Source organism: Nitrospirillum amazonense, from assembly GCF_007828045.1.
GTDB classification, from domain to species: domain Bacteria; phylum Pseudomonadota; class Alphaproteobacteria; order Azospirillales; family Azospirillaceae; genus Nitrospirillum; species Nitrospirillum amazonense_C.
Genome location: NZ_VITN01000001.1, coordinates 173,015 through 230,685, shown reverse-complemented (window position 1 = coordinate 230,685; position 57,671 = coordinate 173,015). Strand labels below are relative to the sequence as shown.

Below are 57,671 nucleotides of genomic sequence, written 5' to 3'. Positions count from 1 at the left end.
GAATCCCAGGCAAATGATGAAGTCATGAAATCCATAGGCCGAATAGATTTTCATGATGTGCCACAGGATTGGCCGTCCGCCGATCTCGACCATCGGCTTGGGGCGTAGGTGGGATTCCTCGGATATCCGTGTCCCCATGCCACCAGCCAGTATAACTACCTTCATCGACTGCCCCCAAAGCGACTTAAACTGAAAAAATCTAGAAAAATTCAGGACGTTTTATTGCAAAAATATATACCGATGCCGAGTAGGCGCAAAATCTGCAATCATTCATATGCCTTATTCGTCGTGCCCGCCCCGGCGCCGATGGTGCCGCCAGGGTTGGGGATGGAATGGGGCGGAAACTCATGCCCCTATATAACGGTTAACATATTTGAGGTCGGCACTCGAGGGGCGAAAGGCGAGGCTTTACAGCCGGTCTTCTGGGGCGATCGCTTTCTTGGGTTTGAGGAAGTGCAACGTGCCTTTGGCATTGGTCGCGACGGTTTCGTAGTCGCGGAACGGCGCGGACACGTCCGTATCCAGATTTTGTTCGCTGTCCTTCCCCATGCCAATGAACACACAGTCAAAGCGCCGGGTATTCAACTGGGCCATCAAGGCGTCGCGGTCTTTAATCGTCAGCATCTCGGAATAACCAGGTCCATCAATCGGGTTTCCCAGGCCGGCGGCGGCATAGTACAAGCCCTGCCGGCGGGTGAGCAAAACGCAGGCCTGGCCTGGGACGGTATGCTCGCGGATGAAGGCGAGTTCATCACTGACCAAGGGTGAGGCCGCCTGGCCCCAGGTGTCGATCACCGTGAGGGTGTTTTGCCAAAGCAGCCCCAGGTTCTGCACGAATGGCAGGGCGGTGTAGAACAGGCCCGCGATCGCGATCGCGGGCAGAATCAGATGGGGCCGACTCAGCCGACGCGTTCTGACGAAGCGGATCGCGCGGTCGGTCAGGATGGTGGCGAGCAGGATGGCGGGCCAGCAAACGTTGATAAGGTTCAGAATATGGGATCGGCCCTGGTAATAGGTGAATAGTCCCCAGCCGAGCACCGCGACAAAGAAAATCAGGTCATACCCCCGCGTGCATGGCGTCCGGCGCCAGGCCGAGGCGGCCATCAGGAGGCCGAGCAGGTAGAGCGCCAGGACACTCATCCACGGAGTTGTGATGGTGAGGGGCATCGGCAGCATTGCGACGCCCAGTCCATAGAAAAGCTTTTGGTATTCGACAAGCCAGCCCCAATGGGGGGGATGCTCCGCCTTGGCACTGATGTAAACAGCCATTGCGGCGGCGAAAGCAATGAACAGGATGCCGTGCTGCAACAGCGCCCGCAGCAGGTGGCGTCTAAGGGCGATTGATCGCGCCTCGCGCGAACCCAGGTTGAAAGCCCACTTCGTCACCAGCAAGGCAGCGAAGCCGATCGCGATGGGCAGTCCTGATTCGATATTCCAGATAGTCCCGATGGCGGCGATCACCGACACTGCCGCCGCGTGGCGAAGATCAGGGGCGGATTTATAGGCCTGTAGGGCAAAAATGGACAGGGCCGGCCAGATGAATCGCAAAGGCCAATATTGAAGATAATATTCATCGACGCCATTGATCATGATGACTGAAGCGAAGGTCACCAAGACCAGGGCGAGACCGAACAAGGGGCGAAGCACCCAAACACGGGTCTCCTTGGCGAAGGCATGAAAGACGGCGGCCAGCGAAACCACCTGCATGACGCAGAAGACGAGTGAGAACGCCAGAATGGAGAAAGGGAAGAGGCGTAAGAACCCGCCAATGAGCTCCGCAGATAAACCGTACTGCGCTGGAAAATTGACTAGGACGGTTTTCCCGAAGATTACCTGCGATATGGAATAGATGAACGCGTCCATGGAGGTTGACCATGGGCTGGTTTCCCGCATCGATGCTTCGCTGAACAACCGCCACGCGGTGATTTGCAGGATCATGGCCGACAGGAAAATTCCCCAGCCCAGCGCGCTCGCGAGCCGGTGCTGAGTCGTTATGAAGGCCGGCGGCAGTCGAAAAAGGGCCAGGAGTAGGACGACCGCCGCCACGACGCAGCCCAGCAGCCGGATAAGGGTGGGCTGTAGGGGGGCGGGCCCATTCAAAAAGAGAGAGCGGCCAAAGTCAAATCTCGACAGTCCGGCTATGACAATTATGGCGAGAATGGAATTTATAATTAAAATAGCGCTGAGATTTCGCCTCTTGAAGATTTTGAAATTGGGAGATGGTATAAGAAATATGGACACAGAGGCTAAAATTGCCAGCGCTGACAGAGATAGAAAAACAAATCTTTCTGTCGGCTCGGGATTTAGAAGTCTGTGATATTGCTTTAATACGAGATCATACTGAATACTGTTGGGTGGAAAAATGACTTGATGCAACTTCGTCAGTAAAAATGCAACAAATACTGAAATAATAATGAAGAATAATAATGCAATATTATTATTTTGTGCTCGAATTTCCAGGGCATTCTCTCGAAATTTAATGATGGCCGGAATTTGTGATTCGGGCTTTTTTTTAATAAATGGAAGATTTTCCGATCTTTGACTCAAGTGTCTCGCTCCAGTGGTCTGCGGAACACATTCTTCCGTCTCAGCGGGCTTCCGACCTCGACCATTGACTTTAGGCGCAGATGAGAGCCCTCCCATATCCGCGCTTCCATGCCCTTGGCAGTACCATCACGTTCATCGATTGTCTCCCCTTGATGACCATGGCTTCCGGACATCAAGGGGATTCTTTCGGTTCCAGCTTTGGATCGTGTCCTTGGGGTGTGGTGAAGCAGGCGCTTGGCCATCACGTTCCCCGGCGGCAGTTTCTGCGGGCCTGATCTTACTTTCGCTTAAGGTGGCAGGCGCGCAGGAGGGGACGATCGTCGATGTTGGAAACCACAGGCGCGCACTCCCCATCCCGTTCGAGATTATAGAATGCCAGCGTCTTGTCGGCTTCACCAGGGAAGGCCTCTGGGTATTCGAAGCCCCAGAAGGGACCTTGGTGGCCATTGATGGCCGTCTCCGCCTTGGCCTGCATCTTACCCCAGCTTCCCGGGCGGATAAAGTTGGTGTTGGCACCCACGACCTTTACGGTGCTGGGGAAGGTTGGCACCAGATAGGAATAGGCATAAGGGTCAAGGAAGAGGGCCATGGCATCTGGTTCCATGGCGGGCAGGCTGACCGACAGAGCCAAGTCCCCCTTGGCCGCCCGACTCCACCATGGGTACTGGGTCGTCGTCATGATGGCCACGATCACGGCAGCTGTTGCAAGGAAGGCCCAATGTTCCTTCTTCCAGACGCTGGCCAATTGTGCCAGCCCAGCAAGCAGCGTCACGCCGGTCAGAGTTTCGACCACGGACAGATAGCGATAGATCGACCAAAGCTTTTCCCACAGGCCATAGGCAATAAGCACAACAATGGCCAAGGCGATGCTGGCGCTGATGACGCCGTTTCGATCAGACGGCTTTGGATTACGGAGATGGTACACAAGACAGGAAGTGAGCAGGATGATGGCGCCTAGGATCCCGGCCATGATCCGGCCATCCCGCATGTTGAGCTCAATGGCCAGATTCGTGGTGAGAAAGGCCCAATATGCCGGATAGAATACGGCCATCTTGAGCGTGCGCGGCATAAAACGCAGGTCCGTCCACGGCGAATGGTCCGCGTAATCCGATTTGAAGACGTGATTCATGAAGGGAAAGAGGGGGTTGCCGTAGGTCGTCCAGTTCCCGAGCAACCAACTGGCGTCAATGGCGGCAAAGGTCAGAAGACCACCCAAGCCGAAAACGAAGGCCTGCAGCGCACCGGCTCTTGCCCGCGACAGTCCCCCGCGAAGCGCGATGGCCACGAACAAGCCCACGAAAATCGGCGACAAAGTCAGTTTGAGACCCACGGAGACGCCCGCACAGAGGCCAAGCGCGAAGGAGGAGCGGAGATTATGACGGCCCTTCGCTTCGAGGTGCAGCCACAGGGTGAGTGCGACCAGGAAGGGGAGGCCCGGGACGATGTCCGACATTGTCGTGGCGATGGTGGGCAGGCCGCCGGCCCCCGTTAGGCCCATAACCGCCACGGCCGCGCAGAGGAGATCGGTAATGATCGATCGCGTGCCGACGAACAGCCGAGCCATGGAGAAGACCAAGAAGGCGGCGATGCCGTAGGGAATGGACAAGAGAGCGTTCAGCAGCCTCGGCTGCTGGTTGAGCGCCTCGAAGACAAGGTAGTAAACACTATCTAACCCAGGGAAGAAGAAGGTCTGCATCTGGGCCGCCGCAATATCCAGTGCGGACCGATCATGCAAAGCTGCAAAGCCATTGTAATGGTGGTAAATACGAAAGTCCGGCGTTCCATCGGGGGCCAGGCTGGCGGCGAATATAGCGAACCCGACGACCGAAAGAGTTAGGTAACCGAGTTTCTGAAGCCATCGCAGGGCAACGAATACGCCATTGGTTTCAGCGTGAACGGACATTTAAGTTCTTTCTATTCCAAATAGCGGTATACGTGAGCAGTGTCACATTTAGACGATGCTGCTCACCAATTTCTTGACGTTCTCGACGAAAACCTGCTGTGAGAAAGCCTGTGCCCGCGCAGTGGCGGCCGCCCCCATTTGCGATAGCTGGTCGGTATTGGATTTCGAGAACAGGGTGAGTGTCTTCTCCGCCAGCGTCTCGGTGGTATCGTAAAGAAAACCAGTCTCCCCATCGGTGATAATCTCCCGCGGTCCTGCGGAGTTCAACGCGAAGGGTACGGTACCCGCCGACATGGCCTCGACCACGGTGATGCCGAAATGCTCGGCCTTGCCCGGTTCCTGGCTCAGGTCGGCACCGATGCCTGTACCGTGCCAGTAGACGGTGGCGTTATGGTAAAGGTCCTGCAACATTTCCGCCGATACGTTGACGTGAATATGGATGGGGTGGCCCACGGCGGCTGCCCGCAACTGAGCCAGGTAATCCATATGCGCGGCACCTGGCATCGACGAACCGGCGACATGCAACTCCACCGGTTCGCTGAACTGGGGGGCGATCTTCTTGAAGATGTCGATCAGCACATCATGGCGCTTGGAGTGGCCACCGACGAAGTAACGTCCGACCGTCAGGATCATGCGCTTCTTGGTGGCGGGGCGCGCCTTGAATAGCGGGACGGGTGGATAGAGCACCTCGACCGGGCGGTCAGGCAATTGATAAGCGCTCAGGTTCGCGAAGATGTGAAACTTGGTGTAGTTGGAATAGACGACGATCTTCTGATAGCCAGCGAATACCTCCCGATCAGCCGGCCCCACAGGCTGGTGCATCGGAAACGGGAATTGGCAGATATAAATGTTGGCCTTGCCGCGCGCGGGGGCCGTGGGAATGATATGGTTGCCCAGCGTGACCATCAGATCAGGTTGGTCCGCTTCCTGGAACTCCGCCTCGGTCATGACGTCCAAGCGCGACAGGTCCAGATCGAACTCGCAACCCAGGTTGCGCAGCCGCAGCCGGCTGTACCGCCACGGCGTGACCACGGTGACGGCGTATTGTTCGCTCAACGTCATCGCCAAAGTCAGCAGGAACCGCTCCCCACCGCCAGGGGTCAGTTCATAAGGGGTGTAGACCACAGCCTTGGGCCGTGCCGCCCCCGTCGCGAGTGCCGGCAGAAGGGGGGCGGACGGCAGGAATTGGTGGCGCACGGGTATCAGATGCGACTGGCGGCGGGTCTTCAGATATCTACCCCACCGGGCAAGGAATTTATCGCGGTTCAAGTCGCCCAAGGCCTTGCGGCGCGCTTCGGCGGCGGTGTCGCCATTGGCGGCCGCCCCCTCGATATGGATGACCTGGGCGTCTGGGCAGTAGAGCACTTTATACCCCATCGCCTGGATCTTCATGCACAGATCGGTATCTTCGTAATAAGCGGGTTCATAGGCGAGGTCGAAGCCTCCAACTTCCATGAAGATATCGCGCGGGATCATCAGCGCTGCAGCCGAGATGTAATTGACGAACTTCGGCTTCAGCAGTTCCAGAGAGGGAGTCTTGTCGCCCCGGCCCAGGCGGATGGGATAGCCGTTTGCGTCGATAATCCCCCCAGCCTCCTGGACCACGCCATCAGGATAGAGGAACAGCGGCCCGGTCGCCCCGACCGCCGTGTCCACCTGGAAGGGGGCCACCAAGGCAGTGAGCCAGTCCGGCTGGACGAAGGCGTCATTGTTCAGCAGGCAGACATAGCGGCCCTGTGCGGCCTCCGCCGCGATGTTGTTGGCTTCACCGAAGTAGCGATTGGTGCCCAGGGCCAGCAGGCGCACGCCTGGCCCCAAATTGCGCAGCATGGCCACGTCGGTCGGCGCGCTGCCATTGTCGGCGATGATGATCTCATAGGTATGGCCCTCTGTCTGGGACCATATCTGGCGCAAGCATTCCAGTGTCAGTGCCGCCGCGTTCCAGTTGATGATCAGGATGGAAACCTCCGGCTCCTGATCTGTGCAGTAGCGAGCGGCCTTGGCAAGGGTCGTCGACACGTCGATTTCACGCGCTCCCGGGAAGGAGGCGGCGATGGGCGTCGGGAGAACTACCGGCGACTGAAGCGCGTGCGCTGCCGCGTCCAGCATATCAAGGAACGTTTCATGCCACTGGGGGACAACGAAGGCGTCGCGGATATGATCTTCCGCAGCTTGTAAGGCCGCCTGGTCACCAAGAGCGCGGGTGAACAGGGCGAGCGCCGCATCCATGTCCGACGCCGGGAAGTACCAAGCGAAATCTCCCGCGTGCGCCCGAATCTCCGGCAGGTCGGAGCACAAGCACAGCTTGCCATAGACCAGGCTCTCCGCCACAGGCAGTCCGTACCCTTCGCAGGTCGACGGAAACGCGGTGAACAGGCAATGCCGGTACAGTCCGCTGATCTGCGCGTCCGTCATGTTTTCGAGGATCAGGATTTTCCCCGAGGCCACCATGGCGGCGATGTCGTCGACCTGAGCCACCTTCAAATCATCGCGGCCGGCCAGAACCAACTGGGGCAAAGTTTCCTCGCCCAAGGCGTCGGCCAGCTTTCTCCATAAACGGCACAGGAAGATTTGGTTCTTGCGCTCATCGATGGTGCCGACAGACAGCACGAAGCCACGCCAATCTACCGCCGCCAAGCCTGCCCTGTCTTGGGACGTATCCTTGCCGGCCTGTGCGCCGATTGCCCGCAGGCCAAATTTGATCACGATGATGGCTGGCTTGACCTTGATCTTCCGCAAGACGGCGAAACGGAAGATTTTCTGCCGGGTGTAGTCGCTGGAGACGTAAACGACACTGGCGCCTGTCAGGACCGTCGATAGCCATTCCGAGAACGCCTCGTGATAATCCACGCCGACCAGTGCCGGTTCTTCCAAGGGAATGACGTCGTGCACCAGGACGCTGTAATCCACGCCCACGGCCTGCAAGCGTCTAAACTTTTCCGTGTAGAGTGGGGTCCAGACCAGGCCCGTGAAAAAGATATGATCACCCGGAACGGGCGATTTGGGGTTGTGCTTGGTCGCCGTCGCAGACAGAAGGGGTTGGTTCGCCAGGGAGCGGTCGGTCCTCTTCGCGAGCAATTCGACGTCATCCGCCGTTGCTGGGACGACACCGGATTCAGACTCGCCGAAGACGCAGGGGATGACTGTGGCGGCGACGGGGTTGTCGATGAAAGAGAACAATAACTCGATTGACACCCGGCCCACTCCCGTAATGCGCTTGTGGACTTCCAGCCAGTCTATGCTGTCACCGACATGGTACCAATAAGCCGGTGCCGCGCGATTACAGCCCGTGGTGTTCTTGGTCGGCAAGGGCGCAAGCAGCCGCCCTTCGGCGATGCCATGCCGAAGATAGTGCACAAGGGGGTTGATGCCCGCCGCCGCCACGTCCGGATTGGCTGCGTAATACCGCCTGCCATCGAAGCTGAGCCCTGGTAGCCGCCCTTCCTGGGCGCCATGCTCAAGGTAATGGCGCAGGGGGTCAAGATCGGCGGCCGCGACATCGGCATAAGCCGACAGGTACCAGGCTTTGTCGAACAGGGGGGACGACGCCACCAGCGTATAGTCAGCGGACAACTCGGGCGCATTCGAAGTCGTGCCCCGAAACAAAGCGCGCACTTGCTGTGCTGCGGCCTGCGCATAAGGGATTCGGCGGGCGAGTTTCGTAAATGTATTCCGGTACAATCGAAAATCCCCTGTTGGGTCAACGGCAAGTATGGTCGTTGGTATGAACTTCGGGCAGCGCTATGCTGGGCCATCCGTCCTGTCAATACATAAGGAAGCTATCTAGCAAGCTTCCTCTATCATCCCTTGCGATATGGGCGGGTATCAGAGAACGCTTTCGATGAAGCAATGAGTTGAGCTGATTAAATTTTTCCGATCCAGTCTATTCAATCGCCTCGATGGGCGGAGTCTGTCAATCGGTCCTTCAGTCCGAATCGTGGGCCCATCCAAAACACAGGTCCGCGATGTCGCGGGCGGTATCGTTAACCCGAGAATTGATCCTTGAGGGACGCGGGGGCGCTCGGTCAATATCGGGCGAGGTCTTGGGCTTGGCACGGTTCGGCAAGCGGAATTATGGCGGAGGGGACGAGGTGAATAAGACGCATGTCATTTCTGCCCAAGGCGCTGACGCGCATGCACAGCCCCAGTCGGCGATGGCGCCGGAAACGAGAAGCGCGCAGGCCGAACCTTTCGATGCGCTGATTGCCGATTGGCAAGCATGGCTGGCGGATGGAAGCGTAAGGCTTGAAGGCCTGAAGCTATTGGTTGCCGCCTTGGCTCCCCCGGACAGGGAAACGGCCATTGCCCAGGCCACGCTCAAAAGCCAGGCGGCGGCCTTTGCCCGGGTACAGGAACGGATTGCCCACCTTCAGCAGGACAGGGAGCGCGAGCGGGCCGCCCATGCCAGCGATATGGCCCGGGTCAGTCTAGAGTGCGAACGCCTGTCCCAGGAATGCCAGTACCTGACCGACAAGCTGCATATCGTCATGGCGGAAAAGCGCGCCCTGGAGTTGTCGCTGACCTGGCGCGTGGCGAGCCGGATTCGCGCCCTTGCCATACGGTTCCCCGGAATTCGCCGAATTGGTAACCTGTCGCGCAGTTGGCGTCGCATGCTCGGCAAGGCCCGCCCGCCGGCGTCGGCGCCATAATGATCGTCTTTAAATGGAACGGGCCGGTATGCTACTGAGGCGCGCGCTGCTCCGGTCAAAAGGCGGTCTGTTTCGCGTAGACAACTGGCATTCACGTCAGATTTATTAATTGCTTGATATTGGAAAGCACAAGAATGACCAATACTGATGAGCCTCTGCTTTCGATGGGCGGATACGCGTCGTCGTTAAAGATTCAACCTGTTCTTTTGTCCGGTGGCGTCGGATCGCGCCTCTGGCCCATGTCGCGAGAGCGTTATCCCAAGCAATTGCAGCCCATCCATGGTGATCGTAGCCTGATCCAGGACACCGCCGTGCGGGTATCAGATCCTGAGGTCTTCCACGGCCCCCTCATCATCTGCAACGAGGATCATCGCTTCATTATTGCCGAGCAGTTTCGGGAGGTTGGGATTCCCCCGTCGGCCATCATCCTGGAACCAATGGGCCGCAACACGACGCCGGCGGCGGCTGTTGCTGCCTTGGTCGCTGTTGCCCAGGACCCGGATGCCGTCCTGCTGCTGCTGCCGGCGGATCACGCCATCCTGGACCGGGACGCCTTCAGGGAGGCTATCGATGCCGCCCACGCCCTGGCCCGCCAGGGTTATTTGGTGACCTTCGGCATCAAACCGCAGCATCCTGAAACTGGATATGGCTATATCCGCCGCGGCCAGCACCTGGCCGGCGTGGCGGGCGCTTACGCCGTCGCCGCCTTCACCGAGAAGCCGGACCAGGCGCTGGCCGAGCAGTTCCTGGCCGATGGGGATCATTATTGGAATAGCGGCATGTTCATGATGCCGGCCGGCCTGCTGATCGCTGAACTCGAGCGCCACACCCCGGAAACGCTGGCGGCGGTGCGCGCGGCCCTGGACCAGGCCAAGCGCGACGACGATTTCCTGCGCCTCAGCGCCGAAGCGTTCGGCCAGGCTCCCAATATATCGATCGACTATGGCGTAATGGAAAAGACCGACAAGGCGGCCATGGTCGTCGCCGATATCGGCTGGACCGATATCGGCAGCTGGTCGGCCCTATGGGACATCAGTGACAAGGACGCCAACGGCAACGCTGCCGTTGGTACGGTCATGCATGTCGATAGCCGCGGCACCTATGTCCGGTGCGAGGACGGCCGCATCGCCGCCGTGGTCGGCGTGGACAACGTCATCCTCGTGACCACCGACGACGCCGTTCTGCTGGTGCACCGCGATCGGGCCCAGGACGTCAAGCATGTGGTCGACGGGTTGAAGCGGGAAAAGCGCACCGAATACCTGGAACACCGCAAGGTGCACCGGCCTTGGGGCAGTACCCAGGGCTTGCTGCATGGCCACCGCTATGCCGTGAAGCGTCTGTCGGTAAAGCCTGGTGGCAAGCTGTCACTGCAAAAGCACTATCACCGGGCGGAACATTGGGTGGTGGTCAGCGGCACGGCCCTGGTGACCCGCGATGGGGAACAGATCCTGGTACGCGAGAATGAATCCATCCACCTGCCGCTGGGCTGCGTCCATCGTTTGGAAAATCCCGGCCGCGTGCCGCTGGAACTGATCGAAGTGCAGTCCGGTGCGTACCTGGGTGAGGACGACATCGTCCGCCTGGAAGATTCCTACGGCCGGCTGTAAGGGCCGGAGCGGCTGGCTTTCCACTGAAGCGGTGGAAGGCCGGCCGCCTCTCTCATCCAGCGTACTTCTTCACCACCGCGTACAGAAACTCCCGTCCTTCATAGAGCGATCGCACGCGGATGCGCTCGTTCAGGCCATGGACGCCGCTGCCGTCCGGGTCGCGGAACATGCCGCTGAGGCCGTAGGTGGCGATGCCGGCGGCGTTCAGGAAGCGGCCGTCGGTGGCGCCGGTGGACTGGGTGGGCACCACCGGCACGCCGGGCCACATCTTGGCCGCGACCTCCTTCACCGGGTCCAGCACCATGGGCGTCAGGGCCGGCGGGGGGGAGACGGGGCTGGGCTCGCCCACCGCCGTCACTTTGATGGCGGGATCATCCAGCACCTTGACCAGGGTCTGGCGCACCTCTTCCAGCGGCTGGCCCGGCAGGATGCGGCAGTTGACGTTGGCCTGGGCATGCTGGGGCAGGGCGTTGGGCGCGTGGCCGGCGTTCACCATGGTGGCGACGCAGGTGGTGCGCAGTGTGCTGTTCCAGCCGGGGTCCTGGCTGACGCGCGCGATGGCGGCCGGGTCGGGATTGTCCTTGGTGACGGCCAGCAGGTCGACCCCCACCGGACCGCCGATGACCGGGGCCATGGCGGTGAAATAGGCCTTGGTCACCGGGTTCAGCGCCACCGGGAAATCAAAGGCCGCCAGCCGGTTCAGGCCCGCCGCCAGGTGATAGATGGCGTTGTCCTTGCTGGGCCGGGAGCTGTGGCCGCCGGGGTTGGTCGTCTCCAGCGTGAAGTCCTGGTAGACCTTCTCCCCCGCCTGGATTTCCAGGGCCAGGTACTTGCCGTCCTTGTCCAGCCTGCCGCCGGCCCCCTCGTTCAGGGCGAACTCGGCGTCCACGGCGTCGCGGTTGTGGGCCAGCAGGTAGGCCACGCCGTCGAAGGTGTCGCTGGTCTCCTCGCCGCAGGTCAGCGCCAGCTTGATATCGCGCTTGGGCCGGAAACCTTCCTGGCGCAGGCGGATCAAGAGGTCGGCGAAGACGGCGGCCATGGCCTTGTCGTCGCTGCTGCCGCGCCCGTAGAAATAGCCGTTCTCCTCCACCAGGGTGAAGGGATCGCGCTGCCAATCCTCGCGCTTGGCCTCCACCACGTCGATGTGGGCCAGCAGCAAAAGCGGCTTGGCCGTCTTGTCCGTGCCGGGAAGCACCGCCGCCAGCGCGCCGTCCTTGGGCCGGCCATCCGGCACCAGCACGCGCACATCACTTTTCTTCAAGCCGATGGCGACCAGGCGGTTCGCGATGTTCTGCGCCGCCGCCGTGCAGCTGCCGGCCGACAGCGTGGTGTTGGTCTGCACCAGCTGCTGGTACAGGTTGCGGAAGGCCACCCAGTCGGGCCGGGTCAGGTCAACCTGAATACCTTCCGACTTCGCGGCCTCCGCCGCGCCGGCCGCACCGCCCAGGGGAAGGCTCAGCGCCGCGCCCAATGCCAGCGCCGCCCATCTGCTCGTCTTCTTCATCGCCTGCCGCTTCCAACGTTTATTGTGCGTGGAAGAATAGAGAAGGGCTTCAGCCCCTGGCAAGCGGCCTCCCGTCCCTACCGGTCCAGCGGCCCCGTCCCGCAGCCATCACCCCCGGTCACCGGGTTGCAGCGCGCGGCAACCCCACCTGGCAGGCTGACGACGAAACCGGTGCCGGCTGGTTCCGAGGCGGGATAGTCCGTGCTGATGATCTGCGCCCCGCTGCCCAGCGCCATGTCGCGGCGGCGGGTGTCGATGGCCCGCGCCTCCTTGGTGTCGGCATCGGACCGGGTGCGGACCAGGTAGCCCTGGCGCACCAGGGCGGTGATGGCGTCGCCCGGGCCATCGTTCATCTCGATGAAGGCGGCGTCGGCGTCACCGGGCTGGGCGTTGGTGAAGGCGACGCGGCCCTTCAGGCCGGGATGTCCCTCCAGGTAGCGGGCGGTGACCTTCTTCTGGTCCAGCAGAAAGACGACCTTGCCCCGCGCCGCCTCCAGGCTGGGCCAACCGCGTGTCCGGATGGCGGCGTTCAGGGTCGCGGCATCGCCCCGCACCACGTCGGGGGTGATGATCTCCGCCGCCTTGAACACCGATAGGATCTCCCGGTCGAGGGCGTCCAGGCTGGCCGGTGTCAGCGCCTCCGGCGTTACGGTGGGGAAGGGCAGGGTCTGCGCTTCCTCCTTGGTCTCGATCAGGATGAAGAGGGGAACATGGCCGGGATGGGCCTGCGACCAGGCGCGGATGTCGGCCAGGCACGCGGTGAAGGGTTGGCAGGTGCTGCGGTAGTCCACATCCTCCATGTGCATGACCTTGAAGCCCGGCTTGTCCATGACGTGGTCGGGGTCGAACGGCGGGTCGGCCGGCAGGCCGGCCTTCATCACCAGGCCGGGCCCGGCGGGGTGGGCGTACAGCCCGCCCTTGCTGTCGGCGAAGATGTCCAGTTCCACCTGACGCACCCCGGCCGACAGCTGCGCCGCCAGGGGCTGGTGGCGGTAATCCAGGGCGGCGTACTGTTCAGGATGGCTTTTCTTCCACAACACCGCCTCGCTGGGGGCGATCCCGGCGTGATAGCTGTTGTGGGTGCCAATGACCTGGATCCGGTTCATGGCGATGGCGTTCTCCGGCGCCTTGGTGGCGCAGGCGGTGAGGCCTAGGACGGCGATGGTCAGCGGCAGCAGACGGGGGAAAGGCATGGGAATGGGATCCTCGAAAGTTCGGGCCAAGGCTTAACCGCGAATGGTTTCAAGGCTATGACGGCTGATGCGCGGCGCGGGCTTTGGAGGGGCGGCCGCCGTGGCCGATTCGACACCATGCCGGGCGGTGGCCTGACGCCAGCGGTGGTGGTGGATTGGTGGGAAAACAATTTACAATAGATGCAGCCGGCCGGACGGCCGCGGAACAGAAGGGCGACCTGTTTGATGGCGGGGCCCGGCTTTCATCCATCAAAAATTTGCGCATACTCTCCCCAAAACAGGGGCATACAAGTTGGGAGAGTTACATGGTCAATCGTCGCCAGTTCCTGGCCGGCAGTTCCGCTGCCGTCGCCTTGTCCTCAGCCCTGCCCGCGTGGGCGCAAACGTCCACCCCCAGTGGCATCCCCTCCGGCATCCCGTCCGGCGCGGGCGCCTCCCTGACCGCCTTGCTGGAAACCTTCTTCCAGGAGGATTTGCGGCGCCGGCCCGAGGCCGCGACCAACCTGGGCCTGGACACCGGAGAGCTGGCGGGATTGCGCAGCCGTCTGGGCGACCGCTCGGCCGCCGGCCAGGCGGCGGAACGTGAGGCCGCCGCCAGCCAGATGCGCCGCCTGGCGGGCATCGACCGCCGCAGCCTGAGCGGTATCGACGCCGTGAATTACGATTGTGTCGCCTACGTCCTGTCCAACCGGCTGGAAACCTACAAGCGTTTCGATTTCGGCCGGCCGGGCGAACGCTCCCCCTATGCCATCAGCCAGCTGACCGGCTGCTACCAGTCCACCCCCACCTTCCTGGACACCAAGCACCCCATCGCCACCCACGACGACGCCGAGGCCTACCTTTCGCGGCTGGAGGCCTTCGCCGCCGCGCTGGATCAGGATACCGAGCGCCTCGACCATGACCGGGGCGCGGGCGTGGTGGCGCCGGACTTCCTGCTGGACACGACCCTGACCCAGATGCGCGCCCTGCGGGTCGACGCCGACAAGTCGGACCTGGTGTCCTCCGTCGCCAGGCGGGCCAAGGCCAAGGGCATCGAGGGTGACTGGGCCGGCCGGGCCGCCGGCATTTACACATCCAAGGTGCTGCCGGCCCTGGACCGTCAGATCGCGGCGGTGGAGGACGCGCGCAGGCAGGCGACGCACGACGCCGGTGTCTGGCACGTCAAGGACGGCGACGCCTGGTATGTCGACGGCCTGCGCGCCAACACTACCACCACCCTGTCGCCGGACGAGGTGCACAAGATTGGCCTGGACCAGGGCCGGGAGATCACCGCCCGCCTGGATGCCGTGCTGAAGGCGCAAGGGCTGAGCCAAGGCACGGTGGGCCAGCGCATCAAGGCCTTGTACCAGGACCCCGCTTCCTTCTATCCGAAGACCGAGGAGGGCAAGGCCCAGCTGATCGCCGACCTGGGCGTGCGCCTGGCTGATGTGGTCGGCCACCTGCCCAAATATTTCTCCACCCTGCCCAAGGCCAAGGCGGAGGTGAAGCCGGTACCGGCGCAGATCGACGCGGGCGCGCCGCTGGCCTACTACCAGTCGCCCTCGCTGGACGGCAAGCGGCCGGCCACCATCTACTTCAACCTGCACGACACCGGCGAATGGCCCAAATGGGCGCTGCCCTCCACCCTTTACCACGAGGGCATCCCCGGCCATCATCTGCAGGTCGCCCTGGCGCAGGAGACGGCGGGCATCCCCCGCTACCGCTCCAACATGTTCTTCTCCGGCTATGGCGAGGGCTGGGCCCTGTATGCCGAGCAGCTGGCCGATGAGATGGGCATGTATGAGAAGGAACCCATGGGCCGCATCGGCTACCTGAAGTTCCTGCTGTTCCGCGCCGGCCGCTGCGTCATCGACACCGGGATGCACCACAAGCGGTGGACGCGGGAGCAGGCGGTCAAATACATGGTGGACCTGACGGGCGACACCGAAAGCGCCATGACGCGGGAGACCGACCGTTATTGCGCCTGGCCGGGCCAGGCCTGCAGCTACAAGATCGGCCATACCATGTGGGTGCGCCTGCGCGACCAGGCGAAAAAGGAATTGGGGCCGAAGTTCGACATCCGCGAATTCCACCATGCCGGCCTGTCATCCGGCAGCATGCCGCTGGACGTGCTGTCCCTGGTCATCCGTGATTACATCACGGCGCGCCGGGCGGCTTGAGTCCGGAAAAGGGGCCCCGGGTCGGCCGGGCGCCCCTTCCTGTCAGAACCAGGCGCGTTTGCCGCGCACGTACACCGCCTCGAATTCCTCATCCGACTTCACGATGTAGAGAATGGCCTCGATCAGGGCGAGCAGGCCGATGATGACCGACGGGATGCCCAGCAGGATGAAGCCGAACAGGAACACCAGCAGCATGATGATGCCAGCAGTGTTGTAGCCCAGATAGAATTTATGGATACCGAAGGTGCCAAGGAAGAAGGCCAGCAGGGAGGCCACCAGCTTGTTCTTTTCAGCCGGCGCGGACGCCACGGCGTAGATCTGCTGGGCGACACCGTCGATGCCCATGAAGTCTACCTTGCGGCCGTTCGCCGGCTCCGTCTCCGACCGCCAGTCAGAGCGGCTGAAGGTATAGCGTTGTCCGTCGGCGCCGCTGATGATGCCGTCGCCGGTCTGCGCGGAATAAGACAGAATGGTCCCCAGCATTATTCCCCAACCCCATGCCTGTTTGGCCAGCGACCCATGGCTGGCATCCCTAGGTAGAATAACGGGATGCGATGCCAAAGGGAAAGGCGCCTGATGCACAGATTTGGCTGCGAGGCGTGCGGACGTGACGGTGGCTGACGAAACGGCAGGGGGGATACGCGCGGCGCCTCCTCCTGCGGGATTGGCGCTGTCCGCAGAAGGATGACACCATCAAGGCTCAGTTCGCGGCGGTTTCCACCGTCGGTACCGTTTCCGACCCGCCCAGCACCTTGAACAGGGTGACCCGGTTTTCCAGCAGCGATAGCTGCACGGAAATGCGGTTCTGCTGGGCGCTGTACAGGCTGCGCTGGGCGTCCAGCAGGGTCAGGAAGCTGTCGATGCCCCGGTCATAGCGCTTGTTCGACAGGTCGTAGGTTAGCTGGGTGGATTTCACCAGCGAGGTCTGGGCCGCCAGCTGGCGGTCCAGGGTGCCCCGGGCGGCCAGCGCGTCCGACACCTCGCGGAAGGCGGTCTGCACCGCCTTCTCATAGTTGGCCACGTCGATGTCGCGATTGGCCTTGGCGATGTCCAGGTTGGCCTGGTTCTTCCCATTGTCGAAGAGGGGCAGGCTGATGCTGGGGCCGAAGCTCCAGGCGCTGCTGCCCGGCGCGAACAGGTCGGTCAGGCCGGCGCTGGCGGTGCCGTAGCTGCCGGTCAGCGTGATCTGGGGGAAGAAGGCGGTGCGGGCGGCGCCGATGTTGGCGTTGGCCGCCTTCAGCGTGTATTCCGCCTGGCGGATGTCCGGGCGACGCAGCATCAGGTCCGCCGGCAGGCCTGCGGGCAGGTCGCCCAGGACGTCCTGGTCGTCAAGGCTGGCGCCCTCGATCTCCGCGTCGGTCAGGGGCGCCCCGACCAGCAGTTCCAGGGCGTTGCGGTCCTGGGCCACCAGGCGGGTGTACTGCTCCAGGTTGGCGCGGGCGGTATCGACGGAGGTCTGCGACTGCGCCAGGTCCAGGGCCGAGCTGCTGCCCCGGTCGAACATGCGCTTGTTGCGGTCGTACGTCGCCTCCTCGGTGCGCAGCGTGTCTTGCGTCAGGGCCAGCAACTGGCGGTCCGACACCAGGGTCAGGTAGGCGTTGGCCACTTCCGCGATCAGGGACAGGCGGGTGCCCGCCGTGGCCTCGGTCGTCGCCAGGTACTGTTCCAGCGCCTGCTGCGACAGGCTGTGCACCCGGCCGAACAGGTCCAGCTCGTACGAGGTGACGCCCACCTGGGCCTGGCTGGAATTGTAGGTGACGCCCTTGGTGCTGGATCCGGATGCGCCTGCGGACGCCCCTTGCGCCCCCAGGGCCGAGATGGGCGTGCGGGCGCGGGTGGTGCTGCCGCTCAGGTTCAGCTGCGGCAGGGTGGCCGCATCCTGGACGCGGTATGTCGCCCGCGCCACCTCGATGTTCAGCAAGGCCACGCGCAGGTCGCGGTTGTTCTCCAGCGACTTGGCGATCAGGGCTTGCAGCCGGGGGCCGCGGAACACGGCCTTCCAACTGTCGGGACCCTGCAGGGGCGACGGCGCGCCGGCTGCCCCCGCCGGTTCATACGCCTGGCCGGTGGGCCAGGCGTTGGGGACGGGGCTTTGCGGCCGGGTGTAGTCCGGTGCCAGGGAACAGGCCCCCAGTGAGGCGGTGGTCAGCAGCAGGGCGGTGAAGGCCGCGATGCGCTTGGGGATCGAATACACGGTCATCACGGATGTCCTGCGGTGTCGTGACCCTGGGCGGCAGGGGTGGGCGTACCCGGGGAGGGTCGCTTGCCGAAGCGCCGGAGGACCGAGACGAAGAAGACGGGGACGAAGAAGATGGCGAGGAAGGTGGCCGACAGCATGCCGCCCATCACGCCCACGCCGATGGCGTTCTGCCCGCCCGAGCCGGCGCCGTTGGCCACGGCCAGCGGCAGCACGCCCAGGATGAAGGCGAAGGACGTCATCAGGATCGGGCGCAGACGCTGCTTGGCGGCGATGGTCACCGCGTCGATCAGCTCATGCCCGGCCTCATACTGTTCCTTGGCGAACTCTACGATCAGGATGGCGTTCTTGGCGGCCAGCCCGATGGTCGTCAGCAGACCGACCTGGAAGTAGACGTCGTTGCTGAGGCCCCGCAGCGTGGCCGCCAACACCGCGCCGATGACGCCCAGGGGCACCACCAGCATGACGGCGAAGGGGATGGACCAGCTTTCATACAGGGCCGCCAGGCAGAGGAAGACGATGGCCAGGGAGATGCCGTAGAGGGCGGGGGCCTGAGAGCCGGCCAGCCGTTCTTCGTATGACAGGCCCGTCCATTCGAAGCCGAAGCCCGTCGGCAGCTTGGCTGCCAGCTTTTCCATCTCCGCCATGGCCTGGCCAGTGGTGTGACCGGGGGCGGGCACGCCCTGGATGTCGCGCGACGACACGCCGTTGTAGCGCTCCAACTGGGGCGAGCCGTATTCCCAATAGGCGGTGGTGAAGGTGGAGAAGGGCACCATCTGGTTGGTCGACCCGCGCACGTACCAGCGGTTAATGTCGCCGGGCAGCATGCGGAAGGGCGCGTCCGCCTGGGCGTAGACCTTCTTGACGCGGCCCTTGTCGATGAAATCGTTGACGTAGGACGAGCCCCAGGCGGTGCTGAGCGTGGTGTTGATGTCGCTGATGGACAGGCCCAGCGCTTCCGCCTTGGTCTGGTCGACCTTGACGCGCAGCTGCGGCACATCCTCCAGCCCGTTGGGGCGGACCTGCGCCAGGATGGGGCTCTGCGCCGCCATGCCCAGCAGCTGGTTGCGCGCGGCCATCAGCTTCTCATGGCCCAGGCTGGCCCGGTCCACCAGTTCGAAATCGAAGCCGGTGGCGTTGCCCAGTTCCAGCACGGCGGGCGGCGTCAGGGTGTAGATCGAGGCGTCGCGGTAGGCCGCCAGCTTCATCATGGCGCGTTGGGCGATGGCGCCGGCCCGCTGCTCCGGCCTGGACCGCTCCGACCAGTCGCGCAGGTTCACGAAGGCGAAGGCGGAGTTCTGGCCGCGGCCGGCGAAGCTGAAGCCCACCACCGTGAACAGGCCCTTCACGTTATCCTTTTCGTCCTCCAGGAAGTGCTTCTCCATGGCCTTCGCGGCGGCCAGCGTGCGCTCGGCGGTGGCGCCGGGCGGGGTGGAGGCCTGGACGAACAGGAAGCCCTGGTCCTCGTCCGGCAGGAAGGCGGTGGGCAGGCGCACGAACAGCAGGACCAGGCCGACGACGATGACGCCATAGACCAGCAGATAGCGCAGCGTGCGCCGGCTGACATGACCCACGGCGCGGCCGTAGGCCTCGCTGGTGCGGTTGAAGCCGCGGTTGAACCAGCCGAAGGGGCCGCTTTCCTTGGCGCCGCCGCCGTGATGGGCGGTGGGCTTCAGCAGGGTGGCGCACAGGGCCGGGGTCAGGATCAGGGCCACCAGCACCGACAGGCCCATGGCCGATACGATGGTCAGCGAGAACTGGCGGTAGATGGCACCGGTGGAGCCGGAGAAGAAGGCCATGGGCACGAACACGGCCGACAGCACCATGGCGATGCCCACCAGGGCGCCGGTGATCTGGCCCATGGATTTGCGCGTGGCCTCGCGGGGGGACAGCCCCTCTTCCGCCATCACGCGCTCCACGTTCTCCACCACCACGATGGCGTCGTCGACCAGCAGGCCGATGGCCAGCACCATGGCGAACATGGTCAGGGTGTTGATGCTGAAGCCGCAGGCCGACAGCACGCCGAAGGTGCCCAGCAGCACCACCGGGACGGCGATGGTGGGGATCAGCGTGGCGCGCCAGCTCTGCAGGAAGACGAACATGACGATGAAGACCAGGACGACGGCCTCGGCCAGCGTCTCGACCACGTCATGGATGGACAGGCGCACGAAGGGCGTCGTGTCGTAGGGGTAGGAGACCTCCAGGCCCTCGGGGAAGAAGGGCTTCATCTCGTCCAGCTTGGCGATGATGGCCTTTTCCACCTGCAGGGCGTTGGCCCCCGTGGTCAGCTTGATGGCCAAGCCGGCGGCCGGATGGCCGTTGAAGCGGGCCGCGACCTCATAGTTGTTGCTGCCCAGCTCCACCCGCGCCACGTCGCGCAGGCGCACCTGCGATCCGTCCTGGTTCACGCGCAGGATGATGTTGGAAAACTCCTCCGGCGTCTCCAGGCGGGTCTGGGCGATGATGGTGGCGTTCAGCTGCTGGCCCTTTACGGCGGGCAGGCCGCCCACCTGGCCGGCGGAGATGGCCTTGTTCTGCACGCCGATGGCGCCGGTCACGTCCGCCGCCGTCATCTGCACGGCCGCCAGCTTGTTCGGGTCCAGCCAGATGCGCATGGCGTGCTGCGGCCCGAACAGGGTGATGTCGCCCACGCCGTCCACGCGACTGATGGGGTCCTGCAGGTTGGACGCGACGAAGTCGCCGATTTCCGTCTCACCCAGCTGGCCGCTGGGGGAATAGAAGGCCAGCACCATCAGGAAGTTCTTGGCGGCCTTGCTGACCTGCACGCCCTGCTGCTGCACCTCGGTGGGCAGCAGCGGCGTGGCCAGCTGCAGCTTGTTCTGCACCTGCACCTGGGCGATGTCGGGATCGGCCTCAGGGTTGAAGGTCAGGGTGATGGTGACGTTGCCCGAGCTGTCGCTGGTGGAGGACATGTAGCGCAGATGATCGATGCCGTTCATCTTCTGCTCGATCACCTGGGTGACCGTGTCTTCCAGCGTCTTGGCCGAGGCGCCCGGATATGTCGTGCTGATGGCCACCGACGGCGGGGCGATGCGGGGGAACTGCTCGATGGGCAGGGTGTAGATGGCCAGCGCGCCCGCCATCATGATGACGATGGCGATGACCCAGGCGAACACGGGCCTGTCGATGAAGAACTTGGACATGGGGATGGCCCTGCCTTACAGCGGCTGCGGGGTGGCGGGGGCGGCCGCCTGGGGCTTCGCCTCGTCCGCCTTGACGTCCGCGCCGGGTCGCAGGCGCTGCAGGCCTTCCACCACCACGCGATCACCGGCGTTCAGCCCGCCGGTCACCACCCACTTGTCGCCCTGGGCCTGGGTGGTGGTGATGGGGCGGATGGCAGCCTTGTTGTCCTGGCCCACCACCCAGACGGTGGTGCTGTCGTCGCCGCCGCGCACCACGGCCTGCTGCGGCACCAGCATGGCCTGGTCGCGCACGCCCTCCTCCACCCGCGCCCGCACGAACAGGCCCGGCAGCAGCTCGGCCTTGGGGTTGGGCACGGTGGCGCGCAGGGTGACCATGCCGGTGGTCTGGTCCACGGTCACGTCGGCGAACTGCAGGCGGCCAGGCTCGCCATAGGGCTTGTCGCCCAAGCCGTCGATCAGCAGGCTGATGGGCGCGTCGCCCGCCGTGGCGCCCTTCACATGGCCGGCGGCGATCTCCTGCCGCAAGCGCATCAGGTCGATGCTGGACTGGGTGACGTCGACATACATCGGGTCCAGCTGCTGCACGGTGGCCAGCGCGGTGGTCTGGTCGGCCGTGACCAGGGCGCCCTCCGTCACGGTGGAGCGGCCGACGCGGCCGCTGATGGGGGAGTAGACGCGGGTGTAGTCCAGGTTGATCTGGGCCGTCTTGACCTGGGCCCGGGCGGCGTCCACCGCCGCCTGGTCGGTGGCCAGGCTGGCCGTGATGTCGTCGTAATCCTGCTTGGACACGGCGTTGACCGTCACCAGGTCGCTGTAGCGCTCCGCCTTGGCCTTGACCGACTTCACGGTGGCCTCCGCCTGGGCCAGGCTGGCCTTGGCGCTGGCCAGCGCCGCCTCATAGGGGGCGGGGTCGATCTGGTACAGCTGCTGGCCGGCCTTGACCTCGCCGCCCTCGGTGAACAGCCGCTTCAGGATCACGCCGCTGACCTGCGGCCGCACCTCCGCCACGCGGAAGGCCGAGGTGCGGCCGGTCAGCTCGGTCGACAGGGTCACGGGCTGCGGCGTCACGGTGACGACGCCCACCGAAATGGGCCCCTGCGGGGGCGGCGCCTGCTTTTTCTCACCGCAACCGGCCAGCGCCACCGCCGCCACCGACAGCGTCGCCACCAAGGCCACCCTAGGAATAGTGAGCGTCATCAAATGCCTCTTCCACCGAAAGCCAGCCCCGCCCTCCCGCCCCGTCCAGGTGGCGGCCGAAACGCGTTTCAGCCGGGACAACCTGGGGGTGGTAAGGGAACGGGGAAAAAGATAGGCAAGAGTGCAAGGAACGGAAGCCCCGCCCTTGCCTGAGGGTGATTACGTACTGTATCATACAGTACAGTCCTGTGACGGGCGTCACCGGGGCCTTTGATTAAGCTATGAAATAACGATGACCATGCCCGCCAGCGCCCCCTTACCCACCTTGACCGATATATCCGATGCGCCGACCCAGGCGTCCCCGGCCGCCGATGCGACGCCCGCCCCCAAGTTGGCCGCCCCCAAGCTGGGCCGCCGGGCGGAGGCGCGGCGCATCGCCATGATGGACGCCGCGCTGAAGGTCTTCATGGAAAAGGGGTTCGAGCGCACGACCCTGGGTGACATCGTGGCCCTGTCCGGTGGATCCCGCGCCACCCTTTATGAGCTGTTCGGCGGCAAGGAGGGGCTGTTCCTGGCGGTGCTGGAGGTGGTGACCGGCCACATCAGCCAACTGATGAACGACATCGCCGAAAGCTGCGGACCGCCGCAAGAGGTGCTGCTTCAGTTCGGCACCTCCCTGCTGGAGGCGCTGGTCCAGCCCGACGTCATGGCCATGATGCGTATCCTGGTGGCCGAGGGGCGGCTGTTTCCGGACCAGTTGGAAGGCTTCTTCCGCACCGGCCCCGATCAGTCGCGCGACAAGGTGGCGAACTATCTGCGCCGCGCGGCCGACCAGGGGCTGATCGTGGTGGAGGACTCCGTCACTGCCGCCCACATCTTCTTCGGCATGGTCACGGCCGGGTATTCGTTCGAGGGCCAGATCAACCCGGCCCGCCTGGGAGATGCCGCGTATCGCCGCAGTTATGTCGAACAGGTAGTACACCTGTTCCTGAACGGCCTGCGGCCGCCCCGGTGAGGTCATGCCAGCGGCACGAGATTTTGACTCGTGCCGCTGTAGGACGCGGCTGCGTCCGCCGGAAACTGGAAAGGCCAGGCCAGCGGATCCTGGCGCCCGCGTGAGGGGCATTTGGGGCGGTCACAATCAAATGCCACTCTAACCAGCGCGCTTAACCGTGAGTGACACACATATCGCTTGAAATTAGCACGACCGGTCGTATTATCGCGGACTATGAAGGGAAGCGAAACCAGGGAGCGGCTGCTCCAAATCGGGTTGGACCAAATGAGCGTTCGTGGTCTTGGCGGCCTGACGCTGGGCCAGCTCGCCACTGCTTCCGGCCTCTCGAAAAGTGGACTGTTTGCGCATTTCCGATCAAAGGAGCAACTCCAGATCGATCTGCTCAATGAGGTGACGCAGGCCGCCTCGCGCGTCGTCGTCGGTCCGGCCATGCTTGCGGCCGAAGGGCTGCCTCGCCTCGTTGCCGTCATGGACCATTGGCTCGGTTGGTCGCGGCGAGCTGGCTTGGCCGGAGGCTGTCCGGTCGCCGCCGCGCTGTTCGAGTTGGACGATGTCGAGGGCGAGGTCCGCGCCCATGCCGCCAAGCTTGAGGAGGAATGGCGAGGGCAGCTCCGCCAACTCGTCTTCGAGGCGAAGCGGCTGTCGCATCTTTCCGGGGAGACGGACGTCGACCAGTTCGTTTGGGAACTTTGCGGCATCTATCTCAGCCATCATGTCTCAAGCCGATTCCTGCGAATGGATGACGCGGACGCCCGCGCCAAAACGGCGGTCAACGCCCTTGTTGAACGGCACCGTCCGCCGGCCGTCCCAGCGATCCAAACCATGGGGGCCTGAACCATGCCCTCGGCCTTTTTCGCGGGCGCGACGGTCCGGCAACTCATTCTTCCCGTGCGCCGCGCCAGCCGCGCCGACATTGCGAACCTCCAACGAGCGGAACAACCCCATGGCGACATCTGTCGCGGTCAATGAAGACCTTACGCTGATCCGCAGGCTCCGCCTTGCTTCCGTCGTCGAGGCAAGCACGCTTCTGACCCTGCTGCTGGTCGCAGTGCCCCTGAAGCACGCCTTAGGCTATGCGATCGCCACCCGGGTCATGGGGCCGGTGCATGGGGCGGCGTTCGTCGCCTATGCATGGTGCGTGACCGTCACGGTCAGCGGCGGCGGCGACTGGACACGGCGGGAACTGGCGCGGTTGATCCTCGCCGCGTTCATCCCATTCGGCGGCTTCGCCAATGCCGGTCTGCTGCGCCGTAAGGAAGCGGCCGCGGCTGCCCAGGTGGGGCGGCGCTGATGGACTATCTTTGGCTGAAGGCCTTGCATGTCGCGGCCGTCCTGATCTTCATCGGCGGTATTTTTGTCCAGGCGACAGGAGTCGCCACCGGCGCCCGCGGCGCAACGGAGACGGTCGGCTTGGTCTCCCGCTGGGATCAGCGGGTCACCCTTCCGGCGATGCTCGTGGTCTGGCTCACGGGCGCGCTGGTTGCCGCCAGCGGCGCTTGGTTTTCGAACCACTGGCTCTGGGCGAAGCTTGTCCTTGTCGTTGCGCTCAGCGGTCTTCACGGCGTCCAGTCGGGCCGTCTGCGGCGTCTGAGGAAGGGCGAGCGCCTCAGGCCGGGCGCCAATTCGTTCCTCGTCTGGATCGCCATCGCCGGCTCTGTGACTGTGATCGCGATCCTGGCGGTGACGAAGCCTTTCTAGAGCAGTCTCCACCGTCGAAGGGGGGCCGGTCAGGTCCAGCTTGGACGGAGGCTTCAGTGCCGGCGGCGCTGCGCCGCTTGGCCCAGTTGGATGAACAGGGCGCCCAGGGCGGCGACGGCGGCGGCGAAGGGCGCGCCGATGAACCACACCATCAGGAAGGTGTACTGCGACACGCCCAGCATCAGCAGGATGACGGCCAACAGGACGATGGCGCCCAGGGCGGCAATGGCCATGGACCAGCTGACGATGGAAAGGCAGGCCACCGTGGGGTCGCTGGTATCGACGCTGACGGTTTCCCCGTCGTCGGTCGGACTGTCACTGGCGCTGCTCATGTCGCCTCCAGTCGTTTTGTCTCCCGTCTATGAAGTTTATCACTCCGCCGCGCGGAATCCAGGGGCTGCCGGCTATCCCTGCGTATGGGTGTAGGTATATTCCGGGGAAGGGTGGCGCGCGATCGGCCTTGGCGTTCCGGTACCGGACGCGGTAGTCATGGGGCGCAGTAGGCTCCGCGCCATTCTTCAACCCCCTTGCCGGATTCCTCGTGACCCGTGTCTGACACAGCTTCCGACGCCACTCTCGCCTCCGGTCCGACCTCGGGTCCCGCCCTGACCGGCCGGGCGGCGGCCATGCGCATGCGGTTGATGCAGGCGGGGGCTGAACTGTTGGGCGAGGTGGGGATCGAGCGCATCTCCACCAACCAGGTCGCCAGCCGCGCCGGCGTGACACCCCCTGTCTTCTACCGCCATTTCAAGGACAAGTATGACCTGCTGGCGGCCCTGGGCAGTACCCTGATGGAGGCCCAGAACGACATCCTCTATGAGTGGCTGGAGCGTAGCGCGCCCGCCGGTTTTGAAGAGCTGATGGGGGCCCATTACCAATTCCTGCTGTCCACCATACAGGCCACGGCCGAGATGCCGGGGGCGGTGTGGATCATGCGGGCGCTGCGCGCCGTGCCCTCGCTGACCGCTGTCCGCCTGGCCTCGCACGAGATGGTCACCGACCGCATCTGCCGCGCCATGGGCCCGCTGTTGCCCGACATGGACCCGGCCGAGTTGCGCCTGCGCACCCGCATCGCCGTGGATGCGGGCTACGCCGCCGTGGAAATGGCGCTGGATGACCCCAGCATGTCGCCCGAAAGCGTCTGCCGCGCCCTGACCCAGATGTGGCTGGGCGGCCTGCGCCACGGGGTGTGAGGCCGCGTGTGAGGCCGCCCGGCACTTAATCCATTATTCCGGCCCATTATCCTGGCATGAAGCGCTCGCGCATCATGGCCATGTAGGTCTCCTCCGACGTCTCGCGGCGGGCGGCGATCAACGGCTTGATGTCGTCCGTCGCCACGTAGCGCAGCTGCTTGGTGCCGTCGGTGGCGGCGGTATAGATCACCTCCGCCACGCCATCCGGTGTGGTGCCGACCAGCGAATTGCGCCAGCCCTCGAAGAAGGCGTCCAGCTTGGCGACGAAGGGGCGGTAGTCGGCGAGATCGGCCTGGGCCCCCGCCTCCGTGCCGCTGCGCGGGCCGAAGTTGGTGCTGGTGACGCCGCCCGGCTCTACCAGCTTCACCGTCACGCCCACGCTGGCCAGCTCGAAGGACAGCGCCTCGGAATAGCCCTCCAGGGCGAACTTGCTGGCGCAGTACAGCGACATCAGGGGCAGGCCGAAGGCGCCCGCGCCGGAACTGATGTTGATGATGGTGCCGGCGCCGTTCGCGCGGAAATGGGGCAGGACGGCCCGGGTCACGTCCATCACGCCGAAGACGTTGACCTCGAACTGTTCGGTTATCTTGGCCACGGGCGTAGCCTCGAATACGCCGAACAGGCCGAAGCCGGCATTGTTCACCAGCGTGTCGATGCGGCCGAAGCGGCGCAGGCCGGCCGCGACGGCGGCGGCGATGCTGTCGCGGTCCTGCACGTCCAGGCGGGTGACCAGCACGTTGTCCAGGGCGGCCAGGCCGGGATCGCGCGCCGGATCGCGCATGGTGGCGATGACGTTCCAGCCGCGCGCGGCGAACAGACGGGCGGCGGTTTCCCCAAAGCCGGAGGAACAGCCGGTGATCAGGACGGTCTTGACCGGGGTGCTGGGGTTGAAGGTGCTCATGGTCTCTTTTCTCCGTGGAACAGGGTCGAGACCGCTGATGTAATGCGCCGCCATTAATGCGATAATCGGCGCAATCTTGCATGCGCTGATGAGGAATGCCGTACAGTGACGGATTTGACGCTGCGTGAGTTGGCGGCCCTGGCGGCGGTGGCGGAGCACCGCAGCTTCCGCGCGGCGGCGGCCGCCATCGGCGCCTCCCCGTCGTCGTTGAGCCATCGGGTCGCTGCCATGGAACGGCAGCTGGGCGTGCGCCTGTTCAATCGTACCACCCGCAGCGTGGCCCTGACCGAGGCGGGGGAGCATTTCCTGGCGCGGGTGATGCCGGCCACGCGCGAGATCGCCGACGCGGTGGAAACGGTGAACCGTTTCCGCGACACCCCCGCTGGCCTGCTGCGCCTCAATACCTCGGAGGAGGCTGCCGCGCGCATGCTGCCGCTGATCCTGGATTTCATGGCCCGCTTTCCGGATATGCGGGTCGATCTGGTGGCCGAGGGGCGCATGATCGACATCGTCGCCTCCGGCTTCGATGCCGGCTTCCGCGCCGCCGACATGGTGCCGGAGGACATGGTGGCCATCCCGCTGGGGGAGGAGGAGGGCTGGGCCGTCGTGGCCACGCCCACCTATTTCCAGACGCACGGACTCCCCCGCGTGCCGGCCGACCTGCTGCGCCACGACTGCATCCGCGCCCGCCTGCCCAGCGGCACCATCTACCGCTGGGAATTCGCCCCGCGCGGTGGTGAGGAGATCCGCATCGACGTGCCCGGCCGCCTGACCCTGGGCAGCCATGCCCTGTGCCTGAACGCCGCCCGCGTCGGCGCCGGCATCGCCTATGTCAGCTTGCGCGACGTGGCGGCCGACCTGGCCGCCGGCCGGCTGGCGCGCGCGCTGGCCGACTGGACGCCGCCCTCGCCGGGCCTGGCGCTGTACTATCCCCGCCAGCGCCTGCCGTCGGCCGGGCTCAAGGCCTTCATCGACCATGCCAAAGCCTGGCGGGCGGCGGGCCGGGGGTATGCGTGATTCTTTTTAAACGGTTACCGGCCTATATAGCCGGGGTCGGCGCCTATCCCGGAGGCGCCCGAGGATGTGGAACAGGTCATGGGTAAGGCGCGGAACATCTCAGTTGGCTTGCCAGCCGGGTCAGTTGGCCCGGCAGCCGGGCGCTGGGTGGCCATGGACATCGAGATGACCGGTTTCCGACCGGTGGAGGGGCGCAGCATCATCGAGGTGTCGGCCGTCGCGGTTTCACCGTCGGGCGCTGGCGGGTATGTGCGGGAGGCGTGCAGCTGGCGCATCAATCCGCGCTGCCCGCTCAACCCCATCGCCATCGGTGTGCACGGCGTTCGGGCGGAGGAACTCGCCGACTGTCCCGACTTCGCGGACGTGGCGGGCGATATCCTGACCTTCATCGGTTCCGACCCGCTGGTGTTCCACGGGGCCGCCGGTGATGTCGCCCTGTTGAACCAGGAACTGGCGGTGGCCGGTCTTCCGCCCCTGGCCAATCCTGTGGTGTGCACCGAAAAATTGGCCCGCAGCCGCTGGCCGGGCGAGCGCTCCCGCCTGTCCCTGGTGGCGGAGCGTGTGGGCGGCACCGTCCGGACGCGTCACAAAAGGCGGCGGCGGCAGGACGGTAGCGTCGGCGTCACCGGCGATTACCAACACAAGTCGCGGGCCGATGCCGAGATGACGGCGGACATCTGGCTGGCGCTCGGCGGCGCCAGCGGGGCGCCGGTCTGACGGGTTAATCGGTATGCAGCTGGGACGCCGAGCGGTGCGGTATCGCGCTGCGCTTCCCCGATGTCAGCCGGAGTGTATCTGATCAGCGACCTTGAGCTGCGGCGGCGCCTGGCGCGCGGTGCAGCGGCAGCCACAGGGTAAGGCGCGTGCCCGTGGGACCGGAATGCCAGGTGATGGTGCCGCCCACGGCCTGGGCCCGGCGCTGCTGGTTCCGTAGGCCCCGGCCGGTGGATGTCTCCAGAGCCTTTTCCGTATCGAAGCCCCGCCCATCGTCCTCGATCGTAACGCACACGCCGGCCACATTTCCTTGGGCATCGGGCGCGGTGCCCAGCCGGATGCGTCGGGCGGCGGCATGGTGCAGGGCGTTCGCGATGCCCTCCTGCAGGATGCGCAGGATATGCAACGCGCTGCCGGGATCCAGCCAGACAAGGGTCGGCAGGTTCTGCACATCCCACACCAGAGCGATGCCCGATCCTTCCAGGCGCGGTTCCAGCCGATAGCGCAGCGAGGCCAGCAGCAGCAGCAGGTCGGCATCCACCGGCTCCATGGAATCGATGGCCAGCTTCAAATCGTCCAGGCAGCCCTTCAGGATTTGCGAGACCTCGGCGTCGTTCACGGCGCCCCGCTCGACGGAGCGGATGGCGCTGATCAGCGAGGCACCCACGCCGTCGTGCATATCCTGCATCAGGCGCTGGCGCTCCTCACTGATGGTCTGGCGCCGTTCCACCTCGCGCAGGCGCCGGTGGCTGACCTCCAACTCGGCTTCGCGGACCCGCAGCCGTTCGGCCAGGTCGGCGTTGGCCCGTTGCATCCTGGCTATGGCGGCGCTATAGCGCCGGTACAGGAGGATGCCGACAAGCACCAGGGCGACGACGTTGATGTAAGCCCCCAGGAACCAGCCATCGAGGCCCAGGCCGCTGGAATGCATCCATTGGTCGGCTACGCCCAGCATGACACAGACGCCGACACAGCTGACCACCATGCGTGTCGCGCTGAACCCGGGCCCGGCCTGCGTCATGTCCACGATGCTGACACTGGCCGCCATCGCCAGCGCCATGCCGTAGAGTGCGGGAATGAGGAAGGGCGCGCAGGATAGCACCGGTATCGGCCCCGCTGCCGGCACTGTCAGCAGGGTGACGGCGCCCGCCACCAGGGTTGCGGCCCCGGTCAGGATCGTGAACGGGGGACGCAACGCTGGACGCAGCAGAAAAAAATGAATGATCCCGATGAGCCAGAACAAGGTGCAAATCGTCAGCCAGGTGAACCAGTCGGTGACGGGGCTGGGGCTCAAGTAAAAGTGGAGGTGCGCGGTGAAGGAGATGACCGCCAAGCTGAAAAACAGCATGTAGCCGAATGATCGCCGCCGTTGGAACCATACGCGCAGGGCATAGAACCCTGATCCCAGGAAAACGACATCCAAGGCCGCGGGCAGATCACGCTGAAGAAATTCGCTCAAAGGAAGACGGCCGGGCGGCGCCATCTGTCCCCGTCCGTCCCAGCCGCCCATGGCGCCGATCAGGCTGACGACGGCCAGCGGCATCACTGACAATAGGATCATCGCGGCGGAGAGAAGGGAGGTGGAGCGGTATTTCATGCGGGCGATCACGCGGCGCCCGTCAATCGCAGGTCGATGGCGGTCTGGCCTGCCCGGCGCGGCGCGTCCAGGAAGCCCGCGTCGCCCTCGACGATCGCGACGGCCACGCAAGATGGTGCCAGGGCTGTGGTGGGCGTGGGCTGCATAAGGACACTGCCATATTGGGGTATGCGACAGCCGGCGTGGCGCGTTTGTTCTACAGACGGGATCCAGCCCCGTAAATGCTCTCACATGAGATCGGCAGCCAGTACATAGGCGCACCAGTAACGGTATGGAGATGACCGGTATTGGGCAGGCAGACGGCTGTGCCACGCGATATCGGGGGAGTAGGGGCATGAGCGCGCGATGGCTTCAAGGCCCGGTTGCTGGTCGATCCGGCCACGATCCTGAAGGCCGAGGGACTGGACCTGCCGGCTGGCGCCACCTGTTAATGGCGCGCGGCTTGAACGCCGACCGACGCAGTATCCGTTTGATTCTATTGAGTTTCCGTCTCCCCTGCCAAGCTACGGTGTCATTTGAGGCAGGCTATGGCCCCAGTCGGCCAAACTATGGGTGGCGTGACAGCGACAAACCCCCTTGCCAGCCCTGCCATCTTTAGTTATCACTAACTGCAGTTAGCGATGACTAACGCTGTGCCCGCGAAGACGGGCGGCAACGGGGAGTTTCATGGGCTTGGGCATCGGGCATTTTCCGAAACGGGCGCGCATGCCCGCACTGATCCTGCTGGCCGGGCTGGCGGCGGGCCTGACGGCCTGCGACCCGGCGCCCGAGGCGCCGCCCACGGCCGAGGCGCTGGCCGCGCGGCGGCCGGCGGAGGACCGCCTGGCCGGCCTGTATGAGGCCAGCTGCAAGGCCTGCCATGCCAATCCGGACTCCGGCGCCCCCTTGGTGGGCTACGCCACGGCATGGAAGCCGCGCTGGGCCAAGGGGCCGGACACCCTGCTGAAACACACGTTGGAAGGCTTCAACGGCATGCCGGCGGGGGGCCAGTGCTTCTCCTGCACAGCCGACGATTACCAGGCGCTGATCCGCTTCATGGCCGGCCAAGCGCCGGGCCAGATGCCGGCTGGAAAAGCCAACTGAACGACAAGCCTTGATGGGGGAACGGACCGAACCATGCTGACACGGCGCACCCTGTTTCTGTTGATGGGCGGCACGGCGCTGGCCGCCGGCGGCGTGGCGGCCTCCCGCGTGGGCGTGCAGCCGGAACCGCCGGCCCCGCCCAGCGCCGACGCCGGCGGCCATCTGCTGTGGCGCAACTGGTCCGGCATTCAGCATTCCTACCCCGCCAGTCGCGCGGCGCCGGCGGATGAGGGCGAACTGGCCGACCTGGTGCGCAAGAGCCCCGGGCCCATCCGCGCCGTGGGCGCCGGCCATTCCTTCATGCCCCTGGTGCCCACGCCCGGCACGCTGGTGACGCTGGACCGCATCGCCGGGCTGGATGGCCACGACGCGGGGGCGCTGACCGCCCATGTCCGGGCCGGCACCCGGCTGGCTGACCTGGGCCCGGCCCTGTCCGCCGTGGGGCAGGAGATGCCCAACCTGCCGGACATCAACAAGCAATCGCTGGCCGGCGCCCTGTCCACCGCCACCCACGGCACCGGCGTCAACCTGATGGCCCTGCACGGTAACGTCCAGGCCTTCCGCCTGGTGACGGCGGACGGCCAAGTGCTGGACTGCGATGCCAGCCACAACGCCGACCTGTTCGCCGCCGCCCGCGTGGGGCTGGGCGCCTTCGGCATCCTCACCCGCGTGACGCTGAAAAACAGCCCGGCGCACCGGGTGGAGCGGCGGGTGTGGCTGCAGCCGGTGGAGCAGACCTTGGCGGAATGGCCCACCCTGCAAGCGGCCCACCGCAATGTGGAGTTCTACTACCTGCCCTTCACCGGCATGACCGCCATCATCACCCATGATGAGACGGACGCGCCGGCCACGCCCCGGCCGCCCACCCAGGACAATGACGCGGTCATGAGCCTGAAGGCGCTGCGCGACTGGCTGGGCTGGTCCCCCGCCATCCGCCGCCGCGTGGCCAAGCATGTGCTGTCAGGCCTGGAACCGGAACGGGTGGTGGCGGAAAGCTGGCAGCTGCTGTCCAACGAACGCCCCATCCGCTTCAACGAGATGGAATTCCACCTGCCGCGCGCGGCGCAGGTGCAGGCGCTGAAGGACGTGATTGAAGCCATCGAGACCCGGCGGCACGATGTCTTCTTCCCCATCGAGGCGCGGGTGATCGCCCCCGACGATGCCTGGCTGTCGCCCTTCCACGACCGGCCGTCCGGCTCCATCGCCGTGCACGCCTATTACAAGGACGACTATCAGTTCCTGTTCGACGTGGTGGAACCCATCCTGCGGCGCCATGGCGGCCGGCCGCACTGGGGCAAGCTGAACACGCTGAAGTCCGCCGATTTCACCGCCCTCTATCCCCGCTTCCGCGACGCCATGGACATGCGCCGCCAGGTCGACCCGGAGGGGCGCTTCCTCAACGACTACCTGCGGGGGGTGTTCATCGATGCGTGATGACTATGGAAGGCGGCCCAGCCGTCGCGGTGTGCTGGCGGGCGGCATTGCCGGCGCCGCCGTCGTGGGCGCCGCCGCCCTCGCCTGGCCGGAGGGCGACCACGGCGGCGGGCATGACGCCTATTTCACCGGACTGTCGGCCGCCCTGGCCAAGGCAGGCGTGGCCCAGCCGGTGCTGGTGATCGACACCACGCGGCTGGACGCCAACATCAAGGCGGTGGGCGATACCCTGGGCAAGGCGGGCAGCCAGGCCAAGGGCCTGCGCATCGTCGTCAAGTCGCTGCCCTGCCACGACCTGATGGACCGGGTGGCGGCGGGCCTGAAGACCAAGCGCTATATGGTCTTCAACCAGCCCATGCTGGTGGAGATGGGCGCCCGCGTCCCCGATGCCGACATGCTGATGGGCAAGCCCCTGCCGGTGGCGGCGGCCGCCGCCTATTACGACAAATTGGGGGCGCAGGCCCCCGGGCCGCAGTGGCTGATCGATACGCCGGAGCGCCTGGCCCAGTACACGGCGATGGCCAAGGCGCGCGGCGTGGCGCTGTCGGTGAATTTCGAGATCGACGTGGGCCTGCACCGGGGCGGCCTGACGGATCCTGCCGCGCTGGCCGCCATGCTGGCGGGCCTGGACCCGGCCGTCACCGCCTGCGGCCTCATGGGCTATGACCCCCATGTCGCCAAGATGCCCGGCGTGTTCGACATGCGGGGCAAGGCGCTGGCCCGGGCCAAGGACATCTACGCCCGCATGGCCGGCGTCCTGCGGGAGAAGGCGCCGCTGAAGGAAGGCCAGGTGCCCTACACCTTCAACACGGCGGGCAGCCCCACCTACGCCCTGCACACCGACGACCCGGTGGCGACGGAGGTGGCCGTCGGCTCCGCCTTCGTGAAGCCCACGGACTTCGACATCGACACCCTGGCGCATCACCAGCCGGCCTGCTTCATCGCCACCCCGGTGCTGAAGGTGGCGGAGCCGGCGCTGATCCCCGGGCTGGAAAGCCTGGCTGGCGTCGCCGCCTTCTTCGACCCCAATACTGCCCGCGCCTTCTTCGTGCAGGGCGGGCATTGGCTGGCCAACCCGGTATCGCCGCCGGGCCTGCAGCTCAGCGGCCTCTACGGCCGGTCCAGCAACCAGGAACGCTGGTCGGGATCGCGTCGCGTGCCGCTGAAGCCGGACGACTGGGTGTTCCTGCGCCCCTCGCAGAGCGAAGCGGTGCTGCTGCAATTCGGGCCGCTGCTGGCCTATGACGGCGCCGCCATAACCGGGCGGTGGCCGGTGTTCGAGATGTCGGCCTGACCGAAAACGGCAGCCGAGCGCGTACCCCGGCGGGCACCGGGGCCAAGAAGAAAGAGTGCTAGGGCGGTTGCGCAACGACGGAACCAAAAACAGGGAGCCAACCATGATGCGGATAGGCAAGGCGGGTATTGGGTTCATGCTGCTGTCGGGCGTGGCGCTGGGTGCGCTGCATGGCACTGCCCGGGCGCAGTCTGCAGCGCCGGCCGATACGGGCGGCGTGTTGCAGGAAATCGTGGTCACGGCGCAGAAGCGGGCGGAAAACCTGCAGGACGTGCCGGTGGCCATCACCGCGCTGACGGCCGAGACGCTGGAAAAGACCGGCGTGCGCGACGTGCAGGATCTGCCCGCGCTGACGCCGGGCCTGCAGATCAAGACCTCCGACGCCAGTGCCAACCCCAAGGTGTTCATCCGCGGCGTGGGCCTGAACGACTTCAACGCCAACGCCGCCGGCGCCGTTGGCATCTATACGGACGGCGTCTTCGTGGCATCGCCCCTGGCGCAGTTGGGCCAGTTCTTCGACCTGGAACGGGTGGAGGTGCTGAAGGGCCCCCAGGGCACGCTCTATGGCCGCAACACCACCGGTGGCGCCATCAACATCACCACCCGCCAGCCGACCTTCGAGACCACCAGCGACGGCAGCCTGGAATACGGCCGCTTCAATTCCGTGAAGGCGGAGGCCGGCGTGGGCGGTGCCCTCATCCCGGGCAAGCTGGCGGTGCGCCTGGCCGGCATCTACGAACGCGACGATGGCGACACCTACAACCGCTATTACAACGACTATGTGAACGCCGTGAACCGCTGGGGCGGGCGCGCCAGCCTGCTGTTCACGCCCAGCGACGACCTCAGCGTCACGGTGCAGTTCCACGGCGGCCAGAACCGGGGTGACAGCCGCTATGCCCAGGCCCGTCCCTTGATGCCGCAAGATCCATCCGTTGCCGGACCCGATGGGCTGTGCGCCGCCGGGGCCTATACCTCCGGCCTATGCACCGACGCGCTGGGCTATGCCGACACCGACAACAACCCCTACGCCGGCGACTACAACGTCAAGGGCCAGGACAAGGTCGACACCTGGGGCGCCTCCGTCAACGTGCGGTGGGACCTCGGCAAGGCCACGCTCTACTCCATCACCGGCTTCGACAGCGCCGAGCGCAACGACCTGGAGGATACCGACGCCAGCCCCAACAACCTGCTGACCAGCACCTACAAGGCGACGCAGCATGACGTGTCCCAGGAATTGCGGGTGGAGGCGCCGCTGGGCGACCGGCTGCGCGGCGTGGCCGGCGCCTATTTCCTGCACGACTACCTGAACACGTCCAGCCAGTACGACATCCTGCGCGACCTGCGGCCCCTGTTCGTCACCGACGACAACCCCACCGGCTTCTCGCTGGAGAACAACGTGGCCACGGTGGGCTATCCCTACACCCAGATCAGCGACAGCTACGCCGTCTTCGGCCAGGTGGATTACCAGCTGACGGACATGGTCACCCTGACCGGCGGCTTGCGCTATTCCCAGGACGATAAGGACTTCCGCTACCGCAGCACGGTGGAGCAGGTGGTGGACGTGCTCAACTACGCGGCCTCCAAATCCTTCGACAGCGTGTCCGGCCGCGCCTCCATCCAGGTGAAGCCCACCGACGACGTCATGCTCTACGCCAGCTACAACCGCGGTTACAAAAGCGGTGGCTTCTTCGGTGGTTATACCCGCGACCCGGCCGACCTGGCGCCCTATGCCGACGAGACGCTGGATGCCTATGAGGTGGGGGCCAAGACCGAGCTGTGGAACAAGCGCCTACGCCTGAACGCTGCCGGCTTCTACTACGATTACAGCAACCTCCAGGTCTTCCAGATCGTTACCCGCGACGGCATCCCCACCCAGACCTTCAATAATGCCGCCAGCGCCCGCCTCTATGGCGTGGACGCCGATGTCACCCTGGTGCCGCTGAAGGGGCTGGAGATCAGCCTGGGCGGCGAATACCTCAACAGCGAATACCAGAACTATGTCTCGGAGGGGGAGAACCTGACCGGCAACCGCCTGCCGTCCGCCCCGCGCTGGACCCTGTCCGGCCTGGTCAGCTATGACCAGCCGCTGGACGGGGCGGGCGGCAAGGACGCCGGCACGCTGAACGCCAGCGTCAACGTCAGCTATCGATCCCTGGTCTATTTCGACAGCCACAATCTGACCCGCCTCAGCCAGTCCGGCTATTGGCTGACCGACGCGCGCCTGGGCTGGACCGCGCCAAACGGCACCATCAGCCTGGGCCTGTGGGTGCGCAACCTGTTCGACCAGACCTACATCATGGACATCAACAACCTGGACAGCTTCGGCCTGGACGCCCTCAGCATGGGTTCCCCCCGCCGCTTCGGCGGTTACCTGAGTTGGCATTTCTGAATGCCCTCGGCGGGCGCGGCCATCCGGCCGCTTGCCTTCCTCGTTTTCCAGTCCGCTGACGCTCCCCGGAAAACTGCGGGGCCGGCGGTCGCCGGCCTGTAAAAGAAACTAGAAAGGTGGAGGAAAGAATGATGGCGGTGGAGCGGGGGGTGGAGGGGGACCTGGCGGCGGTGTCCCAGGCCTTCGACCGGCTGCGGGCGGCGGCGCGGCAGGATGCGTTTCCCCCGGCCGACCGGCGGCGGGATTGGCTGGCGGCCCTGGAACGGGCCCTGGTCCGCCGCCAGGACGCGCTGGTCCAGGCGGTGGATGCCGATTTCGGCGGCCGGCTGGCGCATGAGACGCTGTTCGCCGAAATCTTCGTGTCGCTGGAAGGCCTGCGCCATGCCCGCCGCCACCTGGCGGGCTGGATGAAGCCCCGCCGCCGGTCCGTGCCGCTGACCCTGGGCCCCGGCCGCGCCTGGGTGCAGCCGCAGCCGGTGGGCGTGGTTGGGGTCATCGCCCCCTGGAACTACCCCTTGTTCCTGGCGCTGGGCCCCCTGACCGGGGCGCTGGCCGCCGGCAACCGCGTGCTGCTGAAACCCTCGGAACTCACCCCCCGCACCACGGCGCTGATCGCCGACATCGTGGCCGAGGCGGTGGGGGCTGACACCGCCATCGTCGTTTCCGGTGGGGCGGAGGTGGGGGCCCACTTCGGCCGGCTGCCCTTCGACCATATCCTGTTCACCGGATCCACGCGCGTGGGGCGCATGGTGATGAAGGCGGCGGCCGAGAATCTGACGCCCGTCACCCTGGAACTGGGCGGCAAGTCGCCGGCGCTGGTGCTGCCGGACGCCGACCTGGCGTCGGCCGCCACCGACATCGCCTACGGCAAGTTCACTAACGCCGGCCAGACCTGCGTGGCGCCCGACTACGCCCTGGTGCCCCGGTCCCGGATGCAGGATTTCGTGACAGAACTGGGCAAGGCCGTGCCTGGCTATTTCCCGGCGGAAGGGGGCGCCAGCACCATGTCCGCCGTCTTCGGGGGGGCGGGCCGTGCCCGCATGGCGGCGCTGGTGGCGGAGGCCAAGGGGCAGGGGGCGGAGGTGCGTGAGCTGGGCCCGCCCGTGCCGGGCCTGGACATCGGCCCCGCCGTGGTGCTGGACCCGCCCGAGGACATCACCCTGCAGCGGGAGGAGATCTTCGGCCCCGTGCTGCCCATCATACCCTATGACGATGTCGGCCAGGCGCTGGACTATGTGCGCGACCGGCCCCGGCCGCTGGCCTTCTACCTGTTCGGCCGTGACCGCGCCTTGATCGACCAGGCCCTGAAGACCACCGCCGCCGGCGGCGTGGTGGTCAACGACACCCTGATCCACGTGGCGGTGGAGGACCTGCCCTTCGGCGGCATCGGACCCAGCGGCATGGGCCGCTATCACGGCCGCGACGGCTTCGACACCTTCAGCCACCTGAAGGCGGTGTTCGACCGCAAGGGCCCCCGCCTGGACCGCCTGGCCCGCCCGCCGCTGAAACCCCTGCACCGCTGGCTGACCAAGCTGTTGATCGGGGGGTAGGGCGCTGGCGTCGGCGGCGTCCGCATCCTATCTTCGGGGCATGCTGAGAAGGGCACCCCAAATCCGCGCGCGTTTCACCTTCGCCGTCCTCGCCCTGCTGCCGCCCGCCGCCGCCCGCGCGGACGTGTGGGACTACGCGCGCTCGGCCGGGCCCATCATCGGGCAGGCCAAGGCCTGCGGTGTGGCGGCGGCGCGGACGGACCATGCCTCCGACCAGGTGCGGGACCTCCTGGACCTCACGGCACCCAACGCGGACGAGCGGCGCAAGGTGGGGGAGATGTTCGATTTCCTGGTGAACACGGCCGTCACCATGCAGACCCAGGCGCCCAACCGCGATGAGTGCCCCGAGGCGCTGGTCACCTTCGTCGACCTGGAACGGCGCCTGCCCCTGTGGCGCGAGATGCTGCCGCCGCGCAAACCCTGACCCAATAGTTCCCAGGGCGATCTTCGTTTGCAGGACATCAGACGGTCCAGCCCGACTGGGCCAAGGGCAAGGATGTCTCCAGCCCACCGGGCCCGACGCTCAGCGTTTCGGTGCGGTTGCGGCCCGTGTCCTTGGCGCGGTACAGCGCCTGGTCGGCCGCCGTCACCAGTTCCTCCCACACATGGCCGTCGGCCTCCAGTGTGGCGACACCGATGCTGACGGTGCACCGCACCGCCCCCTGCGGCCGGTCCAGGGTGAGGGCCGCCACCTGCTGGCGCACCCGTTCCGCCACCGCCCAGGCATCCTCCAGCCCGGTTTCCGGCAGCAGGGCCATGAACTCCTCCCCGCCCACCCGGGCCAGGATGTCGCTGCGCCGCAGCTCCCGCGTCAGGCAATCCGCCACGGCCACCAGCAGGGCGTCACCGGTGCCGTGGCCCCAGCGGTCGTTCACCGCCTTGAAATGGTCGATGTCGATCATCAGCAACGATAGCGCCCGGTGGTGGCGCAGCGCGCGCGACACCTCCATCTCGCCCGCCGACCACAGCACCCGGCGGTTGGCCACGCCGGTCAGCGGGTCCTGCCGGGCCTGCTGCATCAGTTCGGAATCCAGGCGCCGGCTGATCATCCACAGATAGCCGTTGGTGACGGTGGTGGTGACGCAGATGATGACCAGGCGGGTCGCCACCTTCATGGCATGGGGTTCCTGCGCCGTCCCTTCCCAATCGATCACCAGGGCCCAGCCGGCGCGGGCCAGGGCCAGCAGCGCCCACGCCGCGTAGAGGGTGCCGGTGACGGTCGCGGCGGGACATAAATCCCGCTCCGCATGGCGCACCAGGTGCCAGGCGATGGCGGCCGACAGGGTGGTGAAGAATAGGCTGCTGACCAGGATGCGGCCCCGGCTTTCCGGCGCGACCACGGTGAACCACAGGAACATGGCCGCCAGCAGCGCGCCCGCCGCCAACACAGGCCACGTCTCATGCGCGGGCCGACCCAGGAAACGGACCACGCCGACATAGGCCAGGCCATAGCCGGTGAAGATCAGGAAATGGCTGGATAGCAGACCCAGCCAGCCCGGCTGGCTGTTCAGGGCCAGGCCGGCCGCCTGGGCGAAGCCGGATGCCGCCCAATAGGACAGGCCCGCCTGACGGGGCAGGGATAAGGCCGCCATCAGCAGGCACAGGGCCGCCACGGTTTGCAGCAGCGTGTTGACGACCAGCAGGCTGGGGATGTCCAGGTCCACCGACGCACCTTCCCACCCGGGACGGTCCCGGCCGATGCCGGGGCCTAAGCATGCCCTGAAGGATACGAGAGGTTCGTTCAACCTACAATGGTACGAACATGCCGCCAGGCCAAATCTTCCGGTTAGGTCAATGGCTTAAGGCTTCGGTGGTTTATATGTGGTTTACGCTTCTCCCTGTCCCGCCCATACCACTTGGGATGCGGCCGGCGCCCTGGGGCGCCAGCCGCCCGGTGGCTCAGGCGGCCGCCAGCGTCAGGCCGGACAGCGACTGCAGCGCATCCAGGCTCAGGCCCTGGCACAGCTCGCGCACGGCGAAGCCGTCGGCCGTCACGTCCAGCACCGCCAGATCGGTGTAGACGCGGGTGACGCAGCCCAGCCCGGTCAAGGGATAGGTGCAGCGGTGCACCAGCTTGGACTGCCCGTCCTTGGTCAGGTGCTCCATCATCACGAAGACCTGGCGGGCGCCCACGACCAGGTCCATGGCCCCGCCCACGGCCGGGATGGCGCCGGGCTTGCCGGTGGACCAATTGGCGATGTCACCGTTCTCCGCCACCTGGAAGGCGCCCAGGATGGCGATGTCCAGGTGCCCGCCCCGCATCATGGCGAAGGACAGGCTATGGTCGAAGAAGGCGCCGCCGTCCAGCAGGGTCACCGGCTGCTTGCCGGCGTTGATCAGGTCCGGATCCACGGCGTCGGCGGCGGGCCTGGGGCCCATGCCCAGGATGCCGTTCTCGCTATGCAGCAGGATTTCCTTGTTGGGTGACAGATGGTCGGCGACCAGTTCCGGCATGCCGATGCCGATGTTGACGACGGCACCGTCCTCGATGTCGTTGGCGATGCGGGCGGCCATCTGGTCGCGGGTCCACGCGACGTACTTGGGGGGCGTGTGGCTCATGGTTCTAACTCCTGGCTCAAGCGGCCGAGCGGGCGGCGTGCTTGCCCACGGCCACCACGCGGCTGACGAAAATCCCGGGCAGGGCGATGGCCTCCGGATCCAGGGCGCCCAGCTCCACGATCTCTTCCACCTGCGCCACGGAGATTTTGGCGGCGGACGCCATGATGGGGCCGAAGTTGCGGGCGGTTTTGCGAAACACCATGTTGCCCCAGCGGTCGGCCAGGCGGCCCTTGATCAGGGCGACATCGGCGTGGATGGGGTATTCCAGGACAAAACCCCGGCCGTCGATCACCCGGCTTTCCTTACCGTCGGCCAGCGGCGTGCCGTAGCCCGTGGGGGTGAAGAAGCCGCCGATGCCGGCGCCGGCCGCGCGGATGCGCTCCACCAGGTTGCCCTGGGGCACCAGCTCCAGTTCCACCTTGCCGGCGCGGTACAGCTCGTCAAAGACGAAGCTGTCGGTCTGGCGGGGGAAGGAACAGATGACCTTGCGCACCCTCCCCGCCGCCAGCAGGGCCGCCAAGCCGGTGGTGCCGTTGCCGGCGTTGTTGCTGACGATCGTCAGATCCGTCGCACCCTGCTCGATCAGGGCGTCCACCAGTTCCATGGGCATGCCGGCGTTGCCGAAGCCGCCCACCATGACGGTGGCGCCATCCGGCACGTCGGCAAGCGCGTCCAGGGCTGAAGCACGAACTTTGGATAACATCGGTTCTTATTCCTCAAACGCCGGCGGGGCATCCGCCCCTTGGCTTGTCCTCGGTTTCCAGTCCGCTATGCTTCCCCGGAAACCTGCGGCGGCCCCGGTCGGGGCCTCGTCGCTACGCTCCGGTGTGCTTAGGGCCTGGGGGTGATCAGACCCGTTCGATGACGCTGGCGATACCCTGGCCCACGCCGATGCACATGGTGCAGAGGGCGCGGCGGGCGTCGCCGCCGGCCAGCTCATGGGCGGCGGTGGCGACCAGGCGGGCGCCGGACATGCCCAGGGGATGGCCCAGGGCGATGGCGCCACCGTTGGGGTTCACCCGCGCGTCGTCGTCGGCGATGCCCAGCTGGCGCAGCACGGCCAGGCCCTGGCTGGCGAAGGCCTCGTTCAACTCCACCACATCGATGTCGCCGATGGTCAGGCCCAAGCGGGCCAGCAGCTTCTGCGTCGCCGGCGCCGGGCCGATGCCCATGACGCGCGGCGGCACGCCGGCCGTGGCGGCCCCGACGAAGCGGGCCAGGGGCGTCAGGCCGTACTTGCGCACGCCCTCGCTGGATGCCAGCAGCAGCGCGGCCGCCCCGTCGTTCACGCCGGATGCGTTGCCGGCCGTCACCGTGCCCTCGGCCTTCACCACGCCTTTCAGCTTGGCCAGCGCCTCCAGCGTGGTGTCGGGGCGGGGGTGCTCATCCGCGGCCACCACCTTGGGCTCGCCCTTGCGCTGGGGGATGGTGACGGGGACGATTTCCCGCTCGAACCGGCCGCGCGCCTGGGCGGCGGCGGCCTTCCGCTGGCTGGCGATGGCGAAGGCATCCTGGTCGGCACGGGAAATGCCGAAGTCCTCGGCCACGTTCTCGCCCGTCTCCGGCATGCTGTCGACACCATAGGCCGCCTTCATCGCCTTGTTGACGAAGCGCCAGCCGATGGTGGTGTCGAAGATCTCGGCCTTGCGGGAAAAGGCGTCCTCCGCCTTGCCCATGACGAAGGGCGCGCGGGACATGCTTTCCACCCCGCCGGCGATCATCAGGTCCGCCTCACCCAGGGCCACCACGCGGGCGGCCATGGCCACCGCGTCCATGCCCGATCCGCACAGCCGGTTGACGGTGGTGCCGCCCAGGCCGACCGGCAGGCCCGCCAGCAGCCCCGCCATGCGGGCCACGTTGCGGTTGTCCTCCCCCGCCTGGTTGGCGCAGCCGAAAACGACATCGCCCACCGCGTCCCAATCCGCCTTGGCGTTGCGCGCCATCAGGGCCTTCAACGGTACCGCCGCCAGATCGTCGGCGCGCACCGACGACAGGGCGCCGCCATAACGCCCGATGGGGGTCCGGATCGCGTCGCAGATGAAGACTTCGGTCATGAAATACGCACTCCTTCGTCGTCGCGAAGGAAGGGGCCTGGCTGGCGCCCGGATGGCGATCACCCTGTCGGCGATCGCGCGGGGCCTGATCGGCTGTCCCCTCCCCGGGAAAAGTCGTGGCCGACATTTTTCATCAGCCGCATCTTTTTGTTCGTCTAGCGTACAAATGTCCGTATAATGAACATCAGAGTGAACCTCCCGCCCCGGCCTGTCAACGGCCGTGGGGGCGAATTCCTGCATGGGTGAGGACGGCACATGAGCGACGCGGACGGTGAGGCGGGTGACGAGGGTGGGGAGTTCGTGCGGGCGCTGGCGCGCGGCTTGGCGGTGATCGAGGCGTTCGGCGCCACCCACACGCCCATGACCCTGTCGCAGGTGGCCAAGCGTGCCGATGTCACCCGCGCCACCGCGCGGCGCTTGCTGCACACCCTGTGCGCCCTGGGCTACGTCGCGTTTGATGGCAAGCTGTTCAGCCTGCGGCCCAAGGTGCTGAACCTGGGCCTGGCCTATCTGTCATCCCTGACGCTGACGGGTGTCGCCCAGCCCTTCATGCAGGAACTGGTGGGCCGGGTGCAGGAATCCTGCTCCATCTCCGTGCTGGACGGCACGGACATCGTCTACGTCGTGCGTGTGCCGATGAAGCGCATCATGTCCATCGAGATCAGCATCGGCACCCGCCTGCCGGCCGCCCGCACCTCCATGGGCCGGGTCCTGCTGTCGGCCCTGCCGGATGCCGATCTGGACGCTGTGCTGGCCGCCACGCCGGACATCAAGGCAGACGCGGTCAAGGCCGCCGTGCGCCAGGCCGGCGGCCAGGGCTGGGCCCTGGTGAATCAGGAGCTGGAGGAGGGTTTGCGTTCCATCGCCGTGCCCATTCGCGGCCGGGGCGGGGCGATCATCGCCGCCATGAACGTCAGCACCCATGCGTCCCGTGTGACCGAGGCGCAGTTGCGGGAGGAGTTCTTGCCGGCGCTGCAAAGCACGGCGGCGGCAATCTCCCATGCCCTCAGTTTCGCCTGACCGTCACTTCCGCTTCGGCCCATAGCGCTTCCGGGGGGCGCCGCGGAAGCCGGGCTTGGGCTTGTGGGGCCCTTCGCCGGCGGCGCGGGCGCGGCTGCGCATGGCCAGGACCTGGGCCAGACGCTCGGCCACGGCGGCGCGGCGCTCGGTGACGGCCTCGCGGTCGGGGAACATGTCGCGGAACTTGCGGGTCGCCCAGTAATAGAGGTCGCAGATGCGCGACTGCGCCTCCAGCCCCAGATCGTCCAGGCTGTCGATGCGCTTGCCGGCCACGCTGTCAAGCGGCAGGGGCTGTTCCCGCTCCAGGGCGCGGCAAATACCGTAGACCAGGTCGGCGTCAGTCTCGCGGTCCAGGTCCGCCGGCATGAACAGCAGGGTCAGGCGGCGGTCGAAGTCCAGGCGGCGGGCGTCCAGGGCCACCGCCATCTTGCGCACCGGCGCCAGATCGGCCAGGGCGTAGGGCGACGCCTTGGTGTCGGCGGCGGCGAAGCAGTCCACCAGGGGCACCAGGCGGTCGGTGCCGACGTAGGTGGCCAGGCGTTCCATCATGGCGCGCGTGGGCCGCAGGGTCAGGGACAAGGCGGCGTGGACCTTCTCGTCCGCCGCCTTGTACATGTGACGCAGGGCGTTGGGGCTGCCGCGCCCGACCACGCCATACTCCCCCACCTCGAACTTGCCATAGCGGCCGGCGCGGCCGGCGATCTGCCGTACCTCCGACCCCGACAGGGGGCGCACCTCATGCCCGTCGAACTTCTCCAGGCTGGTGAACAGCACGCGGCGCACGGGCAGGTTCAGGCCCATGCCGATGGCATCGGTCGCCACCACCACGTCGGCCTCGCCGGTGGTGAAGCGCTCCGCCTCCCGCCGGCGCACCTCGGGTGCCAGGGCGCCGTAGATCACGGCGGCGCTCAGGCCCTTGGCACGGATTGTTTCGCGGACGGAATGAACTTCCCGCCGGGAAAAGGCGATCAGCGCATCGCCCGCCTGCACGTCGCTCCATTCCAGCCGGCGGTCGATCAGCTTCAGCGGCGTCTTGCGCTCCAGCTCCACCACCTCCAGCGGCTCGCCCAGGTACTCGGCCATGCGCTCGATCACCGGGCGGATGTCGGGGGAGCCCAGCAGGTACACCGTCTCCGCCGGCACGCCCACCAGGGCGGCCGACCAGGCCCAGCCGCGCTCCGCATCCGCCAGCATCTGGACCTCATCGATGACCGCCACGTCCAGGCGGCTCTCCGGATCCAGCATCTCGACCGTGGAGGCGGTGATGCGGGCGCCGGGCACGCGGATCTCCTCCTCGCCCGTCACCAGGTTGGCGGCCACGCCCTCCTTGTTCAGGCGGTCCATGATCTCCAGCGCCAGCAGGCGCAAGGGCGCCAGGTAGGCGCCGCTGCGGGCGTCCTTCAGCGCCTGCATGGCGCGGTGGGTCTTGCCCGAATTGGTCGGTCCCACCACCAGCACCAGGCGGCGGGGCATGCTCCGCGCCAGGGGGAACAGGTCCTCATAACGCTTCAGGTCGAAATGGCTGTCGACGAAGCTGCGGCCGCGGGCATGGATGCGGTCCTGCGCCCAGGTCGCCACCTCCCGCTCCCACCGGCGCAGGACGGAGGGCGCGTCCGTCAGGTGGTGGGTGGCCCGCCACAGACGGTCGCGAATCTCGGCCAGGGCTTCGGCGTCGCTGGAAACCTCGGCCTCGATCTCGGTCAGGCGGCGGGCCAGACTGCCTTCGGCATCGCGCTTCCGCCCATTCAGCTTGCCATCGGTGCCGACCAGATCGACCAGGGCGGCGCCGTCCAGGTCAGACAGCTCACCGACGGAGAAGGTGCGGTCCACGTTCAGGCGGTAGGGATGATTGAGGCCGGGCAGCCGAACTTCCAGCCTCTGGCTGACGCGCACGCGGTCGGGAACGATGGCCGGGGTGATTTCAAACCCCGCCTCCCGCAGGGGCGGGCGGGCGGCGGCCAGCAGGGCGGGGCGCGCCACGGCTTCGGACGCACGGCGCTGGACGGTGGCCAGCAGCTCGTCCCGCCGCGCCTCCTCCACCCAAACCTGTTCCTTGTCGGGGAAGACCAGGGGCAGGGGCACCAATCCCATGGCCGCCGCTTGACGGGGGCGTACCAGGCCCAGCTGGGCCAGGGTGGCGCATCCTTCCTCCGTCGTGGCGACGGCCAGCAGCAGGTCGGGGTCCCAGCCATGGGATTCGGTGTCGGGAAGGGAAGGAGTGTCGGGCGTCATCGCAGCGGCAAAGACCGGAAGGATCAGGAGGTTCCGCCTTTATGGGCCGCCGGGCCGCTGCCGTCCACCCGTCTTGGGCCGTGGGGTGACCCCGGCGGCTCCCCGGCGGCTCAGTGCGCGCCCGCCAGCGCCCGGTCGAAGGCGGCGATCAGATCGTCGCCCACCGTCTGCGCGCACATGATGCGCCCGGCGCCGACGGCGGACAGCTCGGGGAAGTGGACGGCGACGATCTCCGATGGATCGACGCCGGCCGAGATGGCGGCCGCCTTGGCGTCGTCCGAGCCGGACACGATGCTGTAATCCACATGTCCGGACGCGATCATCTTCACCAGATCCGACGGCGTGCCGCGGATGGGGCGGACGTGGCTGGCTTCCTCGGCCGTCATGGCGTCTATCACCGGCCCCTTGGACGCGCCCAGCATGCTGCCATAGACACGGGCCTTGTCGCGCAGCAGCGCCTGGATCGACGGGTAGGCCTTGATCCAGTCCGCGTTCTTCTTGGTGATGACCACCCAGTCAATCTGCGGGAAAATGGGCTCGGTGAACTTGAACCGCGCCTCGCGGTCCGGCGTCTTGATGACGTTGGGGGTGCAGGCCGCCCGGCCGTCCTGCAGGTCCGCGAGAATGCGGTTGCGGGGGATGGGCCCCAGCCAGCTGATTTCATACCCGGCCTTGGCGGCCAAGGCCTCCACCCGGGCGGCGATGGGGCCGCGCACGGCCTCGCCACCCGAAACGCCCTGCAGAAAAGGACCCACGTCAGGATACAGGAACTGAATAACCGGTTGGCCGCTGGGTTGATCCACGGCGCTGGACAGGCCAGTACCACTCGCGATAACGCTTAAGAATAAGCTGCCAATTAAACTGGCGGTGGCGCCCACGGGTCAGGCCCCCAATCGACGGAAAAGAGCGATAGGATGGGTCATTTCTGCCTACCCGCCAAGAGACGTTATTGCCCACTGGCAATAATAATATTGCCCGCGACTGCGCCGCCACTTTCCTAATAACTCAAATCTTAACGGGTTAACAATGGCTTGCCGTTTCAGGACCTGGAAACTGTCCTGATGGTAGAGAGTCTGAAAATTGGCCCGAGGTTTGCTTTCCCTGTTTTTGCCTGCCATCGGGATTGTCCCGACCGGCGCTTTGATGGGGGAAAATCCATGTCTTTCAAGAAGATCGTTATGGCATGCCTGGTTCTGGTCGGTGTCGGCGTCTATGCCACCAGCCACATGACGGCTGAGCGCAAGGTCGCCATGGCCAGCCCGATCGAGTGCCAGGGCTGCGAGCCCTGGTAAGGCTCGTCCTTACGCTTGTCCCAGGTGCCGGCCCATCCGGCGCAAAAGCAAACGGCCGCCCCAGGGGGGAGCGGCCGTTTGTTTTTTCGATGACGCCAGGCGCTTACTTCGCCGCGCCGTCCTTGGGCGCGTCTTCCGCCACCGTCACGGCGTCGCCGTCGTTCAGCATGGTGTTGGGGTTCAGCACGACGCGGTCCTTGTCGCTGACCCCGCCCACCACCTCGACCGTGGTGTTGAACTCACGGCCAAGGGTCACGGGATGGAAGCGCACCTTGCCCTCGCCATCGACCACGGCGACGCGCTTGCCTTCCGGCCGGGTGACGATGGTGTTCACCGGCAGGGCCAGCACCTGGGCGCCCGCCTGGGGGAAGTGGGCGTTGCCGCGCATGCCGGCGGGCAGGGTCAGGTCGGGGTTGGGCAGGTCGGCCTCGACCCGCATGGTGCCGCTGGTGCTGTCCACCGCGTGCGAGATGCGCACCACCTTGGCCGGGAAGCTGCGGCCGGGAAACTCCACGAAGCTGGCGTCCACCGGGGCGCCCACGGTCACGGCGGGCACCTGGCCCTGGGGCACGTCGATGACCAGGCGCAGATGGTCCTGGCGCGACACCTGGTACAGGGCCTTGCCGCTGCTGGCGTCGGCCACCACCAGATCACCCTGTTCCACCAGGCGCTGGGTGATGATGCCGTCGATGGCCGTGGTCACCGTCTTGTAGGCGGTCAGTTGCTCCAGCCGCTTTACGTTGGCGATGGCCGCCTCCAGGTCGGCCTGGGCGGCGTTCAGGGCGGACTCGCGGGTGTCATAGGTCTCGCGCGTCACCCAGCCGTCGCCCAGCAGGGACTTGGACCGGCTGTAGTTGGATTTGGCCAGGGCCAGGTTGGCCTCCGCCTGGTGCTGCGACGCGCGGGCCTGCATCAGCTGCTGGTCCTGGTCGGGCGCCTCGATGACGGCCAGGGTCTGGCCGGCCTTCACCACGTCGCCGATGTCCACCAAGCGCTTGCCGATATAGCCGGAGACGCGGGCGTAGACCGTGTATTCCGTCAGGGCCTGGGTCTGGGCCGGCAGCAGCAGGCCGTCGGACGACTTGATGGGCTTGGGGCTGGTGGTCTTCACTTGCAGGGGTGCCTGCGGCCGGGTTTCCGGCGGCGCCTTGGTGCCGCTGGCCAGGTGCGGGGCCGACACCAGGCCGATGGCGGCCAGGGCCACGGCGGCGGTGCCCAGCATCCAGGACCGGCGGCGGGCGGTGGTCTTAGGGGCGGTACTCATGATCATCAGACTCCTAAAATCACTCGGCGGCCGAGCCGGCGGGAACGGTGGTGGCAAGCACGGCATGGCGCCGGCGGTGCAGCAGGACATACAAGGCTGGAACCGCCAGCAGGGTCATGGGCGTCGAGAACAGCAGGCCGCCCATCACCGCGCGGGCCAGGGGGGCGTTCTGCTCGCCACCCTCGCTCAGCGCCAGGGCCATGGGGATCATGCCCAGCACCATGGCCAGCGCCGTCATCATGACGGGGCGCAGGCGGGCGCCGCCGGCCTCCGCCATGGCGTCCAGGGGGGTCAGGCCCTGTTCGCGCCGCTGGTTGGCGAAGGACACCATCAGTACGCTGTTGGCGGTGGCGACACCGATGACCATGATCATACCCATCAGGGCCGGTTCGCTGAAGGTGGTGCCGGTCAGCAGCAGCATGACGGCGCCGCCCAGAATGGCCGCCGGGGTGGCCCCCAGCACGATCAGCGGGTCCAGCCAAGACTGGAAGTTCACCACCATCAGCATGTAGACGAAGACCACGGCCAGGGCCATGCCGGCGGCGATGTCGCCGTAGGCCTGTTCCATGGTCTTGATCTGGCCGCCCATCTCGATGCGGTTGCCGGGCTTCAGCTGCGGCCGCACGGCGTCGATGGCGGCCTTGATGTCGCGGCCGGCGGCCCCCAGGTCACGGCCCGAGACGTTGGCGATGACGTCGTAGCGCGGGGCGAAGGAGGTGCGGCTGATGTCCGCGGCCACCTTGGTGGGCACCAGCTTGGCGACGTTGCGCAGCAGCACCGGCGTGGTCACCCGGGTGGAATGGATGGGCGTGTTCAGCAGATCCTCGGCCGAGGCCATCAGGCGCTGCGGCGACTGCACCACGACCGGGTAGATGACCAGCGAGTTGACGTCCATCCAGTAGCTGGGATTGACCACGCCCGAGGACGCCAGCGACACCAGCACCTCCTGCGCCACGTCGTTCTGGGTCAGGCCCAGCTCGGCGGCGCGGGCCCGGTCCACCTCGATGCGGTAGGCCGGCGTGGCCGTCACCTGGCGCAGCGTGACGTCCACCAGGCCGGGGATGTTCTTGAGGCGCTGGCGCAGGTCTTCCGCGATCAGGGCGTTGGGCCCGCGGGCCGTGCCGATGATGCGGATGTCGATGGGGGTGGGCACGGCGCCGTTCAGGATCTGGCTGGTGATGTCGCCGGGCTTCTGGAAGATCTCAACGCCCGGGTAATCCTTGGCCACCATGGCGCGGATCTGCTCGACATACTCATGGGTGGGCCGCGACCGCTTCTCGGTCAGGGCGCCCAGGATTTCACCGTCGGCGGAGCTGACGGTGACGCTGTCGGTCAGGCCCAGGTTCACCGGATCGGGCAGGCCGATGTTGTCGATGATCAGGCCCAGTTCCTCCGGCGGGATGATCTTGCGGATGGACCGCTCGATGGCGCCGAACTGCCGCGACGCCTCCTCCAGCCGGGTGCCGGCGGGGGTGCGGACGTGCAGGCGGAACTGGCCGGCGTCGACCTCGGGGAAGAAGTTGGTGCCGACGAAGGGGATGGTGGCGGCGGCGCAGACCAGCAGCACCACGGCGAAACCGGTTACCATCCAAGGCCGCGACAGGCCGCCGCCCAGCACCCTCAGGTACCGCTGGCGCAGGCCCTCGAAGCCGCGCTCGAACCCGGCATGGAAGCGCGCCCAGGCGCCGGCCACGCCGGTCGGGGGCGCCACATGGCCGGAATGACCCTCCTCGCCATGGCCGTGACCGCGCAATTCCGCCGGCAGCAGCCAGGCGGCCATGGCCGGCACCAGGGTACGCGACAGCACATAGCTCATCAGCATGGAGGAGATGACGGCCAGCGCCAGGGGCGAGAACAGGTACTTGGCGATGCCGTGCAGGAAGAAGATGGGCACGAACACGATGCAGATGCACAGCGTCGAGACCAGGGCCGGGAAGGCCACCTCGTCCGAGCCTTCCAGGATGGCCTGGCGCAGCGGCTTGCCCATGCCGATGTGGCGGTGGATGTTCTCGATGGCCACGGTGCCGTCGTCCACCAGGATGCCGATGGCCAGCGCCAGGCCGCCCAGGGTCATCACGTTCAGGGTGTGGCCGGCCATGGACAGCACGGTCACGGCCGTCAGGATGGACAGCGGGATGGAGGTCAGCACGATGGCCGTGCTGCGCCAACCACCCAGGAACAGCAGAATCAGGATGGCCACCAGCGCGCCGACGATCAGGCCCTCGTGCTGGATGCCTTCCATGGCGTGCTTGATGAAAGTGGTCTGGTCGAACAGCGGCTGGATGCGCATGCCTTCGGGCGCCGCCTTGCGGATGTCCGGCAGGCGGCGCATGACCTCGTCCACCACCGCCAGGGTGCTGGCGCCGCCCAGTTTCATGATGGTCAGCAGCACGGCGGGCTGGCCGTCGGCGTGCACCACGTTGGTCTGCACGGCGGCGCCGTCGCGGACGTTGGCCACGTCGCGCATGAACACGGTGCGGCCGTTCACGTCGCGCAGGGGGATGTCGTTGAAGGTGTCGACGGCGATGGGCGAGCTGTTCAGGCCCACCTGGTATTCGGTGTCGCCGATCTTGGCGGTGCCGGACGGCAGGTTCAGGTTCTGGGCGGTGATGGCCTTGTTGACGTCGTTGGGGGTCAGGCCGTAGCTGCGCAGCTTGTCCGGGTCGATGTCGACCATGATCTGGCGCGCGTTGCCGCCGTAGGGCAGGGGCAGGCGCATGCCGGGGATGTCGCTGATCTGCGACCGGATGGTGATGCGGCCGTAGTCGTACAGCTGCGCCTCGGACATGGTGTCGGACGACAGCGCCAGCTGCAGGATGGGCACGGAGGACCGGCTGTACTGCACGATCAGCGGCGGCTGCGTGCCCGTGGGCATGCGCTTCAGGATGGTCTGGCAGATGGCGGAGATCTGCGAGATGGCCAGGTCGATGTTCACGCCCGGCTGGAAGGTGGTGCGGATGATGCCCACGCCGTTGGACGTCTCGGATTCCACTTCCGCCACGTTGTCGGCGGTGTTGATGATGGCCAGCTCACCGAAGGCGGTGATCTTGCCCGTCATCTCTTGCGCGTCCAGGCCCGAATAGCTCCACACCACGGTGACCGTGGGGATCTCCACCTCGGGAAAGATGTCCGTGGGCATCCGGAACAGGCTCAGCACGCCCAGCAGCGTGATCAGGCCGGCCAGCACGGCGAAACTATAGGGGCGCCTCAGGGCGTAGGCGACGATCCACATGGGGGCGGGGCTCCGGCAATGCGATGCGGAAAAATGCAACGCTACGCCCAGGGGCCGGGGTCGCCCCCCGCCCGGCACAGCCCAAAATAATTAACGCGCTTGACGGTTAAGGGGAACTAACTTCGATACGCAACGGTTCGAATTTAGGCATGCCGCGACCAATCGCCGCCAAAGCGCAAAACTGTGGCCTGCGTCACTGCGCCCGTCGGCAAAGGGGAATGTAAAGGCGGCTAGCCTTGGATTGCCAAGCTCTCCCCATGCGTATCCTGGGTGGCGTCCTGGCGGCCAGCGTCGGGCCGGGAAGGCGCCCAGCGAACCACCACGTACAGGCCGAAACCGCACGCCAGCAACGGCTTGAACCACGTGGCGGTGGCGACGTGCAGGCCCCGCGTCCAGACATGGGTGGTCAGCGCGAAGCACAGCAGCACCAGTAACCAGCCCAGCGCGCGGTTGCGGCGGACGTGGAACTCCCAACCCGCCAGGGCACCGGCGACCAGCGCCATGTCGCCGAAATGGCCAAGGACCGTACGCGGGTTGAACAGCAGCAGATAGGTCACCATCAACGCCGCCACGGCGGCGGCGGCCTTGGGCGGCGCCAGGCGGCTGACGGCGCCGCGTGCCAGGATCAGCACGGCGATGCCGGCCAGGGCGCGGATGACGGTCTGCGCCATCAGGTCCAGCGGCAGGCCCAGCGTGGCCAGGCCATTGGCGAAATCGTGCCAGACGCCGCCGCCGGGGTTGGCGCTGCTCATGGTCTTGCGCACCAGCTGGCCGTATTCCCCCAGGGCGTAGCCGGGGTCCCAATGCGCCAGGGGCAGGGCCAGGGCCGCCGCCAGCCATAGCGCCAGCGACAGGCGCAGGCGGGGCCACAGGGCGAAGGCCAGCATGACCAGGGCCAGGGCCTGGGGCTTGAACGCGCCAGCCAGCACCAGCAGGAAGGCGGCGCGGCGCCACCGGCCTTCCGCCACGTCGGCCAGGCCGGCCAGCATCAGGCCCAGCATCAGGAATTCCGTCTGGGCGCCGCGCAGATCCACCACGCCAATAGGCAGCGCCGCCAGCAGGGCGACACCGAACAGCCGTTGCCAACCCGCCCCCGGGCAGTCCGCCGGCGCCAGCAGGCGGCACAGCCGGGCTACGCCCCACCAGCACACCGCCAGCAGGCTCAGGCGCCACAGGGCATCCCCCAGCAGGGGTGGGAGATAGGCCCAGGGGGTGAACAGCACGGCGCTGGACGGCAGGTAGAGGAAACCGTTGATGCCGTCCTCGTAAATCTCCGCACCCCGCCACCAGGCCCAGGTGGCCTCGGCATAAATGTGGAATTCAGAAACGAACCGTCCACTAATCACCTGCGCCTCGATCGCCACCAAGGCGATCGCCCAGAAGGCCAGGCCGAACACCAGCGGGCGGGCCAGAGAGGGAAGTGGTGGGCGGACCATGTTGCGGTATGACCTATATCATAGGTAATATGCTCTATGGTCTATGCCTACCACCTTTGCGCTCAAGGTCAAGCGCTAAGGCTTGGCCGTTGCATATTTGCGATAAAATGTCGCGACGCCGCCCTTGCCCGGCATGGGCGATTGCCGTAAGGCTGCCGTCGCCGACGGTTCCACAGGCCCGCCTGTGGATGAAAAGGGAACGTGGTGGGGGTGCCCGGCATCCGACTCCATGGCTGCCCCCGCAACTGTGAACGGTGAGCGCCGCCCACCCCGCCGCGCGGGGAATGGCCACTGGGTTCCCAACGGACCTGGGAAGGCCGGGCCGGCGCCCTGACCCGTGAGCCAGGAGACCTGCCGCCGGCGGCATTGCGCGTGGTCGCGGGGGCGGGGTGTCCCGGCGGAGCCGGTCAGCGGCGCAGCGGGCCCCAGAGGGCCCTGCGGCCGCTCGGTCTCGTCGATAAACTATCCCCTCCTTCCGGCTGGTCTTGGCCTCTGGTACCACCGGCACGTGAGATCGGGTGGGATGGAACTGACTGATGACGCATGAGCACACGGCCGTCCCCGGCGTCACCCTGGTCCTGGGTGGCGCCCGCTCCGGCAAAAGCCGTTTCGCCGAAGGGCTGGTGACGGCCCTGCCCGGTCCCTGGACCTATATCGCCACCGCCCAGGCCTGGGATGACGAGATGCACGACCGCATCGGCCGCCACCGGGCCGACCGCCTGCCCGGCTGGACGACGGTGGAGGCGCCGCTGGACCTTGCCGGCGCGCTGGCCGGCGGCGGCGATGGGCCGGTCCTGGTCGATTGCCTGACGCTATGGCTGACCAACGTCATGCTGGCCGACCGGGACGTGGCCGCCGCCGTCGCCGCGCTGGAGGCGGCGCTGGCCGCCCGCGCGGGCGCTACCGTCCTGGTGGGGAATGAGGTGGGCATGGGCATCGTGCCGGAGAACGCGCTGGCCCGCGCCTTCCGCGACCATGCCGGCCGCCTGCACCAGCGCCTGGCGGCCATGGCATCGCAGGTGTTCCTGACGGTGGCGGGCCTGCCCCTGAAAGTGAAATAAGAGCGGAAGGAGGTTGCCATGACCGATCTTGAGTCCCCGGACGACGAAGCCGCCCGCCATCGCGAGAAGATGCAGAAGCGCAAGGCCGTGCAGGACGCGCGCGTGGCCCAGGCGACGGGGGAGAAAGGCCTGCTGATGGTCCACACGGGCCCCGGCAAGGGCAAGACCACGGCGGCGCTGGGCATGATGCTGCGCACCGCCGGCTACGGCCTGCGGGTGGGATTCATCCAGTTCGTGAAGGGCAACTGGGCAACGGGGGAGCAGACGGCGCTGACGCGCTTTTCCGACCTGATCGACCATCACGTGATGGGTGAGGGCTTCACCTGGAACACCCAGGACAAGGAGCGGGACATCGCCGCCGCGGTGCGCGCGTGGGAGTTGGGCCGGCGCATGCTGGCCGACCCGCAGTACCACCTGGTGGTGCTGGACGAGATCAACATCGTGCTGCGCTACGGCTATCTGGATGTGGCCGAGGTGCTGGCCGGGCTGAACGCCCGTCTGCCCGACACCCATGTCCTGGTCACCGGCCGCAACGCCAAGCCCGAGATCATCGAGGCCGCCGACCTGGTGACGGAGTTCCAGGCGGTGAAGCATCCCTTCCAGGCCGGCATCAAGGCGCAGCGCGGGATCGACTTCTGATGGCCGACCGCACCGCCGGGGGCGCCCGCGCCCTGATGATCCAGGGCACCGGTTCGGACGTGGGCAAGTCGCTGCTGGTGGCTGCCCTGGCCCGGGCCTACACGCGGCGCGGCCTGCGGGTGCGCCCGTTCAAGCCGCAGAACATGTCCAACAACGCCGCCGTGACGCCGGATGGGGGGGAGATCGGCCGCGCCCAGGCGCTGCAGGCCCGCGCCTGCGGTGTCGCGCCCTCGGTGGATATGAACCCGGTGCTGCTGAAGCCACAGACGGACGTGGGCGCGCAACTGGTGCTGCGCGGCCGCGTGCTGGGCAATGCCGAGGCCTCGGCCTACCAGCGCCGCAAGGGGGAACTGCTGCCCGCCGTGCTGGAAAGCTTCCACCGCCTGCGGGGGGAGTGCGACCTGGTGGTGGTTGAGGGGGCGGGCAGCCCGGCGGAAACCAACCTGCGCGCCGGCGACATCGCCAACATGGGCTTCGCCCGCGCGGCCGGCATACCGGTGGTATTGGCCGGCGACATCGACCGGGGCGGCGTCATCGCCAGCCTGGTGGGTACCCATCGCGTGCTGGACGTGGAGGATTGTGCCCAGATCCGCGGCTTCCTCATCAACAAGTTCCGCGGCGACATCCGCCTGTTCGAAAAGGGCGTGACGGAGATCGAGGCCCGCACCCGCTGGCCCTGCTTCGGCGTCATGCCGCACCAGCCGGCGGCGGCCCGCCTGCCGGCCGAGGACGGCATGGACTTGGCCCACTGGGCGAAACGCGCCTCCGGCGGGCCCTTGCGCGTCGCCGTGCCCATGCTGTCGCGCATCGCCAATTTCGACGACCTCGACCCCCTGCGGCTGGAGCCGGGCGTCACGGTGACGATGGTGCCCCCCGGCCGGCCCCTGCCGGGCGACGCCCACGGCGTCATCCTGCCGGGATCCAAGGCTACCCTGGCCGATCTCGCCTTCTTCCGGGCGCAGGGTTGGGACATCGACCTGGCGGGCCACGTGCGCCGGGGAGGCTGGGTGCTGGGCCTGTGCGGCGGCTATCAGATGCTGGGCCGGACGGTGGCCGACCCCGACGGCATCGAGGGGCCGCCCGGCACCGCCGCCGGCCTGGGCTACCTGGACGTCGAAACCGTGCTGGCCCCGGCCAAGACCCTGCGGGCGGTGACGGGCCGTGACGCCGCCAGCGGGTCGGCCCTCACGGGCTATGAAATGCACCTGGGCGTGACCCAGGGGCCGGACCGCGCCCGGCCCCTGCTGCATCTGGACGCCGAGGGCGGCGGCAGGGTGGCGGAAGGGGCGGTCAGCCCGGATGGCCGCATCGCCGGCACCTATGTCCACGGCCTGTTCGGCCATGACGCCCAGCGGGCGGCCTGGCTGCGGCGATGGAACGTGGCCCCCGGCCTCGATAGTTATGACGGCACGGTGGAGGCGGCGCTGGATGAGCTGGCCATCGCCGCCGAACGCCACCTGGATCTCGACGCGCTATGGGCCATCAGCCGATGACCGCTTCCGACAAGCCGTGCCCCGACTTCGACGCCGACTTCCGGTCCCATTTCCGCGACCTGCTGGTCTGGCGGCGCGATGTGCGGCGCTTCCGTACCGACCCCCTGCCGGACGGCCTGCTGGAACGCCTGCTGGACCTGGCCTGCCTGGCGCCGTCCGTGGGCCTCAGCCAGCCTTGGCGTTTCGTCCGCGTGGACGATCCCGCCCGCCGCGACGCCGTGCGGGTGGAGTTCGAGCGCTGCAACGCCGCGGCGCTGGCGGTCCAGGGGCCGGACCGCGCCCGCCTCTATGCCAGCCTGAAGCTGGCCGGCTTGCGCGAGGCGCCCTGCCACCTGGCGGTGTTCGTCGATCCCGACCCGGCGCAGGGCGCCGGCCTGGGCCGCCGCACCATGCCGGAGACCCTGGCCTATTCCGCCGTGGCGGCCATTCAGACCCTGTGGCTGGCGGCGCGGGCGGAGGGGATCGGCCTGGGCTGGGTTTCCATCCTGCGGCCGGAGGTGATGAACGGCCTGCTGGCGGTGCCGGCCGAGTGGCGCCTGGTGGGCTATCTCTGCATCGGCTATCCCGCCGAACCGGACGATGTGCCCGAACTGGAACGCGCCCACTGGGAACAGCGGCATCCGCTGTCCGAGGTGCTGTTCCAGCGATGAATATTCCCTCAGGCGCCGGGCGCCGCCATCCGGCGGCTTGGCTTATCCTCGGTTTCCAGTCCGCTGATGCTCCCCGGAAACCTGCGGCGGCCCCTGTGCAGTGTAGAAAAGGGGGCGCATCCTTGTCGCTGCGCTCCGATCGCGTCCTAATTTATCCAGGCGGCGAACAGCGCCAGGCCCCACAGCAGGGCCAGGCTGCGGCGGTAGAGGCTGAGACCGGCATCGATGTCGGCCGCGGTGGCCTCGGGCCTGCCGTCGCCCATCCAGTGATCGTCCACCCGCACGTCGCCATAGGTGCGGGGGCCCGCCAGGCGCAAGCCCAGGGCGCCCGCCATGGCGGCCTCCGGCCAGCCGGCATTGGGGCTGCGGTGATGGCCGGCGTCGCGGCGCACGGCGGAAAGCGCGGCTTTGGCCTGCTCGGGCCCGCGCGTCCAGGCCGCCAGGATCAGCAGCAGGGCCGTCAGGCGCGAGGCCGGCAGGTTCACCACATCGTCCAGCCGGGCCGCCGCCCAGCCGTAGGCCTCATGCCGGGGCGTGCGGTGGCCTACCATGCTGTCGGCGGTGTTGATGGCCTTGTACGCCAGCAATCCCGGCAGCCCCCCCACCGCCAGCCAGAAGGCCGGCGCCACCACCCCGTCGGAGAAATTCTCCGCCAGGCTTTCGATGGCCGCGCGGGCCACGCCGGCCTCATCCAGGCTGGCCGGGTTGCGGCCGACGATGTGGGACACGGCTTCCCGCCCGCCCTCCAGCCCGCGCTGGCGCAGGGCGCGCGGCACGGCGGCGACGAAGCGGTG

The 57,671-nt window shown here is 66.6% G+C and carries 45 protein-coding genes and 1 riboswitch (2 of these 46 running past the window's edge); of the genes, 22 read left to right on the top strand and 23 right to left on the bottom strand.

What is annotated here, in order from left to right; genetic code table 11:
* The 4 genes from rfbF to FBZ89_RS00880 all read right to left on the bottom strand — a co-directional run.
* Positions 1–165: the 5' end (the start) of a glucose-1-phosphate cytidylyltransferase gene (gene rfbF / locus FBZ89_RS00895; RefSeq protein WP_145748153.1), read on the bottom strand. The gene continues 612 nt to the left of window position 1, outside the view; only the first 165 of its 777 coding nucleotides appear in the window; its start codon is at positions 163–165; its stop codon lies off the left edge, out of view.
* Between the two features lie 243 nt (positions 166–408).
* The gene (locus FBZ89_RS00890; RefSeq protein WP_145748152.1) at positions 409–2,547 is read right to left on the bottom strand and encodes a hypothetical protein; all 2,139 of its coding nucleotides are present in this window, start codon (positions 2,545–2,547) and stop codon (positions 409–411) included.
* 277 nt (positions 2,548–2,824) lie between these two features.
* Positions 2,825–4,450, bottom strand: coding sequence for a hypothetical protein (locus tag FBZ89_RS00885; RefSeq protein ID WP_145748151.1), 1,626 nt, complete (start codon positions 4,448–4,450; stop codon positions 2,825–2,827).
* 48 nt (positions 4,451–4,498) lie between these two features.
* Entirely contained in the window at positions 4,499–8,131 is a 3,633-nt protein-coding gene (locus FBZ89_RS00880) for a glycosyltransferase (RefSeq protein WP_145748150.1), read from the bottom strand.
* Between the two features lie 410 nt (positions 8,132–8,541).
* Between FBZ89_RS00880 and FBZ89_RS00875 the strand changes: the two genes are divergently transcribed.
* Positions 8,542–9,099 (top strand): hypothetical protein, encoded by a 558-nt coding sequence (locus FBZ89_RS00875; protein WP_145748149.1) that lies wholly within the window; start codon positions 8,542–8,544, stop codon positions 9,097–9,099.
* Between the two features lie 164 nt (positions 9,100–9,263).
* Positions 9,264–10,706 (top strand): mannose-1-phosphate guanylyltransferase/mannose-6-phosphate isomerase, encoded by a 1,443-nt coding sequence (locus FBZ89_RS00870; RefSeq protein ID WP_145748457.1) that lies wholly within the window; start codon positions 9,264–9,266, stop codon positions 10,704–10,706.
* A gap of 52 nt (positions 10,707–10,758) precedes the next feature.
* Here FBZ89_RS00870 and FBZ89_RS00865 read toward each other — a convergent pair whose 3' ends face one another.
* Both FBZ89_RS00865 and FBZ89_RS00860 read right to left on the bottom strand, forming a co-directional pair.
* Positions 10,759–12,210, bottom strand: coding sequence for a M20/M25/M40 family metallo-hydrolase (locus FBZ89_RS00865; protein WP_145748148.1), 1,452 nt, complete (start codon positions 12,208–12,210; stop codon positions 10,759–10,761).
* Between the two features lie 77 nt (positions 12,211–12,287).
* Entirely contained in the window at positions 12,288–13,403 is a 1,116-nt protein-coding gene (locus tag FBZ89_RS00860) for a phosphatidylinositol-specific phospholipase C1-like protein (RefSeq protein ID WP_145748147.1), read from the bottom strand.
* Positions 13,404–13,708: 305 nt separating this feature from the next.
* Between FBZ89_RS00860 and FBZ89_RS00855 the strand changes: the two genes are divergently transcribed.
* Complete coding sequence (locus tag FBZ89_RS00855; RefSeq protein ID WP_145748146.1) at positions 13,709–15,562, top strand: DUF885 domain-containing protein; 1,854 nt, start codon at positions 13,709–13,711, stop codon at positions 15,560–15,562.
* A 42-nt stretch (positions 15,563–15,604) separates the two neighbouring features.
* Here FBZ89_RS00855 and FBZ89_RS00850 read toward each other — a convergent pair whose 3' ends face one another.
* The 4 genes from FBZ89_RS00850 to FBZ89_RS00835 form a co-directional block, all read right to left on the bottom strand.
* Positions 15,605–16,045, bottom strand: a complete 441-nt coding sequence (locus FBZ89_RS00850) for a TM2 domain-containing protein (protein ID WP_145748145.1) — start codon at positions 16,043–16,045, stop codon at positions 15,605–15,607.
* A gap of 217 nt (positions 16,046–16,262) precedes the next feature.
* The gene (locus FBZ89_RS00845; protein WP_246171966.1) at positions 16,263–17,762 is read right to left on the bottom strand and encodes an efflux transporter outer membrane subunit; all 1,500 of its coding nucleotides are present in this window, start codon (positions 17,760–17,762) and stop codon (positions 16,263–16,265) included.
* Positions 17,762–20,923: an efflux RND transporter permease subunit gene (locus FBZ89_RS00840; RefSeq protein WP_145748143.1), complete on the bottom strand. Its 3,162-nt coding sequence runs from the start codon at positions 20,921–20,923 to the stop codon at positions 17,762–17,764. Before FBZ89_RS00840 ends, FBZ89_RS00845 begins: the two co-directional genes overlap by 1 nt.
* A 15-nt stretch (positions 20,924–20,938) precedes the next feature.
* Positions 20,939–22,120, bottom strand: a complete 1,182-nt coding sequence (locus FBZ89_RS00835; RefSeq protein WP_145748142.1) for an efflux RND transporter periplasmic adaptor subunit — start codon at positions 22,118–22,120, stop codon at positions 20,939–20,941.
* Positions 22,121–22,352: 232 nt separating this feature from the next.
* On the opposite strand from FBZ89_RS00835, the gene FBZ89_RS00830 reads away from it, so the two are divergent.
* The 4 genes from FBZ89_RS00830 to FBZ89_RS00815 all read left to right on the top strand — a co-directional run bounded on the left by FBZ89_RS00830 (position 22,353) and on the right by FBZ89_RS00815 (position 24,773).
* Positions 22,353–23,075, top strand: a complete 723-nt coding sequence (locus FBZ89_RS00830) for a TetR/AcrR family transcriptional regulator (protein ID WP_145748141.1) — start codon at positions 22,353–22,355, stop codon at positions 23,073–23,075.
* A 264-nt stretch (positions 23,076–23,339) separates the two neighbouring features.
* Positions 23,340–23,909: a TetR/AcrR family transcriptional regulator gene (locus tag FBZ89_RS00825; RefSeq protein ID WP_211115059.1), complete on the top strand. Its 570-nt coding sequence runs from the start codon at positions 23,340–23,342 to the stop codon at positions 23,907–23,909.
* 109 nt (positions 23,910–24,018) lie between these two features.
* Positions 24,019–24,366: a DUF3817 domain-containing protein gene (locus FBZ89_RS00820; protein ID WP_145748139.1), complete on the top strand. Its 348-nt coding sequence runs from the start codon at positions 24,019–24,021 to the stop codon at positions 24,364–24,366.
* A complete protein-coding gene (locus tag FBZ89_RS00815) occupies positions 24,366–24,773 on the top strand; it encodes a CopD family protein (RefSeq protein ID WP_145748138.1) in 408 nt (135 codons plus the stop codon). The genes FBZ89_RS00820 and FBZ89_RS00815 overlap by 1 nt, the downstream gene beginning before the upstream one ends.
* A gap of 53 nt (positions 24,774–24,826) precedes the next feature.
* Here FBZ89_RS00815 and FBZ89_RS00810 read toward each other — a convergent pair whose 3' ends face one another.
* The gene (locus tag FBZ89_RS00810; protein ID WP_145748137.1) at positions 24,827–25,105 is read right to left on the bottom strand and encodes a hypothetical protein; all 279 of its coding nucleotides are present in this window, start codon (positions 25,103–25,105) and stop codon (positions 24,827–24,829) included.
* Between the two features lie 216 nt (positions 25,106–25,321).
* Between FBZ89_RS00810 and FBZ89_RS00805 the strand changes: the two genes are divergently transcribed.
* A complete protein-coding gene (locus FBZ89_RS00805) occupies positions 25,322–25,966 on the top strand; it encodes a TetR/AcrR family transcriptional regulator (RefSeq protein ID WP_145748136.1) in 645 nt (214 codons plus the stop codon).
* A gap of 46 nt (positions 25,967–26,012) precedes the next feature.
* On the opposite strand, the gene FBZ89_RS00800 is transcribed toward FBZ89_RS00805, so the two are convergent.
* Entirely contained in the window at positions 26,013–26,867 is an 855-nt protein-coding gene (locus tag FBZ89_RS00800) for an SDR family oxidoreductase (RefSeq protein WP_145748135.1), read from the bottom strand.
* A 105-nt stretch (positions 26,868–26,972) separates the two neighbouring features.
* On the opposite strand from FBZ89_RS00800, the gene FBZ89_RS00795 reads away from it, so the two are divergent.
* Positions 26,973–27,884, top strand: coding sequence for a LysR family transcriptional regulator (locus FBZ89_RS00795; RefSeq protein WP_211115058.1), 912 nt, complete (start codon positions 26,973–26,975; stop codon positions 27,882–27,884).
* 78 nt (positions 27,885–27,962) lie between these two features.
* Positions 27,963–28,601 carry a 3'-5' exonuclease gene (locus tag FBZ89_RS00790; protein ID WP_145748134.1) on the top strand — a complete coding sequence of 213 codons (639 nt, stop codon included), beginning with the start codon at positions 27,963–27,965 and terminating at the stop codon, positions 28,599–28,601.
* Between the two features lie 82 nt (positions 28,602–28,683).
* Here FBZ89_RS00790 and FBZ89_RS00785 read toward each other — a convergent pair whose 3' ends face one another.
* On the bottom strand, positions 28,684–30,195 hold the full coding sequence (locus FBZ89_RS00785; protein ID WP_145748133.1) for a sensor histidine kinase: 1,512 nt from the start codon (positions 30,193–30,195) through the stop codon (positions 28,684–28,686).
* A 705-nt stretch (positions 30,196–30,900) separates the two neighbouring features.
* On the opposite strand from FBZ89_RS00785, the gene FBZ89_RS00780 reads away from it, so the two are divergent.
* From FBZ89_RS00780 to FBZ89_RS00755, 6 genes are all read left to right on the top strand, one after another.
* Positions 30,901–31,278, top strand: coding sequence for a c-type cytochrome (locus FBZ89_RS00780; protein ID WP_145748132.1), 378 nt, complete (start codon positions 30,901–30,903; stop codon positions 31,276–31,278).
* A 33-nt stretch (positions 31,279–31,311) separates the two neighbouring features.
* A complete protein-coding gene (locus FBZ89_RS00775; protein WP_145748131.1) occupies positions 31,312–32,712 on the top strand; it encodes a D-arabinono-1,4-lactone oxidase in 1,401 nt (466 codons plus the stop codon).
* On the top strand, positions 32,705–34,006 hold the full coding sequence (locus tag FBZ89_RS00770) for an alanine racemase (protein ID WP_145748130.1): 1,302 nt from the start codon (positions 32,705–32,707) through the stop codon (positions 34,004–34,006). The genes FBZ89_RS00775 and FBZ89_RS00770 overlap by 8 nt, the downstream gene beginning before the upstream one ends.
* 103 nt (positions 34,007–34,109) lie before the next feature.
* On the top strand, positions 34,110–36,395 hold the full coding sequence (locus FBZ89_RS00765; protein WP_211115057.1) for a TonB-dependent receptor: 2,286 nt from the start codon (positions 34,110–34,112) through the stop codon (positions 36,393–36,395).
* Between the two features lie 128 nt (positions 36,396–36,523).
* Positions 36,524–37,945: a coniferyl aldehyde dehydrogenase gene (locus tag FBZ89_RS00760; protein WP_211115056.1), complete on the top strand. Its 1,422-nt coding sequence runs from the start codon at positions 36,524–36,526 to the stop codon at positions 37,943–37,945.
* A 40-nt stretch (positions 37,946–37,985) separates the two neighbouring features.
* Positions 37,986–38,369 (top strand): hypothetical protein, encoded by a 384-nt coding sequence (locus FBZ89_RS00755; protein ID WP_145748129.1) that lies wholly within the window; start codon positions 37,986–37,988, stop codon positions 38,367–38,369.
* Between the two features lie 37 nt (positions 38,370–38,406).
* On the opposite strand, the gene FBZ89_RS00750 is transcribed toward FBZ89_RS00755, so the two are convergent.
* The 4 genes from FBZ89_RS00750 to pcaF form a co-directional block, all read right to left on the bottom strand.
* On the bottom strand, positions 38,407–39,609 hold the full coding sequence (locus tag FBZ89_RS00750) for a GGDEF domain-containing protein (RefSeq protein WP_145748128.1): 1,203 nt from the start codon (positions 39,607–39,609) through the stop codon (positions 38,407–38,409).
* 235 nt (positions 39,610–39,844) lie between these two features.
* A complete protein-coding gene (locus FBZ89_RS00745) occupies positions 39,845–40,504 on the bottom strand; it encodes a 3-oxoacid CoA-transferase subunit B (RefSeq protein WP_145748127.1) in 660 nt (219 codons plus the stop codon).
* A gap of 16 nt (positions 40,505–40,520) precedes the next feature.
* On the bottom strand, positions 40,521–41,207 hold the full coding sequence (locus tag FBZ89_RS00740; protein ID WP_145748126.1) for a 3-oxoacid CoA-transferase subunit A: 687 nt from the start codon (positions 41,205–41,207) through the stop codon (positions 40,521–40,523).
* Positions 41,208–41,352: 145 nt separating this feature from the next.
* A complete protein-coding gene (pcaF, locus tag FBZ89_RS00735; RefSeq protein WP_145748125.1) occupies positions 41,353–42,558 on the bottom strand; it encodes a 3-oxoadipyl-CoA thiolase in 1,206 nt (401 codons plus the stop codon).
* Between the two features lie 255 nt (positions 42,559–42,813).
* Between pcaF and FBZ89_RS00730 the strand changes: the two genes are divergently transcribed.
* Complete coding sequence (locus FBZ89_RS00730) at positions 42,814–43,578, top strand: IclR family transcriptional regulator domain-containing protein (protein WP_145748124.1); 765 nt, start codon at positions 42,814–42,816, stop codon at positions 43,576–43,578.
* A 3-nt stretch (positions 43,579–43,581) separates the two neighbouring features.
* Here FBZ89_RS00730 and FBZ89_RS00725 read toward each other — a convergent pair whose 3' ends face one another.
* Together FBZ89_RS00725 and FBZ89_RS00720 are read right to left on the bottom strand one after the other, a co-directional pair.
* On the bottom strand, positions 43,582–45,810 hold the full coding sequence (locus FBZ89_RS00725; RefSeq protein WP_145748123.1) for a helicase-related protein: 2,229 nt from the start codon (positions 45,808–45,810) through the stop codon (positions 43,582–43,584).
* Between the two features lie 110 nt (positions 45,811–45,920).
* Positions 45,921–46,565, bottom strand: coding sequence for a substrate-binding periplasmic protein (locus tag FBZ89_RS00720; RefSeq protein ID WP_186457117.1), 645 nt, complete (start codon positions 46,563–46,565; stop codon positions 45,921–45,923).
* A gap of 402 nt (positions 46,566–46,967) precedes the next feature.
* Here FBZ89_RS00720 and FBZ89_RS31830 point away from each other — a divergent pair, with 402 nt between their 5' ends.
* Positions 46,968–47,102, top strand: a complete 135-nt coding sequence (locus FBZ89_RS31830; protein ID WP_276328596.1) for a hypothetical protein — start codon at positions 46,968–46,970, stop codon at positions 47,100–47,102.
* A 103-nt stretch (positions 47,103–47,205) separates the two neighbouring features.
* Here FBZ89_RS31830 and FBZ89_RS00715 read toward each other — a convergent pair whose 3' ends face one another.
* The 3 genes from FBZ89_RS00715 to FBZ89_RS00705 all read right to left on the bottom strand — a co-directional run bounded on the left by FBZ89_RS00715 (position 47,206) and on the right by FBZ89_RS00705 (position 53,034).
* Positions 47,206–48,366, bottom strand: a complete 1,161-nt coding sequence (locus tag FBZ89_RS00715) for an efflux RND transporter periplasmic adaptor subunit (protein WP_186457116.1) — start codon at positions 48,364–48,366, stop codon at positions 47,206–47,208.
* 19 nt (positions 48,367–48,385) lie between these two features.
* A complete protein-coding gene (locus FBZ89_RS00710; RefSeq protein WP_145748120.1) occupies positions 48,386–51,598 on the bottom strand; it encodes an efflux RND transporter permease subunit in 3,213 nt (1,070 codons plus the stop codon).
* A 230-nt stretch (positions 51,599–51,828) separates the two neighbouring features.
* Positions 51,829–53,034, bottom strand: a complete 1,206-nt coding sequence (locus FBZ89_RS00705; RefSeq protein ID WP_145748119.1) for a glycosyltransferase 87 family protein — start codon at positions 53,032–53,034, stop codon at positions 51,829–51,831.
* A 148-nt stretch (positions 53,035–53,182) separates the two neighbouring features.
* Positions 53,183–53,407: riboswitch (cobalamin riboswitch) on the top strand.
* Between the two features lie 163 nt (positions 53,408–53,570).
* Between FBZ89_RS00705 and cobU the strand changes: the two genes are divergently transcribed.
* From cobU to bluB, 4 genes are read left to right on the top strand one after another with little or no spacing between them, the layout of a single operon-like run.
* Positions 53,571–54,095, top strand: coding sequence for a bifunctional adenosylcobinamide kinase/adenosylcobinamide-phosphate guanylyltransferase (gene cobU / locus FBZ89_RS00700; RefSeq protein WP_145748118.1), 525 nt, complete (start codon positions 53,571–53,573; stop codon positions 54,093–54,095).
* A gap of 18 nt (positions 54,096–54,113) precedes the next feature.
* Entirely contained in the window at positions 54,114–54,734 is a 621-nt protein-coding gene (gene cobO / locus FBZ89_RS00695; protein WP_145748117.1) for a cob(I)yrinic acid a,c-diamide adenosyltransferase, read from the top strand.
* Complete coding sequence (locus FBZ89_RS00690; protein ID WP_145748116.1) at positions 54,734–56,227, top strand: cobyric acid synthase; 1,494 nt, start codon at positions 54,734–54,736, stop codon at positions 56,225–56,227. Before cobO ends, FBZ89_RS00690 begins: the two co-directional genes overlap by 1 nt.
* Complete coding sequence (bluB, locus tag FBZ89_RS00685) at positions 56,224–56,877, top strand: 5,6-dimethylbenzimidazole synthase (RefSeq protein ID WP_145748115.1); 654 nt, start codon at positions 56,224–56,226, stop codon at positions 56,875–56,877. Before FBZ89_RS00690 ends, bluB begins: the two co-directional genes overlap by 4 nt.
* Positions 56,878–57,023: 146 nt before the next feature.
* Here the strand turns inward: bluB and cbiB are convergent, their stop codons facing one another.
* Positions 57,024–57,671, bottom strand: the 3' portion of a protein-coding gene (gene cbiB, locus FBZ89_RS00680; protein WP_145748114.1) for an adenosylcobinamide-phosphate synthase CbiB. Its footprint extends 342 nt past the window's final position; the window shows 648 of its 990 coding nt (coding positions 343–990); its start codon lies off the right edge, out of view; its stop codon occupies positions 57,024–57,026.

What these genes read in the sequence shown, in the direction of transcription:
- FBZ89_RS00885 (WP_145748151.1), bottom strand. Translation starts at nt 4,450, where the DNA reads ATGTCCGTTCACGCTGAAACCAATGGCGTATTCGTTGCCCTGCGATGG.
- FBZ89_RS00870 (WP_145748457.1), top strand. Translation starts at nt 9,264, where the DNA reads ATGGGCGGATACGCGTCGTCGTTAAAGATTCAACCTGTTCTTTTGTCC.
- FBZ89_RS00865 (WP_145748148.1), bottom strand. Translation starts at nt 12,210, where the DNA reads ATGAAGAAGACGAGCAGATGGGCGGCGCTGGCATTGGGCGCGGCGCTG.
- FBZ89_RS00860 (WP_145748147.1), bottom strand. Translation starts at nt 13,403, where the DNA reads ATGCCTTTCCCCCGTCTGCTGCCGCTGACCATCGCCGTCCTAGGCCTC.
- FBZ89_RS00855 (WP_145748146.1), top strand. Translation starts at nt 13,709, where the DNA reads ATGGTCAATCGTCGCCAGTTCCTGGCCGGCAGTTCCGCTGCCGTCGCC.
- FBZ89_RS00850 (WP_145748145.1), bottom strand. Translation starts at nt 16,045, where the DNA reads ATGCTGGGGACCATTCTGTCTTATTCCGCGCAGACCGGCGACGGCATC.
- FBZ89_RS00845 (WP_246171966.1), bottom strand. Translation starts at nt 17,762, where the DNA reads ATGACCGTGTATTCGATCCCCAAGCGCATCGCGGCCTTCACCGCCCTG.
- FBZ89_RS00840 (WP_145748143.1), bottom strand. Translation starts at nt 20,923, where the DNA reads ATGTCCAAGTTCTTCATCGACAGGCCCGTGTTCGCCTGGGTCATCGCC.
- FBZ89_RS00835 (WP_145748142.1), bottom strand. Translation starts at nt 22,120, where the DNA reads ATGACGCTCACTATTCCTAGGGTGGCCTTGGTGGCGACGCTGTCGGTG.
- FBZ89_RS00830 (WP_145748141.1), top strand. Translation starts at nt 22,353, where the DNA reads ATGACCATGCCCGCCAGCGCCCCCTTACCCACCTTGACCGATATATCC.
- FBZ89_RS00825 (WP_211115059.1), top strand. Translation starts at nt 23,340, where the DNA reads ATGAGCGTTCGTGGTCTTGGCGGCCTGACGCTGGGCCAGCTCGCCACT.
- FBZ89_RS00820 (WP_145748139.1), top strand. Translation starts at nt 24,019, where the DNA reads ATGGCGACATCTGTCGCGGTCAATGAAGACCTTACGCTGATCCGCAGG.
- FBZ89_RS00815 (WP_145748138.1), top strand. Translation starts at nt 24,366, where the DNA reads ATGGACTATCTTTGGCTGAAGGCCTTGCATGTCGCGGCCGTCCTGATC.
- FBZ89_RS00810 (WP_145748137.1), bottom strand. Translation starts at nt 25,105, where the DNA reads ATGAGCAGCGCCAGTGACAGTCCGACCGACGACGGGGAAACCGTCAGC.
- FBZ89_RS00800 (WP_145748135.1), bottom strand. Translation starts at nt 26,867, where the DNA reads ATGAGCACCTTCAACCCCAGCACCCCGGTCAAGACCGTCCTGATCACC.
- FBZ89_RS00790 (WP_145748134.1), top strand. Translation starts at nt 27,963, where the DNA reads ATGGGTAAGGCGCGGAACATCTCAGTTGGCTTGCCAGCCGGGTCAGTT.
- FBZ89_RS00785 (WP_145748133.1), bottom strand. Translation starts at nt 30,195, where the DNA reads ATGAAATACCGCTCCACCTCCCTTCTCTCCGCCGCGATGATCCTATTG.
- FBZ89_RS00780 (WP_145748132.1), top strand. Translation starts at nt 30,901, where the DNA reads ATGCCCGCACTGATCCTGCTGGCCGGGCTGGCGGCGGGCCTGACGGCC.
- FBZ89_RS00775 (WP_145748131.1), top strand. Translation starts at nt 31,312, where the DNA reads ATGCTGACACGGCGCACCCTGTTTCTGTTGATGGGCGGCACGGCGCTG.
- FBZ89_RS00770 (WP_145748130.1), top strand. Translation starts at nt 32,705, where the DNA reads ATGCGTGATGACTATGGAAGGCGGCCCAGCCGTCGCGGTGTGCTGGCG.
- FBZ89_RS00765 (WP_211115057.1), top strand. Translation starts at nt 34,110, where the DNA reads ATGATGCGGATAGGCAAGGCGGGTATTGGGTTCATGCTGCTGTCGGGC.
- FBZ89_RS00760 (WP_211115056.1), top strand. Translation starts at nt 36,524, where the DNA reads ATGATGGCGGTGGAGCGGGGGGTGGAGGGGGACCTGGCGGCGGTGTCC.
- FBZ89_RS00755 (WP_145748129.1), top strand. Translation starts at nt 37,986, where the DNA reads ATGCTGAGAAGGGCACCCCAAATCCGCGCGCGTTTCACCTTCGCCGTC.
- FBZ89_RS00745 (WP_145748127.1), bottom strand. Translation starts at nt 40,504, where the DNA reads ATGAGCCACACGCCCCCCAAGTACGTCGCGTGGACCCGCGACCAGATG.
- FBZ89_RS00740 (WP_145748126.1), bottom strand. Translation starts at nt 41,207, where the DNA reads ATGTTATCCAAAGTTCGTGCTTCAGCCCTGGACGCGCTTGCCGACGTG.
- pcaF (WP_145748125.1), bottom strand. Translation starts at nt 42,558, where the DNA reads ATGACCGAAGTCTTCATCTGCGACGCGATCCGGACCCCCATCGGGCGT.
- FBZ89_RS00730 (WP_145748124.1), top strand. Translation starts at nt 42,814, where the DNA reads ATGAGCGACGCGGACGGTGAGGCGGGTGACGAGGGTGGGGAGTTCGTG.
- FBZ89_RS00725 (WP_145748123.1), bottom strand. Translation starts at nt 45,810, where the DNA reads ATGACGCCCGACACTCCTTCCCTTCCCGACACCGAATCCCATGGCTGG.
- FBZ89_RS31830 (WP_276328596.1), top strand. Translation starts at nt 46,968, where the DNA reads ATGTCTTTCAAGAAGATCGTTATGGCATGCCTGGTTCTGGTCGGTGTC.
- FBZ89_RS00715 (WP_186457116.1), bottom strand. Translation starts at nt 48,366, where the DNA reads ATGAGTACCGCCCCTAAGACCACCGCCCGCCGCCGGTCCTGGATGCTG.
- FBZ89_RS00710 (WP_145748120.1), bottom strand. Translation starts at nt 51,598, where the DNA reads ATGTGGATCGTCGCCTACGCCCTGAGGCGCCCCTATAGTTTCGCCGTG.
- FBZ89_RS00705 (WP_145748119.1), bottom strand. Translation starts at nt 53,034, where the DNA reads ATGGTCCGCCCACCACTTCCCTCTCTGGCCCGCCCGCTGGTGTTCGGC.
- cobU (WP_145748118.1), top strand. Translation starts at nt 53,571, where the DNA reads ATGACGCATGAGCACACGGCCGTCCCCGGCGTCACCCTGGTCCTGGGT.
- cobO (WP_145748117.1), top strand. Translation starts at nt 54,114, where the DNA reads ATGACCGATCTTGAGTCCCCGGACGACGAAGCCGCCCGCCATCGCGAG.
- FBZ89_RS00690 (WP_145748116.1), top strand. Translation starts at nt 54,734, where the DNA reads ATGGCCGACCGCACCGCCGGGGGCGCCCGCGCCCTGATGATCCAGGGC.
- bluB (WP_145748115.1), top strand. Translation starts at nt 56,224, where the DNA reads ATGACCGCTTCCGACAAGCCGTGCCCCGACTTCGACGCCGACTTCCGG.